Genomic DNA, 57,671 nt, shown 5'->3' on the forward strand with positions numbered 1-57,671 from the left:
GCACAGGAGCCCGCGGCGGTTGGCTTTGTCGTCAGTGGGCTCATCCCCGCGTCCGCGGGGAGCACGATGGAGCTGGCCCCGTCGTAGTCGAGGGCGCGGGCTCATCCCCGCGTCCGCGGGGAGCACGGACAGCGGATCGGCGACAAGCCACTCAAGGAGGGCTCATCCCCGCGTCCGCGGGGAGCACCACCCCCTCGAGTGCCGTCCCGAGCTTCGTGAGGGCTCATCCCCGCGTCCGCGGGGAGCACGTAAGGCACCTGATATGGTCCGCGTCGACAAGGGGCTCATCCCCGCGTCCGCGGGGAGCACTGCGGACTCCAATAGCAGGTCTCGATATGCTCGGGCTCATCCCCGCGTCCGCGGGGAGCACGTGGTGGTGGCTACTCGGTAGGGGCTCATCTCGGGCTCATCCCCGCGTCCGCGGGGAGCACGCACACGCCACCGGGGGTCGTCGTAGGTAGTCGGGCTCATCCCCGCGTCCGCGGGGAGCACTGGAATTATCTGGCTTACGAACCATTGAACGAGGGCTCATCCCCGCGTCCGCGGGGAGCACTCGTCCACCCAGGCATCACCATCCTGAGACAAGGGCTCATCCCCGCGTCCGCGGGGAGCACCACGTGCGATATCGTTCACGATATTTTCCTTTGGGCTCATCCCCGCGTCCGCGGGGAGCACAAAGTCCGCCATTAGGTCACGATTGAGTAACGGGGCTCATCCCCCCGTCCGCGGGGAGCACTCGCCGCCCGCCCCGCACCCCCAGGTGTAGACGGGCTCATCCCCGCGTCCGCGGGGAGCACGAGGCCGCCGCAGCCGAACTCTCCCGCGGCCTGGGCTCATCCCCGCGTCCGCGGGGAGCACATCACCGGGAGATCGGCCAACGGTCCGAGGTCGGGCTCATCCCCGCGTCCGCGGGGAGCACGACACTCACGTGCAGCGCGCGATGAAGGCGACGGGCTCATCCCCGCGTCCGCGGGGAGCACGCAGGTGAGCAGCAGTAGCCGGGACGCGGGGACGGCTCATCCCCGCGTCCGCGGGGAGCACCACTTCACCAACGGCCAAGGCTACGTCGACACGGGCTCATCCCCGCGTCCGCGGGGAGCACGTGCTCCCGTATCGCCCGAATCTGGACCGCCCGGGCTCATCCCCGCGTCCGCGGGGAGCACTCGTTCACACCGGGCGCCGACTGGCCTCCGCAGGGCTCATCCCCGCGTCCGCGGGGAGCACCCGGCGGTCGTGGTTGCGGCCGTGGTGGTCACGGGCTCATCCCCGCGTCCGCGGGGAGCACCCCACGTCGACATGTCCAGTCCGTCAAGCCAAGGGCTCATCCCCGCGTCCGCGGGGAGCACCGCTGGACTTTCCATCGGTCATCCATGGACTCGGGCTCATCCCCGCGTCCGCGGGGAGCACCGCACTGGCCGTCGCGATGAGGTTCACGGCCGGGGCTCATCCCCGCGTCCGCGGGGAGCACATGGCAGTCAGTGCCTAATGTCGACTCTAGACGGGCTCATCCCCGCGTCCGCGGGGAGCACCAGCGTCCCTGGTCGTCGCACCCCGTGCCGGAGGGCTCATCCCCGCGTCCGCGGGGAGCACTTATCTCGACTCTGATCACAATGTCATGTTTCGGGCTCATCCCCGCGTCCGCGGGGAGCACTGGCCGGCCATCGGTCTCTGGGGTTCGATCGAGGGCTCATCCCCGCGTCCGCGGGGAGCACTGCCAGCCGCGCGCCTGCGGATCGCGAAATGCGGGCTCATCCCCGCGTCCGCGGGGAGCACTCGGGGATTCTGCGGGAGCGTACCTGGTCGTGGGGCTCATCCCCGCGTCCGCGGGGAGCACTTCGCGATCGTCTTCCCCGCATTCGTCACCACCGGCTCATCCCCGCGTCCGCGGGGAGCACGAAACGCTGCTACCTGCGTCAACCCCCTGAGGCGGGCTCATCCCCGCGTCCGCGGGGAGCACCAGAGCCTGCGAGCGGGGAAACCATCGGACACGGGCTCATCCCCGCGTCCGCGGGGAGCACCGGGCGAGGGCCGCCGACAGCAGGCCGTGCTTGGGCTCATCCCCGCGTCCGCGGGGAGCACTCTCCGATGTGAGTTCGTATTTGGTCATGGCTGGGCTCATCCCCGCGTCCGCGGGGAGCACGCCCTCGACACCCGGTTCGTGAAGGCCTCCGGGGGCTCATCCCCGCGTCCGCGGGGAGCACGCCGGGGTATCATCGCTGATCCACGGGATCTCGGGCTCATCCCCGCGTCCGCGGGGAGCACTCGATCAACTCCAGGCGGGTGATGTCTGCCCCGGGCTCATCCCCGCGTCCGCGGGGAGCACTGGTGGCGGACACAGCAAAGTGGGCGAATATGGGGCTCATCCCCGCGTCCGCGGGGAGCACCACCGACGCCGACCACCCGACTCCACGATCGTGGGCTCATCCCCGCGTCCGCGGGGAGCACCCCGCGGGGAGGACCCAGCGGGGGGTGAGGCCGGGCTCATCCCCGCGTCCGCGGGGAGCACACATTGACCACTGCGACCGGGCGTGCCATCGCGGGCTCATCCCCGCGTCCGCGGGGAGCACTTGATCCCGTTGAACGCGGGCAGGATTGCGTTGGGCTCATCCCCGCGTCCGCGGGGAGCACCGTTGGCAATCGCGCTCAGGATGGTGCCCAGCGGGCTCATCCCCGCGTCCGCGGGGAGCACGCCCTGATCGAACACACCGGCCTTGTCGACGAGGGCTCATCCCCGCGTCCGCGGGGAGCACGCGCAGTTCGCACCCCGCCAGCCACTCGCCGAGGGCTCATCCCCGCGTCCGCGGGGAGCACTTCACCGCCGACACGAACACCGTGACCGGGGTGGGCTCATCCCCGCGTCCGCGGGGAGCACCCGAGTGACGGCCTTGATCTACTGACCGCATCGGGCTCATCCCCGCGTCCGCGGGGAGCACTCCCACATGCCGTCGCCGTGCAGGGTGTGGGTGGGCTCATCCCCGCGTCCGCGGGGAGCACCAGCAGCGCGACATCTGGATGGGGTTCGCGCAGGGCTCATCCCCGCGTCCGCGGGGAGCACCCGAGCGATCGGCTCCCGATGACGCAGCCGGGGGGCTCATCCCCGCGTCCGCGGGGAGCACCCGAGCGATCGGCTCCCGATGACGCAGCCGGGGGGCTCATCCCCGCGTCCGCGGGGAGCACGCCATCCACCCCCGGACTTGTTGCCGAATTTTGGGCTCATCCCCGCGTCCGCGGGGAGCACATCGCGACCTGGGTGGTGACCGACGCCATGTAGGGCTCATCCCCGCGTCCGCGGGGAGCACTGCGACGTCGCGCCGGCCACCGCCTGCATCGAGGGCTCATCCCCGCGTCCGCGGGGAGCACGGCATCCTGCCTTAGCTGCTTTGTGATTCTCGCGGCTCATCCCCGCGTCCGCGGGGAGCACGCGCGCACGACCGGCTCGGGAGCGCGGAAGGTGGGCTCATCCCCGCGTCCGCGGGGAGCACCTCGCCAACACACACTCCGGTGCCTGGTTCGCGGGCTCATCCCCGCGTCCGCGGGGAGCACTACCTCGCGGAATCGGAGATCACCGACGAGGAGGGCTCATCCCCGCGTCCGCGGGGAGCACTCGGCGGACTACCTGCGCAATCTGCTGCCGGAGGGCTCATCCCCGCGTCCGCGGGGAGCACGAAGACTCCTAGTTCCTTGGTCGCATCCTTGAGGGCTCATCCCCGCGTCCGCGGGGAGCACGGGCATCGGCGACCCGATGGCCCCCGGTGGTGGGGCTCATCCCCGCGTCCGCGGGGAGCACCCTTTCGTATACTTGCTGATTGCCACCGCAAAGGGCTCATCCCCGCGTCCGCGGGGAGCACGCGAGGTACTCGTCCCACGCCTTCTGCTTCTCGGGCTCATCCCCGCGTCCGCGGGGAGCACGCCCGACACGTTGCCGATGACAGGAACGAGCTGGGCTCATCCCCGCGTCCGCGGGGAGCACACCCTCGAAAAGCGCGTAGACCGGACTGTGGAGGGCTCATCCCCGCGTCCGCGGGGAGCACGCCCTGCAGCCACCACCACCGCCGGACCCGCAGGCTCATCCCCGCGTCCGCGGGGAGCACCCGACCATGCAGTGCCGGCAATAACCGCGCCCGGGCTCATCCCCGCGTCCGCGGGGAGCACCACCGTCAGATCCACCGCCGTGCCACCGAGACTGGGCTCATCCCCGCGTCCGCGGGGAGCACTGAACCTCAATCTGCTTATTCGTGGGCACCGAGGGCTCATCCCCGCGTCCGCGGGGAGCACCGCAGCGTCGCTGCACCCTCACTCACGAGCTCGGGCTCATCCCCGCGTCCGCGGGGAGCACAGCAACTCGCGCAACGCCTTCTCGGTGATGTTGGGCTCATCCCCGCGTCCGCGGGGAGCACGCGCTCGCCGCCACGTCGATGGTGCCGCAGCACGGCTCATCCCCGCGTCCGCGGGGAGCACGGTGTCGTAGCGGGCGATCGACTGCGGGCGGAGGGCTCATCCCCGCGTCCGCGGGGAGCACGGGTCGGTGCTGTCGGCATGAAGGAGCCCTCGGGGCTCATCCCCGCGTCCGCGGGGAGCACCCTCGGCAAACAGCAGCTCGCCGAGCGGGTGGGGGCTCATCCCCGCGTCCGCGGGGAGCACCCGGTGGAGGCGCCGTTGACTCCGCAGGCGGCGGGCTCATCCCCGCGTCCGCGGGGAGCACGACCTGAAATGGGTCCAGTGCTGGTCGAATCCGGGCTCATCCCCGCGTCCGCGGGGAGCACGTCGGCACGGACTGTCTCCCATCCGTCGCCTAGGGCTCATCCCCGCGTCCGCGGGGAGCACGCATCAGGTGATCGGCGCACGGGTCGACCGGGGGGCTCATCCCCGCGTCCGCGGGGAGCACAACGACACCGGCCAGATCATGGTGCGGATCCCGGGCTCATCCCCGCGTCCGCGGGGAGCACAACCCGTCATCGACAGCGTTCGGCGTTGGCCAGGGCTCATCCCCGCGTCCGCGGGGAGCACGATGGATGAGCTGCCGTCGTAGTCGAGTGCGCGGGCTCATCCCCGCGTCCGCGGGGAGCACAGCAGATGGTGCGCCGCGATTTCCAGTCGGGTGGGCTCATCCCCGCGTCCGCGGGGAGCACCCGGGATCCAGCCGAACGGGTTTCCGGAGGTCGGGCTCATCCCCGCGTCCGCGGGGAGCACTGGAACGTGGGCGTGTGCACCGCGGCCAACGTGGGCTCATCCCCGCGTCCGCGGGGAGCACGCCGTTGAGCACCCCGACGAGAACCACACCGTGGGCTCATCCCCGCGTCCGCGGGGAGCACTGTCGTACGGACAGTAGGTGCATCATGCTGCGAGGCTCATCCCCGCGTCCGCGGGGAGCACATCCGCTTCGTGTATGTCGACTACCCCGCGCAGGGCTCATCCCCGCGTCCGCGGGGAGCACACTTGCTGAGCAGTAAGAATAGCCCCGATCAGGCTCTCGTTCGTTCAGACTCTCAAGCCGACGATCCGTCGTTTCGTCGCTGCATCTTTCGCGCCTTACGATATCGACTCGCCTTGCTCCAGCCGGCCCGCGGCCGGGCTGCGCCTTCCAAAGACTCACCGGTGTGGGGCCGCCGAACCAACCGCACACCATCGATGTCCACTGGCTGCCAGTCGTATCGGTGTACGAGAAACTCAAGTCGCTGCTCGTTCTGAGCGGGAAAGACCATCACTGCGCGCCCGTCCTTCACAAGTTCCTGCACGCGCGCCCACACCAATTCACGAACTCGTCGATTGAGTACTCCCACGAACACTCCTGGGCTGATCTCCAACAACCAGCGCGTCAGGTGTCCTCTCAACCCGGCGGGACAGGCCGTCACGATGAGAACTACCACGGCACCTCATACTCGTCGTCACCATGACTCTGCCCGGCCGCAATGGCTTCGCCCCGGTCATCCCAAAGGTAGACCACGTCTGCGTCGTAATCAGAGACCTCGGCGTCGTCACCGACCAACAGCTGCTTCACATCAGCAGCACAGCGCGGCAACAGCTTTGCTGCGAAAACGGCGTCGCGGACTTTCCTCCGCGTCACCGCGGGAACGTCATCCAGCTCTTCGGCGGCAGCCACGTCGAATGCGACCGGAATGGCAATCTCGGCCTTGTACAGATCAGCAATGTCATACACAAAAGACCGGTCGTGTCCGGTGTGCACGAAACCCAGCCCAGGCGAACACCCAAGCGCCACGATCACGGCGTGCGCCACACCGTACAGGCAGGTGGTGGCAGCCGAAAGTGCTTGGTTAACAACATCCGACGCTGCAAAGTCGTTGGGATCGTAGTCACGGCGCTTCCACTCGACCCCCGTTCTTTCTGCGTGCTCTCGATAACTTCGCCGGACTCTCGCACCCTCTTTCCCACGCAACTGTTGCATGGTGAGCGACGAGGTGTCCTCTTCAGGGAACCTCATTGCGTACATCTTGCGTGCAACGCTCAGCCGCGCGTCTCGATTGCTCACCGCTCGCGCTTGGGCATCCAGTAGCCGACTCGAACGCCCGAGCGGCCTCCCATGTGCGTAGTAGCGGACGCCGTGCTCTCCTACCCAGACCGTCGTCGAACCGGACTCCGCCAGCAACACCATTGCCTGATGTGTGACGCGAGTCCCCGGCCCCAGTAGCAGCGCCCCGATCGTCGCCGCCGGAATGTGAATCACTCCGCGGTCGTCTGTGGCTGTGATCGCATTGTCGGCGCGATGCACCGTACATCGTTCAAGGTAAATGAACGAGAGACGATCCGCCACCCGCACGAGTTCAGTGGGCCGCACCGGCGGCGGCCCAGGTACTGAGCCCACTAGACGCGGGAGCCGTTATGCGCCAATGTCATCAGGCCGCAACCGTACGCCTTCGCACGTCCGATCCCGTTGACCAATGACTGGCGCAGCAAGTCAGAATCTGACACAACGAGCACTCCTTCGTAGGTCGCGAAACCGATTGTCACAGAACCCGTGTCACGCTGCGTACCTCGCGACCTGCCGAACCGCATCGTGCCGCGCTCCACAATTCTCAGCGCCCGATCACCCGAACCGTCGTCGGGGATATCAAACCCGCGCGATTCGGCACGTTCGATCAGCCACGCCAACTGGTGCTTTTCGGACACGTGGGCGACTGGTTTGGTATCGCTGTCCGCCTTCTTCCTGATGCTGTGAACGGGGTTCGCGCGCAGGCGAAAAGAGTACCGGTCACCTTCACGCAGGTTCTGCAGAACAGGAAGGTAGCTCCGCGTTTGCCACATGTTCCCCGTCTGCCATCCGGCCTGCTCCACCACATGACTCAGATCGGGTTCGGTAGCGCTGACGATGTACAGATACGTTTCATCTCTGGTCGGAGAGTCCACTCGCCATAACGCGCGCGATTGCTCGGACGCTTCTTCCTTTGGCGGAAAAGCTGATTCGACAGCAGCATGCATCGCTTGCGGGTAGGAGAGCAACTTGCCGGCACCGCGCCGTCGGCGGTTGATGGGCATCTTTGTCAGATACATCAGGCACCACCGAGGATTGCCATCGGATCGTGGAGGTCTCTGCCGTCCGCGTTCTCCACGGCTACCCAGCGCTCTTCCACATGCCGCCACGCGTACTCGCGCCGCCTCGGATCGAAACTGACAGGGACGTCGCGTACGGTATCGCCACTGCCTGGACGTCCGTCCACTACAATCCGTAGGCCTACCGTCTTCCCTTGCTTGCCCCGGTAGTCAGCGGACGCCTGCCAGGGCGTACTTTCAAGAACCCTTGCCATCGGGGCATCACTCACTTCCAAGAACAGCGGCCGGCTCGGGGGGCATGACCGCCTGCCGAGGTACAGCGGATACGCGGGTCTCTTGATCGCGTCGGACAGCGATTGCACCAGTTCCTTTTCGCCCTCGACCGCCGAGACGAAGATTGCGTCGGCAAGGTAGTAGCGATTCGACAACGGCATCGTGCGCTTCCCGTCAAGACTCCTCGCCACCTGAAAGTCCCGCATCAGTGTCCCAGGCTGATCAATCCGAACGCCGAAAGACAAGCCGAGGAGGTGCTCAATGCTCTCCGTACGCCGAATCCCTTGCGCCGCAGCCAGTAGGCCAAGGACACCGCTCTTCGTAGGTTCAGGCCTCGTCTCACGGTTCGTGAAGCGGCTCGCTGCTCCCCAGGCCTGCATCGGGCCCGCAAGGCAGATGGACAGCGTGGTCATGCCGATGCGCTCAGCTCTGCGAGCACGGAGTCTTCCACGCGAGCAACCAGCTCGCTCAACGCCAAGGATTCACCGAGAGCTGCAACTTCAAGCGCTGCGTCTCCGACGCCGGAGTGAAAGGTCGCTCGCGCGGGACCGTAGACGCCCGAGATCTCGGCCTCTCGCTGGACCAGCTTCTCAGAAGCGAGCGACACTGCTCCCCGATCGAGTGTCGGTACCACAGCCTGCTCGAACGCCCCGACAAGGTTCACGGGCTGATCATCGCGGATGGCGACCACGACAACCTCCGGTAACGTCCGGTTGGCGAACGTGTTCTGTTTGCCGGTGGGCATCGAGCGCACAAAGGACTCCAGAAATGTTGCGGCAGCTCGTGCAGCAACAGCGGCGTCACCCAGATTGGCCTCTAAGCCTTTCACATTGACGGTCGCGTAGCGGTACAACGTGGAGGAGTTGAACTCGATGGTGCCGATCATCCCTGCGCCGGTCTCGTGCTCGGACTGGACGAAATCGTCCACGGCGGTGAAGTAGTCAAACTCTTGCTCGACCGCCTGCACACTGATGGCATGCGCGACCTGCACCGACGCGTCCACGTTCAGCTCAGCGTCGTCGGCAATCATCCGACCGAAGAGCGCAACATCGATACTGTTGTCGGAATTGACGATCGCCTTAACGTTCTTCTTATCGAGATCACTCTCACCGTCGACTGAGGCCAGCGCCAGTTCGGCGAGTGAATCCAGTTGCGTAGCACTCAGAAACAGTAGGTATGTGGACTCGTCGGCCTTCTTCGGCTCATTCTTCGCCACCTTCGGAGAAGTCATCTTGATGCCCGCAGCAGTAAAAACCTTGGAGGCCAGAGCATTTGCTTCCGCTGCATCGAACCCCTCCCGCCGAGCCGCGATCCGACGACCGAGTAACTCGGCGACCCTTCTGGTGCGATAGCCGATGTTGCTGTCGTCGAAGCCGTCATTGAAGTGCTTCCGCGTGGCTCGCTTCCACGCCTGGCTGGATACTCGGGCCCGACGCGTTCCGCCAAAGATGGCAGTTTTCGGACTGCCGGTGTCGTCACGGTTGATGTTGCTCGGTGGAACCGATTGGAGGACATGGATATCGATGAACATGGGTGTGTCAGCCTTCCGTGGTGTGAGTTGAGTGTGATGAATCCTCCGAAGCGCGCTGCTCGCGCTTCGGTTGCCGGACGAAGTCGCGTCCCCACTGCAGGCGAACCGATTCTGCCCACCGCCCACCGCGATAAAGAGCGGCAAGATCATCTGTGAGACGACCGTAGTCCAGGGCTACTGGAGGATCCGCAGACTTCAGCAACGAGATCATCGACCGCGCATGACGTTCGACACCCGCTTCGGTATCGGCGAGCGCGATCGCCTGCAATCTCTTTCGGATCGCAGGCTCGTCGTCCGGCACTCCAATCAGCCGTCGCGCAGCATGTCCCATCGAAACGTCTGCCACGTGCACCGGTACACGTCGTCCTTGTTGGTGGAACGCGTAGAGACCGACAGCAATACACACGGCACGTTCGCGCGGAGTTGCCTGTTGATCCGATGGCGTCTCCGGGACGAGTGCAAGGGTGTCGTCCCACACCTCCGGTGTGGTACCCGGCTCCCTGTTCAATGACTGTCTCAAGCGCGCCAATCGGCCGAGTATGTCAGTGTCTCGCGCGTCGCTCAGGTACCTGCGTTGCAGCGACGACACCGACCCATTGACGGCTCTACCCAGATCAGAGAGCCGCTGGAACTGCCTCTCACCCACCGGCTGTGTCATTGTTGTCCCTTCCTATATTGGCGAATGCCTCTGGCAGTTCACGATTCAGTGACGCCCGAAAGCTTGACTCCGCCTTTGGCGCATCGATCCACCTCGGATTGCCTTTGTTGTCCTTCACCGATCGCCCGATGAACGCCGGCCGTCCCGCGTCGCGGACCAAGTGGTCGGCGAGATCTCTGGCGATCCGATACAACTGGCGATGCCAACCGCCAACCAGTTGATCCAGGTCGGCATCATCGCCAAGTGCGACCACCCATCGGCGAAACGGTTGGTCGGCGGCAGCCATGAACTGCATCATGGCTCGCTGCCGATCTCCATCGCCCTCGCCACCCGCTGCAATGGCCAGATCACGAGCAAGGGAACCGAGCACGCGGGACACCCGTTCGGCTGTGTCGGCTGCGTCGCAGGCCCGCCGCCGAAGCTCGTAGGAGGAGAGGCCGGCGACTCGCATACTCAGGGCGTCGTCGATACTCGCTCCGATCACGCTGGCCTGGCTGTCGTAACGCAATCCGTATACGTGCGCGACGATCAAGTCATCGGGATCGATGAGTTCTTGCTGCGCAAGGTAATCAATCCATTTAACGACCCCCGGAGCGTAACCCGCCCCACTACCCCGCGAATAGTCGTCGACATCCATGAGCAGGCCCTCGATACCTCGCCACACGGCTCGGTCCGGATCGAAAGCGCGCGGGTAGAAGCGAGGATCTCCTGACTTCTTGGACTGGATCTCGCTGTACCGCCACGGCGACCACAGCTCTGTGGCGAAGCGATTGAACGGCTCGATGCGATCGCCATTGCCGATGACCACACCAACTGCTCGGTCGGCTTCATAGCGAACGTGGATGCGGCGACTCTGCCAGGTGAGCAGGTCAAGCGGCCCTCGCGGTTCGTTGTCCGATCGAGGAAGAACATCAAGTTGTTCGCGCTCCCACACTGGCACGTCACCATCGGTGATTGTTGACTCGCCGCCGACCACGAGCGCGAGGCTCAAGAGAAGTGTTTGTGCGACCGTGCGCCCCTCGATGAGCACGCCCCCCAGTTGGCCAACCCATGCAATCCCGATGGGATACCCTCTGCCACCCGTGGTTCTGGGATCACGTTTGTCTCCGGTCTTGATTCCGGATGGGTCGTATGCCTGTGCATGCACGATCCACCGCGCGGCCTCGGCGAGCGACATATCGGCAGCGCCGCTTCCAGCCCTCGTCGTGAAGTACTGGAACTTCGCTGGCACATCGCTGACGAGAAGGCCGATGGATTTCATTGCATTGCCCGATGATTGGAAGTCAGACACCTGGTAGAAGGGTTGCTTAGAATCCAGGAGGTCGAAGCGCGAGTGCACTTCCGCCAGGTAGGCCGAGAGTTCTTCGGTTGGGAGCTCCCCGACTTGCCACAGTTCCTGCCACCGATCAGGTGGCCACTCTCCCCAGTTGACAGCGCGCCGGACCACTGCCAGCAGCAGCCGGGCGATGGCGAATTGTTGAGTAGGCAGATCACCGCCGATTCTCGAAAGCCGGTGTGCCGACGCCAACAACTCAGATATGGAGTACTCCCTGGTGTCGCCGCCAAGGTCGGTAGCGATGATCCACGGTTCATCGATTAAGTTGAACGACTCGATCACGTCAGTGTTCGACCTTTTCATGTACGAGCCCTTCGATGTCGTCGTAGCGCAGAAGGTAATCCTGCAACTCAGTCATGTTCTCCGCGTTGAGTTCTAAGACCAGTTCGCCTGCGAGCCAGCGAGATTCCTGCCACCCCGGGTACATCCTCTTCTCCAGCTCTTCGATCGTCTTTTCTGTCACGTTGCCGTTGATGCACAATGCACGTGGAAGGCGAACCGCTGAGCCGAGGACCTTGCGCGCCACCCTCGTATCTGGTTCGTACTCGATCTCCACTGGATCGCCCCCGCACTGCGGCAGTAGGAACACCGCGTTTCCGACACGGCGAGTGACCAAGACTTCGATGCTTTCTTCGGTGTCACGCACTTTCGCGAATCCTGCGGGGTCGTCGACATCTCCGACGTTCACATCCAGCCAGTCGAGCAGGCTCTGCTTCTTCGCCGGACCGCTGATCCGCCACTGCTCGGCACGGTGTTGTTGCGCGCCCACGACGCGACGTCGTTCGTCATCGGCCGCTGTCAGCGCGGCCCGCCAGTCGTCGGCTACCTCGATCTGCTCCGCATAAGCACGTTCGACGAGGACTGGAATATCTCGCGGGACCGCAATGACCGATCGATCGCGAAGAACGGCCGCGGACCTCAACAGCCTTGCCTCCCCGTATACGCTTCGCGACCCTCTCTCGAACTCAGGTGGACCGCCCGACCATTCACTGACCGCAGTGACCACCAGTCGCGGGTGCCCGTGGGAACCACGATTGGCACGAGCGTGCCGATGCAGCCTACCCAGACGTTGCAGGATCAGGTCGACAGGCGCGAGATCACTGATCATCAGGTCGAAGTCCAGATCGAGAGATTGCTCGATCACTTGCGTTGCGACCACGATAATGCGCTGGGGCCGTGAGCCGTCGCGACCCAACTGAGCCACCAGTTGCTTCTCGAGCGCCGCTCGGTGGTGCTGGACAAATCGTGAATGCACCAGGACCACATCGTCGCCAAACTCTTGTCTCAGTAGCCGAGCTGTGGCCTGGGCCCGGCCGACCGTATTCCGAATGATCGCGAGACATCCTCCGTCGTCGACGTTTTCGTGCACAAAGCGGACCAAGACGTCATCCTCGTCGTCGAGTCGCTCCAGCGACACCTCGACCGATGGGCCGGCATCCACACGGTAGCTTTGGCGACTGGCGCCGATCGCGCTGACCACCGGGTAGTCGGTGGTGTCTGCGAACTCACCCAACCCGTCCCACCCCCTTCCCCGTTCGTATGCCTGGGCAAGCGCGAGTCGCTGTGCAGGTGGCAAAGTGGCCGATAGCAAGATGACTGGCACGCGATACGCCGCGAGCCATTCGAGTACTCGGACCAAGTACACCCGCATGTAGTCATCAGCGGCATGGACCTCGTCGAGTATCACCACCTTGTTCGCCAGGGCGAGATGCCGCAGCACCACATGCTTGGCCTTCAAACCGGCGAACAGCACCTGGTCGATGGTGCCGACGACGAAGTTGGCGAGCATCGATCTCTTCCGTCCGAAGAACCACTGGTGCGCAACGACTTCGACACCACACTGGCCAGACTGCGAATGCGCTCCCGAGTCGACGTCTGTCAGTCGCGGACGAAGCCTCGTGAAATCTTCATTCAGATATGCCTTTCCATGCGCCAGAGAGATACTCGTGACCAGATCAGGACCTTGATGGCGTAGCCACTGGTGTACGCGATCGAACATCGCATTCGAGGTGGCCATCGTCGGCAGTGCCACAAATACTCCCGAGCATCCGAACCGAGCACCGAAATGTTCTGCCGCCGCGAGTGCCGCTTCGGTCTTGCCAGAGCCCATCGTCGCCTCGACGATCAGCATCCCCGGCTCGGACATGGCCCTTGCCGCGTCAACGACCGCTTGTTGCATTGGGTTGGACGACGCCCCGGCAGGCAGATCAAATCGTTGAGTGAGCAACTGGTCCAGGTTGTCGATTGGACGGGCGCACCATGGCTCGGGTAGCGCCAGCAGATCCCACGCAATGGCGGCAGCGTGCTCGGACTCCGACCGATCCGACAGCGGGAACAGGTCGCTACTCGCGATCCAATCGCACATGATGACGAAACCTGTCCACAGGACTTGTGCCCGAGCCGACAGTGATCGATCACGGAGTTTTTCGAGTACTGGGCCGGCATCAAGTTCTGCCGCGAGATGAGTGATCAACTCGGTACGGGCGGAAGCCCACTCTGGTCCGCCGAAGTATGTGCTGCTGACACTCCGGGGACCGGCTGCACCAGTGGACGGCGGCACTCCATGGTGCCCACCGGCCACAACGGCAACCCGCTCTGCCGCACCAGGCCGGAAACCATATTCCTTGCGCAGGAAGGTATGGATTGCGTGATAGCTGATCACCGAATGAGGAACTCCGGGACGCTTGCTGCAGCCCGCCGGAAAGTGAAATCCTGCGTCCCGCATAGGACCGACGAGATCGATTCCTCCTGGAGTGTTCGACAGCGACTCAACCTGGATCGCGAACGTCGGGCTGAGCTTTCCGACATCGTGAGTCGCAGCCAAGAATCTCCCGAGGGTGCACGCCTCGTCGTCGGTGAAACCTTCACTCAAGAATCGTTTTGTCGAGTCCGCGAGCCAGCAATGCCAGAGATATCCGGCAACCTCGGCCGAATCCTCAGAATGCCGGATCAGCGACATCCACTCCCCGGTCTGCCGCCGCGACTTCGCCCATGCAGACTGCACCTGACGACTGAGCACTACACATCCTTTGGTCTCTACCGGCGCAATCCGTCCATCAGCCAAGTCGACGGGTCTGACATTTCTCAGAAGTCGGGACACTGGCCCACCGCATCGCGGCTCATAAGGAGCGGCCAGGAAGCGGCGAGGAGCGGCGGCGTCAGGACGCAGCTGTCGACAGCCTGACACCCGAACACCAAATATGGAGCGTCCCTCCGATTCTCGATCGAGAACGAGCACTCCCGTGTCGCTTCACGCTTTGGACCAAGTGACGACTGGGCGTGAATCACGTTCGCAGGAAACAAGCTACCGCCGTCCTCCTCAGTCTGAACCCACAGTGATGACATTCAACTCTGAGCACAGGGGAGGCCGTCGCCGTGCGGCTCAATATTCCCCCGGACGATGGACAACCGACGCACGCTGAGCCGTTGAACGCGTCGGCAAACGACACGTCAACACACCGACGACGCGTAACACTGGTCCACGGCTAAGCCGTATTGGGCACGCCCAAGATTTCGTTGGGGGTCCCCCGCCAAGTCCCGATTCAGCCGCGGTATGGGTCCTTGGTTGAGCGCCCACTCGACGGGAAAGGACGCCCACTCGACGGAGACGCCGAAGGCCGGCCACCCACTCGGGGTGACCGGCCTTCGGTCGAGTAACGCTGTGAGCGTTGGGGTTTCGAGAACTCAGGGTTTCGAGAACCTCAACCAGCGAGCGGCGGGATCAGAATCCCATGCCGCCCATCTCGTCGCCACCCGGCATTGCCGGGGCCGGGTTCTTCTCCGGCTTGTCGGCGACGACGGCCTCGGTGGTGAGGAACAGGGCCGCGATCGAGGCTGCGTTCTGCAGCGCCGAGCGGGTGACCTTCACCGGGTCGTTGATGCCGGCGGCCAGCAGGTCCTCGTAGTTGCCGGTGCCGGCGTTGAGGCCGGTGCCCTTCGGCGAGTTGAGGATCTTGTCGGCGACGACGCCGGGCTCGAGGCCGGCGTTGAAGGCGATCTGCTTGGCCGGAGCCGACAGCGCAACCTTGACGATGTTGGCACCGGTGGCCTCGTCGCCTTCCAGCGAGAGTCCGTCGATGACCGGCTCGGACTGCAGCAGGGCCACGCCACCGCCGGCGACGATGCCCTCTTCGACGGCAGCCTTCGCGTTGCGGACGGCGTCCTCGATGCGGTGCTTGCGCTCCTTGAGCTCGACCTCGGTGGCCGCGCCGGCCTTGATGACCGCAACACCGCCGGCCAGCTTGGCCAGACGCTCCTGCAGCTTCTCACGGTCGTAGTCGGAGTCGCTGTTCTCGATCTCGCTGCGGATCTGCGCCACGCGACCGGCGATCGCGTCGGCATCACCGGCGCCGTCGACGATGGTGGTCTCGTCCTTGGTCACGACGACCTTGCGGGCGGTGCCGAGCAGCTCGACGCCGGCGCCCTCGAGGGACAGGCCGACCTCTTCGCTGATGACCTCGCCACCGGTGAGGATGGCGATGTCGGCCAGCATGGCCTTGCGACGGTCACCGAAGCCCGGGGCCTTGACGGCGACGGACTTGAAGGTGCCACGGATCTTGTTGACGACCAGGGTCGAGAGGGCTTCGCCCTCGACGTCCTCGGCGATGATCAGCAGCGGCTTGCCGGCCTGGATGACCTTCTCCAGCAGCGGCAGCAGGTCCTTGACGGTCGAGACCTTGCCCGACACGAGCAGGATGTAGGGATCTTCGAGGACGGCTTCCTGGCGGTCGGCGTCGGTCACGAAGTAGCCCGAGATGTAGCCCTTGTCGAAGCGCATGCCCTCGGTGAGCTCCAGCTGCAGCCCGAAGGTGTTGGACTCCTCGACGGTGATGACGCCTTCCTTGCCGACCTTGTCCATCGCCTCGGCGATGAGCTCGCCGATCGAGGGGTCGCCGGCCGAGATGCCCGCGGTGGCAGCGATCTGCTCCTTGGTCTCGACCTCCTTGGCGCTCTTCAGCAGCGACTCGGTGACGGCCTCGACGGCCTTCTCGATGCCGCGCTTGAGACCCAGCGGGTTCGCGCCGGCAGCGACGTTGCGCAGACCCTCACGCACGAGAGCCTGGGCAAGCACGGTGGCGGTGGTGGTGCCGTCGCCCGCGACGTCGTCGGTCTTCTTGGCAACTTCCTTGACGAGCTCCGCGCCGATCTTCTCGTACGGGTCCTCGAGCTCGATTTCCTTGGCGATGGAGACACCGTCGTTGGTGATGGTGGGGGCGCCCCACTTCTTCTCCAGAACGACGTTGCGGCCCTTGGGTCCCAACGTCACCTTGACTGCGTCGGCGAGGCTGTTGAGACCCCGCTCGAGGCCGCGACGGGCCTCTTCGTCGAACGCGATTTGCTTGGCCATGGGTAAGTGATCCTCCGATAGGGGGTGACACTAGGTTTCGTATGGCCGGAACTCGGTGCCCGCGACGGACGACCGGCGTGTCAGGTGCCGATCTCACCGTCCCGACCTGGCACTCGCAGTACGTGAGTGCCAACGTCCGTTTTAGCACTCGGCCCTGGTGAGTGCAAGGTGTGACTGCCGTCCGGATACACCGGCGCCGTGTTCAGCCAGAGGCCACCAGGAGCGGCACCAATTGCTCGTCGGCAGTCCAGGCGCCGTGGTGGCCGATCATCTTCGCCTCGGACGGTTCGGCCTCGCTGCGGACCAGCACCGTCGTCCCTTGTCCGACGGCGACGATGTCGCCGATCCGGGACGCGATCCGCGGGGGCACGGCGTGGCCGAACCAGCCCTCGTCGAGCACCTGCTCGCGTGTCGCCGTACGCGCATCGTCGTCGCCGACCACCTGCGCCCACGCCGCGAGCACGTCGTCGCGCGCACCGTCCTCGGTGTACAGATGCCGCACGCGCGGCTCGCCGGCGATCATCGCGACCCCCGCGGTCAGTGCGTCCTCGACATCGAGGTCGATGCGACGCCCTGCCGCCAGCATGCCGTGATCGCCGGTCACCGCCAGGGAGGCGTCGGCGGGAAGGCTCGAGGCGATGTCGGCGACGAGGCGATCCACCGTGCGCAGCGCCCCGAGCCACTCGGGCGATCCCGGGCCATACCGATGCCCCGCGGCGTCGAGGTCGGACAGGTAGGCGTAGACGAACCGGGGTCGTTTGCTGCGGCGGACGAGGGTGTTGACGACCCCGTCCAGAACGGAGTCCGACGAGTTGGCCGGCCAGTAGCGTCCGGTCGCGCGGAACGCCACCTGGGTCAGGCCGGTGCCGCGGAACTCACCGGGCATCACGTAGGAGATCTCCACGCCCGCATCGGCGAGGCCGGCCAGCGCTCCGGCCAACGGCGCCACCAGGTTCGGCGGATAGGTCACCAGCGCCGACGGGCCGCCGGAACTATCCATCGTCCAGCGCAGGGCGTTGAGCAGCCGCGGGGTTCCGCGGGTGCGGGAATCGTCGTCGGGCCGAAAGGCGTATCCGATGATGCCGTGCACCCCGCACGGCGCGCCGGTGGTGAGGCTGGTGATCGAGGTGGCGGTGGTCGACGGGAACCCGGCGCGCAGTGTGGCCGCGCGCAGTCGGGCGAGGGTCGGCGCGTCGTCGGCGTGGCGCTGCAGCAGTCGGTCGCCGAGGCCGTCGACCATCAGCAGCACCACTGTCGACGCGGCGAGGTGGGGCATCCCTTCCGTCGCGGCGCCGGGGTCGAGCAGCGTCGCGCCGATCCACGGCAGCACGTCGGCGAGCGTGCGGGGATGGGCTCCCCAGTCGGCCGGTGGGAGTTCCTCCACCACGAGGTCTGCCGGTGCGGGCTGTGCCGACGGGGCGCGATCCATAGCTCCGCATTGTGCCGCACCGGCGGCAGCGCGTCGGCCTTCCGGCCCACTCCCGATCCCACCGAAGGGCCAGCGGAATAAAAGTTGATCGCCATGCGCTCAACTTGACATAAGTAATCCCCCCGCAAGTGATAGGACTCGCCATGGCAACCACCCGCCTCGTTCCCGCCCGTCGTCGTGCCGCCGCGCCGCTGTTCACACCGTTCCGCCCGTTCGACGACCCGCGTGGCCTGCTCGACGTCGTCGACGCCGCCTTTGCCGGCCTCGACTCCCCTCGCTTCGCCGACGCCTGGACACCCGCGGTCACTGTCGAGGAAACCGACGGCGCCTACCGCGTCGAGGCCGAACTGCCCGGCATCAAGCGTGAGGATGTCACCGTCGAACTCGACGAGAAGATCCTGCACATCCACGGCGAGACCACCGAGACCGAGCGGACCGGCAAGGTCCGCCACCAGACGCGTCGCACCGGAAAGTTCGACTACCGGCTCCGCCTCCCCCAGGAGGTCAATGCCGACGCCGTGACGGCAACCCTCACCGATGGCGTACTGACACTCGAACTCGCCAAGTCGGTACCCACCGGGGCCCGTCAGATCACCATCTCCGATGAGTCGCCCGCCGTGCAGGCCGAAACCACTCAGGCGGAGACCACATCGGCCGACGCTCCCGAGACCCCGCTGTCCGGGGCCACCGAGAGTGAGGTCACCGAGAGCTGATCCTCTCGGTTCCGTTCGGTCGGATGCCAGGGATGCCGCCCCACGTATGCCGTGGGGCGGCATCGTGGTGTCTGAAACGCGTTCGTCTCCGCGATCGGGCGGTTCCCGGCCCGGATGCCGATATAACCGGGACGAATACGCCAACTCGCGGCAATAATTGACGCGAGAGCCCTGACCCATCCCGGTTATATCGGCCCCACCCCGGTTATACCGGCCTCATCCCGGCTGTATCGGCATCGGGCATCGCCATCGCCACACACCGACGCCGGCATGCGCGCGGATGCGTCCAATTCGGCGGTACATCCAATGATCAGTACGGAGGCCCACAGTCGCGCGAATGACCGGGTGCCCGCGCCACATACGCGATCGTGACCTCATGGTGCTACTTTCGCCAGGGTGTGCGTGCCGTCGGCACGCCGTCGGGGTGCGGGAAGGGTGAATCATGCGCGGGTCGCCGGATGCGCAGATCGCCGGACACCGACTGGCCGAGATCGTCGGCCAGGGCGGGATGGGGACGGTCTACGCCGCACACCATCCGCGTCTGCCGCGGATGGTCGCGTTGAAGGTCCTCAACGCGTCGGTGTCGGCCGACCCGGCCTTCCGTCGGCGTTTTCAACGCGAGGCCCACCTCTCGGCCGGCCTCGAACACCCGCACATCGTGGGAGTCTACGACTGCGGCGAGGATCGCGGACGGTTGTGGATCAGCATGCGGTTGGTGCGCGGCACCTCCGTGGGGGCGTTGGTGGCCGGCGCACCGCAGGGGATGCCCATCCCGACCGCACTGGCCATCCTGAACGACACCGCCCGCGCGCTCGACTTCGGGCATCGGCGTGGGGTGGTCCACCGCGATGTGAAGCCCGCCAACATCCTCATCGACACCGAGATCGATCAGACGATGCTCACCGACTTCGGTATCGCCCGGCAGATCGGCACCGACGACGGACTCACCGCGGCGGGAACATTCATCGGCACCTTCGACTACTGCTCACCGGAACAGATGTCCGGCCACGATCTCGACGGCCGGTCGGATCAATACAGCCTCGCCTGCATGGCCGTCCAGATGCTCACCGGGTGCAAACCGTTCCAGGGCCCGACCGTCGCGACCGTCATGAAACAGCACCTCGTCGATCCCCCACCATCGGTATCGGCCATGCGACAGGGACTTTCACCCGCCGCCGACCCGGTGATCGCGCGTGGCATGGCCAAACATCCGCAGGAGCGTTTCGCCTCCTGCGTCGAGTTCGTGCAGGCGCTCGGCGCCGCACTGTCGACGCCCGAGCCCGTGCGGGCCGAACCCGCGGAACATGGTGGGGCGCAGCAGGACACAGCAGACCCCGGGGCCGGCGATGCGTATTCCGAGACGGTCGTCGCACCGGCAACCCTGGCACCGGCACCCGACCTGCACTACGAATTCGTCGGAGACGAGCAGGAATTCACCTACACGCTGGTCGGGGTCACCCATACCGTCACGCTGCGACAGATCCGGGCGACCCGCGACCTGCCGCAGCACCGGGTGAGTTCCGGCGATCTGGGTGGGTGGGTCGCCTCGGAGACGAACCTCTCAGATCAGGCATGGGTGGGCGAGGACGCCTGGGTGGTCGGCGACGCGCGGGTCCGCGAGAACGCGAGCGTGCGTGACAACGCCTTCGTGGGCGACCGCACCGACATCTCCGGTACCGCACGCGTCGACGGCAACGCCTCGGTGTTCGGCGATGCGACGGTGTCGGGCACGGCTCGCATCTCCGGTGACGCCGAAATCAGCGGCACCGCATCGGTGTCCGGTTCGGCCTGGGTGTACGAGGAGGCCGCGATCGGGGACGCGTCGAGCATCGACGGAAACTCGCGGATCTGTGGTCGAGCCAAGATCGGCGGCCACGCCCGCGTCGACGAGTTCGCGATCGTGAGTGACCGGTGCCGCATCGGCGATCGGGCAACCGTTCGCGGCCACGCCCGGGTGGGCGACTCCGCGATCGTCTCCGGATCGGCCGTCGTCGATGGGCGGGCCCGTATCCACGGCCACGCCGAGGTCGCCGGGGCGGCCCAGATCGGGGACGACGCGGTGATATCCGGCAATGCGCGGGTCGCCGGGCAGGCCGTGGTCCGCGACGATCAGAAGGTGGATTCGGGCACCCGGGCGTGAGGCGAGCGCCGTTCGGGTCACCGCAGCTTGCGGCGCAGCAGTTTTCCCGTCGCCGATCGGGGGAGTTCGCCGACGATCTCGATCTCCCGCGGGTACTTGAAGGCGGCGAGACGGTCGCGGCAGTAGTCGATCAGCCCGGCCTCGGACACCGAATCCGGTTCGGCGAGAACGACGAACGCCTTGACCGACTCACCCCGGTACTCGTCGGGGATGCCGACCACGGCGACGTCGACGACCGCCGGATGGGTGCGCACGATACGTTCGACCTCGGTGGGCCACACCTTGTACCCGGACGCGTTGATGAGTTCACTCTTGCGGTCGATGATGTAGAACCAGCCGTCGGCGTCCATGAATCCCAGGTCGCCGGTGCGTAATTCGCCGCCGACGAAGGTGTCCGCACTCGCCCGTGGGTTCTGCCAGTAGCCGTCGACCACCTGCGGTCCGGCCACCACGAGCTCACCGATCTCACCGGCGGGCAGATCGGCACCGGACTCGTCGACGACCCGTACCGACGTGTCGAACACCGGCACCCCGACCGACAGCACACCGGTTTCCGGGTCGACCGGGGCATCCCTGCCGAGGGGCACCATGTGGGTGGGTGAGGTGGTCTCGGTGAGTCCGTAGACGTTGTGGATGTAGCCGCCGAGCCGGTCGGCGATGCGCTGGGCGGTCTCCGGATCGATCGGTGCGCCGCCCGACAGCCGCAGTCGAAGCGGCTCCAGTTCGGTTGCGGTGATCGATGATTCGTCGGCGAGTGCGATGTAGGCGGTGATCACCGCGACCATGAAACCGGGACGGTGACGCCGGATGGCGTCGGCCATCACCTCGGGGTGGAAGCGGTGGGTGAGCACCAGGGTTGCGCCGAGCAGGGTGGCGAGCATGACGCCACCGATCAGCCCCGTCACGTGGAAGACCGGCGACGCACCGAGGACCGGGTCGCGCGTCGCACCGGTCCAGTCCCGGTACACGTGGGCACTGAACACGAGGTTCGCATGGGTCAGGCGCGCTCCCTTGGGTGGTCCGGTGGTTCCCGACGTCGCCATCAGCACCGCGGTGTCGAGCGGGCCGACCGGTCGTGCCGGCACCGTCCCATCCGTCGGCCACCCGGCGATCAGCGCGTCGAGATCGATGGTGTCGGCGGGCGCGCGTCGTCCGAAGTCGGCATCGGAGAACAACCTCGCATCCGGACTACTCACACCACTGATCGGCGACGCGGTGAGCACCACCCGTATCCCGGAGTTCCCGTCGCCCAACAGGTTCCGGAGTCGATCCTCGTAGATGTCGTCGAGGGCCAGCAGTGCCGTCGGGGTGTACTCACCGAGCCGTGCGGCTAGTTCGTCGGCGGTCGACATCGGGCTGAGGGTCGCGGCCACTCCCCCGGCGCGCCACGCCGCGATCAACCCGATGACAAAGGCCGGGTCATTCTGCAGGATCAGGGCCATCCGGTCGCCCGGCGCGAATCCCCGGGCGATGAGCAACGCGGCGACGGCGCCGGCCGCATGGTCGAGTTCGGACCACGTCAGCACGCGGTCGAAGTAGGCGATCGCGATGTCGTCGGGGTGCGCGGCGACCGTCGCGTCGAACATGTCGAGCGCGGTGGCGACACCGATCCGCAGGTGCGCTCCCAGACCCGGTGCATAGTGGGCCAACCACGGACGTCGGTCGTAGACGTCGAGGCGGTAATCGGAGTCCGGTGCTGCGGGTGTGTTCATCGCGTCCGCGAGTGTACGAACGCGTGACCTCCTGTGTCCGGCGAACGCGCGGACAGGTAGCGCACCGATGCCCTACCGTGTTCAGCATGGCTGAACGAAGTGCGGTCGGATCGGCGGTTCGACGCACCCGTGAACACGCGGGGATCACCCTGCGTGCGCTGGCGAGCGCGCTCGGCGTCAGCGTCGGCACCATGAGTGCGATCGAGAACGACAAGGTCGCCGTCACGATCGACCGGCTGAACGCGATCGCCGCCGCACTCGACGTGCCGAGTTCCACGCTCCTCGATTTCGACGCCGGGGCACCGGTGGCCGACGCCGCACATCCCGCCTCCGGCGACTGGCGCCACTTCGCCGACCTCGATCTGGACCCGGTGCTCTCGGCCGCGGTGGAGGTGTTCACCGAGACCGGCTATCACGGCGCCACGATGCGGCTGGTGGCCAACGCCGCGGGCATCAGCGTCGCCGGGATCTATCACCATCACCGCAGTAAGCAGCAGATGCTCGTCGCTCTCTGCGATCTCACGATCGCCGACATCACCTGGCGCATGGCCGCCGCATCCGATGAAACCGATTCTCCAGTCGAGAGTTTCGCGAGAATGGTGGAGGCACTGGCACTGTGCCACACCCATCGGCGTGACCTGGCCTTCATCGTGGCCACCGAGATGCGCAGCCTCGAGGAGCCCGACCGGTCGCGGATCGCCGACAATCGCCGTCGCATCCAGCAACGCCTCGACCACGCGGCCGCCCGCGCCGTCGCGACCGGCGAGTTCACCACCGACACACCCCACAACACCGGCCGCGCCATCGCCACCATGTGCATGGCGCTGCCCTACTGGTTCTCGCCGCGCGGGCCGCAGTCCCCCGACGAGGTGGCCGCCGAGTACGCCCGGTTGGCGCTGACCATGATGGGCCATCGGGTTCAGCCCGACTGAACATCTGCGAGCTCCGATCGCCGCCGATGGGCCTGCGGCGGCGGGGGTTGACGCACGCCCGGTCCATCTGTGATCCTCATCTCACTGAACCCGGTCCGAACGATCGCTCGGACTGTTCAGACCTGACGAATCGATGGAGGCGACCACACCATGACATCCGCACCACAGGCTCCCGACCTCACCGAGCTCCTCGACGGCGCACCCAGCAATTGGGGGAAGTGGGGTCCCGACGACGAGGTGGGCAGTCTCAACTACCTGACCGCCGAGCAGGTGCTCGCCGGTGCCGCGCTGATCCGCAAGGGCGCCCTGTTCACGCTGCAACGACTGATCGGTGACCCCGACGGTGACCCGGTGTGGCCCGGACGCAGCCCGGCGACCCGGGAGATGATCCTCGATGAGTCGCACTGGGACGAGGGCGGTGACGGGCCGGCCTTCCCCGGCGGACTGCATTACGCCGACGACAAGATCAACGCCTTCCTGCAGGGCTCCACCCAGTACGACGCACTCGGGCACGTCTGGTACGGCGGCAAGATCTGGAACGGCTACGACGCCCGCACCACCGTCGGCGGACTCGACAAGGCCAGCGTCGAACCCATCGCCGAACGAGGCGTCGCCGGGCGCGCGGTGCTGCTGGACATGGCCCGCTTCCGCGGTGTCGACTGCCTCGGACCCCGCGAGACCTTCGACCACACCGACCTCGAGAAGTGCGCCGCCGCACAGGGTATCGAGATCAAGCCGCGCGACATCCTGTTGATCCGCACCAACCATCTGGAATTGTTCTTCCGCCAGGGCGACAAGTTCTACGACGACTTCTGCGAGCCCGGCCTGGTGTACTCCCCCGAACTCGTGGAGTGGTTCCAGAACAACGAGATCCCCAACCTCGTCACCGACACGATCGCCAACGAGATCACCACCGACCCGCACAACGGCGTCGCGCTGGTGCTGCACAACGCCCTGATGCGCAACCTCGGCGTCACCTTCACCGAGATCTGCGACATGGAGAAGCTCGCCGCCGACTGCGCCGCCGACGGCGTGTACGAATTCTTCTATGTCGCAGCGCCGTTGAAGATCCACAATGCGACCGGCTCCCCGGTCAACCCGGTGGTGCTCAAGTGAGCGGCCCCACCTACACCGACCGGCCCTGGCTGGCGCTGTACCCGCCGGGGTCGCCACCCGACATCGACGTCGAGTACCGCACCGGACTCGACATCTTCGACGCCGCGGTCGCCGATCATCCCGATGATCCGTTCCTGCTCTACTTCGACGGCTCACTGAGCTTCGGTGACGTCGACAAGGCGTCACGTGCCGTGGCGGTCACGTTGCGCGAGAAGGGATTCAACGCAGGCGACCGACTCGCCCTGTATGTGCAGAACAATCCGGCGTTCGTCATCGGTCTGATCGCCGCCTGGCGGGCCGGTGGTGCCGCCGTGGCGATCAACCCGATGAACAAGGCCCGGGAGTTGACCTATCTGCTCACCGACTCCGGCGCGGTCGCTCTGCTCACCCTCGACGACCTGTACGAGACCGTCGCCAAGGAGGTCATCGCGGCCGGCACCACGTCGGTGCACACGGTGATCACCTGCTCGCCGTTGGACTTCCAGGGTCGCAACGACGAGCGTCTCTTCGCCGGACTCACCCGGACGAAGCCGGAGGGAACGCTGGACCTGCTCACCATCATCGACGATGACATCGGCGCGGAGCTGCCGCCGGTGACGTTGAGCCCCGACGACGTCGCGGTGCTCGCCTACACCTCGGGTACCACCGGTAATCCCAAGGGCGCCATGAACACTCATGGGAACCTGGCGTTCAATGCGCAGACGTATCGGGATTGGACCGGCCTCAAGCCGGGCGAGGGTGTGCTGGGCGTGGCACCGCTGTTCCACATCACCGGGCTGGTCGGGCATGTCATGTTCGCGATGATCGCCGGATCGCCGCTGGTGCTTGCGCATCGTTTCGAACCGTCGGTCATGCTCGACGCCATCCGGGAGCATCGTCCGGTGTTCACGGTCGCCGCGATCACCGCGTTCAACGCGCTGGCGTCGGCACCGGGAGCCACCCGCGACGATTTCGAGAGTCTGCGCATCCTGTACTCCGGTGGCGCTCCGATCGCACCGGCGGTCGCCGACCGCCTCGAGGAGGTCTTCGGCGCCTACATTCACAACATCTACGGGCTCACCGAGACCAATTCCCCGTCTCATGGTGTGCCACTAGGTGTTCGGGCTCCGGTCGATCCGGCGTCGGGAGCGTTGTCGGTGGGCGTGCCGGTGTTCAACACCGTGGTGCGTGTCGTCGACGAGGCCGGCAACGACGTCGCGCCCGGCGAGGTCGGCGAGTTCGTCACGTCCGGTCCACAGGTGGTGGCGGGGTACTGGAACAAGCCGGAGGCGACGGCGAGTTCGATCCCCGGCGGTGCCCTGCACACCGGTGACGTCGGTTTCATGGACGCCGACGGCTGGTTCTATCTCGTCGACCGCAAGAAGGACATGATCAACGCGTCCGGGTACAAGGTGTGGCCACGGGAGGTCGAGGACGTCCTCTACACCCATCCGGCCGTCCGGGAGGCCGCGGTCGTCGGGGTACCCGACGACTACCGCGGCGAAACCGTGAAAGCCTATGTCTCCCTTCGCGAAGGTGAGTCCGTCGAACCCGACGACCTGATCGCCTTCTGCAAGGAACAGATGGCAGCCTACAAGTATCCGCGCGCGGTGGAGATCGTCGGCGAACTACCGAAGACCGTCACCGGCAAGATCCTGCGAAGGGAGTTGCGGGACAACGGCTGAGGACCGACATGCGGCTCGGCCGGCGGGCGACTTCCGCCGGTCGAGCCGCCCCGTTTCGTCGGTCGAGCCGACCATCCCCTCCGGTCGAGACCACGCAACCCGGTGCTGGAAACCGACTGCAGCGCACCAAAACTCCCGCCGGTCGAGCCGTCACCGTCTCGCCGGTCGAGCCGCCTCGTGCGAGCTTGCGAGCCCGTGGCGTGTCGAGACCACGCAACCCGATGCTGGAAAACAATTGCAGCGCAGCACCACCCGACGGTAGTGACCTACCGCGGATAGGTGGTAATGGTCTCCCCGGTGACCGGGTCGCGCCAGATGACAGCCCGATCCGACAGCATGGTGGGGATCAACAACCCCATGTGTTTTCTCTGATGGTCCGGGGTGCACAACGGCATCAGGTTGAATTCCACGGTCCAGCCACCGGTGATCGGATCCTGGTGCACGAATTTCACCAGGTGATCGATCTGGCATTCACTGGCCGGGCGGCCGCAATGCGGGTACCGGCAGGTGCCATCCAACTCGATGATCTTCTCCCGCAACCATGCCGGTATCCGATACGTCAACGCACCCGGCGGTGGGAGCAGATGTCCGCCGTGTCCGGTGGGGTCGATCGGTGCCGCGGGGAACGGATCGTCGAGGCGACGCCACGCAGCGGGTATCCGATCGAGTGAGGTGGCGGTGTTGATGCTGGGGATGTCCAGGGTGGGAAACTCGCTGACGGTCACCAGTTGCCCCGAGCTGATCAGCGATCGGGCGTGGGAGTTGTCAATCACGCCGAAGTACTCCAACCGGGCCTCCCGCTGCCCGGACGGATCGGTGATCAACGACAGCGACAACTGCGAATCGCTTTCGGTGTCGGTGTCGGGTTGCGCCTCTTCGGTATCCGTTGCATCGAAGTCAGCGTCGTCGTCGGTGATCGTCTCGGCATCGTCGGTGACATCGGCGTCACCATCAGCGTCCGACTGTGCATCGTCGGTCGTCTCGAGATCGTCGGTTACGTCGGCGTCCGCATCGACATCGTCGGACGGATCAGTCTCGTCGACGTCGATGTCGAGGTCGGTCAGACCACTCGGCTCCTCCGGCAAGGGGATCGCCCGGGAGCAGTCGCCTCGCCCGCATTCGCACGACAGGTGCGCGCCGGGCAGTCCTTGGATTTCGGCGAATGCCGCGACCTGCACCTGACCCTGACGACGCGGATCACGCGGGCAGATCCGCTCACTGATCATCTTCGCGATCCGCGCCGCCAGGTGGGCACCCATCTCGCCTGGTGCGTAGACCGAGATGCTGCAGTGCCCGTTGGTGTCCCGGCGCACCCGCACGTTCTGATCCCGTGCGGCGGCTCCTCGCGACGGTCGGCGGCACCGTCGGGATCCAGGGCGATCACCATCTCGATGACCTGATCCCGCAGGGTCGTATCGGCCTGATTGCGTTCGGCGAGTTGCAGTGCACGGGTTTCGGCGAAGGCACGGACGTCATCGTCGGACAGGACGACGATCTCGTCGGCGATGATGCGGATGCGTTCCAGGGAGTGGTCACCGTCGAGGAATGCGGCGGTCACGGTCGGGAGCGTTGACAGCAGAAAGCTCAACGTCATCCACGCCGTTGCTTGCGGCACCGATACTCCCAGGGTGGTGGATACCTTGCCGGTCGCGGACTTGTCGACGGCGCCGGTGGTGTGCACGTTGGTTTGATGGCCCGAGAGCAGCATCTCGTCGTATACGGTGTGCCCGATCCGCGCCGCGGACAGCACTTTCCGCGCGATCACTTGCCGTTCCTGGCGTTGCAGGGATCGGGCCAGGGCGGTGGCCGCCTCGACAGGGAGGTGATCGATCATGGCGGCGTCGTCGGCGGTCATCGACAGTTCCGGCGCCTTGCTGCCGGTAATTGTGTTGGTGGCCATGATGTTCACCCCCTTTGCTCGTTCGATTCAACTGAACTGAGTCAAGTGTAGCGACGGCCACCGACAAGTCTTTCCGCCGCGGAATCGGTTGGGGGTGAGCGCTGTCAGTGTCGGCAGAGCCGTGTTCGGTTGGCGGTGACTCGGTTTCGTCGTCGGGTTGCGGAGGTCTCGACTCGGTCCTCCGCTATCGCTCCGGACCGGCTCGACCAACGGGAGGGGCGGGTCGGCTAACGGAAGGTCGGCTCGGCCAGCGGGGGTTACTGAACCGCCTGTTTGCGTGAGGCTTTCACCTTACGAAGGTGGCCTCGATACGCGACGAGCTCGCTTCGCTCACGCGGCGCACTCGACCAGCGGGGGAGGTATTGCGCTGTCGAACTGCGGAAGTGGTCTCGACCTCGACGAGCTCGGCCCGGCGGATACGCGACGAGCTCGCTTCGCTCGCGCGGCGCACTCGGCCAGCGGGGGTTGCAGAAGTGGCCTCGATACACCGCCTCGCAAGCTCGTCGGCACTCGGCCAGCGGGGGTTGCCCACCGCTGGCCGAGTGGGGCGGAGCTTGCGGAGCCCCGTATCCGCCGGGCCGAGCCTGTCGAGGTCGTGGCCACCCTGGTGAGTGGGAGCTGTTGCTTGGGTGGAGCTTTCAACTTACGCAAGTGGGTCTCGATACGCGACGAGCTCGCTTCGCTCGCGCGGCGCACTCGACCAGCGGGGGAGGTATTGCGCTGTCGAATTGCGGAAGTGGTCTCGACCTCGACAAGCTCGGCCCGACGGATACACCGACTCGCAAGCTCGTCGGCACTCGACCAGCGGGAGGTCACCTACCGCTGGTCGAGTCGTCGGAGTCCGTCAGCCCTGCAACTTCTCCACGCAGACGACCTTCTGACGTTCGTCATAGGTGTAGTAGTTGGTCGTCGCGTCCGGGCACAGGCTGTCGTCGGTGGTACCGGGGACGATCTCGAGGACGCGCAGCGCCTCCGGATCCGACGACGTGCATTCGACGTGCGCGGGGTCGCCATAGCTCGGCACGGTCATGCACTCGCCGACGGCCCAGTCGGTGTCGAGGCACAATGCGCCCTGCTGGGTGCTGCCCCGGGTGACGTAGTAGGTCTGGTCGACGTCGGAGGGGCACGCCTCCTTCGTCGGCGCCTTGGCCACCACGACGTAGTTGGCCGGGTCCTGCCCACAGGTCGCGTGATCGATCTCGGCCTCGAAGGTGGTGCCGGACAGGTAGACGCAGTCGCCGATGTTCGCGTCGAAGTCGACGTCACCTCCACCGTCCTGGCTCTCCGTCACCGACGACACCGTCGAGGAGTCGCCGAACGGCAGGGCTCCGCAGCCGGTCAGGGTGGCCGCAGCCAGCAATCCCGCACCGATTCCACCAATGACTCGCGCCGACATCCTGCGCATTTCTCACCTCCGCATCCATGGGCCACTTCCCACAGCCCCCGACATGTCCTCGGTACGCTACGACACATCCCCCATTCGCCTCATACCGGACCATTCGAACGCGCGACAATGACACACGTGAGGTCGACATCCGGGAGTTGTCATGTCTAGCGGTCTGGCGATCGCGCTCGCGATCGTCGCGGTGGCCGTCGTTGCCGGGCTGATCGTGCTGGTCCGCACCCGCCGCGTCGTCGCCACCCCCACCGAACGTGCCGTGCACACGGCATTGCACACCGCGTCGCTGGCGGCTCGGTCGCTGCGTGGCGGCCTCACCGCCGACGCCGCGCGGGACGCCCTCCCGCCGCTGCGTTCCCTGACCGCCGCCGACGGCATCGCGCTCTACGACGCCGAACCGTCGCTGCTCGCCCACGACGCCACCGACATCGTCACGTGGGATGAGCTGCTGATCGCGGCGGCGGACACGGCGGCCACGTCCGCTCTGACCGACCAGCGACGTGTCCTGGTGAACGACCCGTCCGGCCCCGAGTCGCCGGTGCGAACGCTCATCGCCCAACCGCTGATCGCCGACGACGTGGGTGCCGGTGCGCTGGTCGTCGTCACCGTCGACCACCCCACCCCCGGCAAGCTCGGCGCCATCGCCGAGGTCGCCCGCTACGTCGCCGATCAGGTGGAACTGGCCGAACTCGACGCGTCACGCACCCGCCTGGACCGCGCCGAGGTCCTGGCCTTGCGCGCGCAGATCAGTCCGCACTTCATCTACAACGCGCTCAACACGATCGCGTCGTTCGTGCGGACCGACCCGGACCGCGCCCGCGAACTCATCATCGAGTTCGCCGACTTCACCCGCTACTCGTTCCGTGCCGCCGGTGAGTACACCCTGCTGTCGGACGAACTGCGCAACATCGACCGCTACCTGACGTTGGAGCGGGCCCGCTTCGGCACCGCCCTCGACGTGCGGTTACAGGTGGCACCGGAGGTCCTCGGCGTCGTCGTACCGTTCCTGGCCCTGCAGCCACTCGTGGAGAACGCGGTCCGGCACGGACTGGCCGGCAAAGGCGGCGGCACCATCACGATCATCGCCCGCGACGAGGGCGCCGACTGTGTGATCACCGTCGAGGACGACGGCGTCGGCATGGACCCGGAGCTGTTGCGGTCGGGTGAGATCGACGCGCTCGATCCGCCCGGACCGTCCGCTCGGGAACGCGGCGAATCCGCGGGCGCCCACGTGGGGCTCACCAATGTCGATCATCGGCTGCGGGCGGCGTTCGGCAACGACTACGGTCTAGTGGTCGATACCGGCATCGGCGCCGGAACCAAGGTCGGTATGCGCGTCCCGAAGTTCCGTGCCGGCGTGCAGGTGTGATGAAGCAGCAATGAGATGGGATTCGCCGTGCCCCTGAGCGTTCTGGCCGTCGACGACGAGCGGCCCGCCCTCGACGAACTGGTGTACCTGCTCTCCCGGGAACCGGGCATCGGCGAGGTGCGCTCGGCCTCCGATGCCACCCAGGCGTTGCGCACCCTCAACGACTACACCATCGACGCCGTCTTCCTCGACATCAACATGCCGGGACTGTCCGGCATCGAACTGGCCACCGTCCTGGGCAAACTGAGCGATCCGCCGGCGATCGTGTTCGTCACCGCCCACGACGATCGCGCCGTCGACGCCTTCGACGTCGGCGCCCTCGACTACCTGCTGAAACCCTTGCGCGATGAGCGATTACGGCAGGCCATCGAACGGGTGGAGGCCGCGGTCGCCGGACACCGCGACGCGGAGCCGGAGTCCGGGCGCGACGATGACGTCATCCCCGTCGAACTCGGTGGGGTGACCTCGCTGGTGCGTCGCGACTCGATCTCCTGGGTGGAGGCGGTCGGCGACTACGCACGACTGCATTCGGCCACCGGAGCGCACCTGGTCCGCATCCCGCTGAGCACACTGGAATCACGCTGGCAGGACAAGGGTTTCGCCCGCATCCACCGTTCGTACCTGGTGGCGTTGCCGATGGTGACCGGCCTGCGGTCGGCCGGCTCGACGACGGTGGTGTGTGTGCGCGCCAACGGATCCGCCGACGCTGCCGAACTCCCGGTGAGCCGCAGGCAGGTTCGGGAACTCAAGGACCGACTGATCCGGGACCCCATGCGCGCGTACCGATCCGGGGACGAGCAATGATTGGCCCACCGCACCGCGAGCGGGTGGTCCTCGCACAACGCCGCGGCGCCCGGATCGTCCGCACCCGCGTGGAGGTCCATGAGCAGACCGAGGTCGGCGACGCCCTCGTGCGCGGACTGATGCGCGCACAACTGGGGCTGGCCCTACGCCTCGGCGTCAGCATCGTCGCACTGATCGCGCTGATCCCGTTGCTGGGCATCATCTTACCCAGTCTCGCCGATTTCGACGTGTTCGGCATCAGACTGTCGTGGCTGGTGCTCGGCGTCGCACTGTATCCGGTCCTCTACGGTTTCGGACGCCTCTACGTGCGGCTGGCCGAGCAGGCCGAAAGCGACTTCATGGGCGTCGTCGACGACGACACCCGTACCTCCGAGGCCACCGATGGCCGACGATGAGTGAGTCGGTGCTGACCGCGACCGCCCTGGTGGTCGCGGCACTGGCCACCATCGTCATCGGCGCCTACGGCGGCCGCTTCGCCCGCACCACCTCCGATTTCCTGGTGGCCTCCCGCAGTGTCGGATCACGCTGGAACGCGGCCGCGATCTCCGGCGAATACCTCTCGGCGGCATCCTTTCTCGGTGTCGCGGGACTCGTCGCCAAATACGGCGCCGACGCCCTGTGGTATCCGGTGGGCTTCACCGCCGGCTACCTCGGCGTGCTGTTGTTCGTCGCCGCGCCGCTGCGTCGGTCCGGCGCCTACACCGTGCCGGACTTCGCCGAGTTCCGGCTCGCGTCCCGCCCGGCCCGCCAGACCGCGATGATCGTCGTGGTGGTGATCTGCGTGCTGTACCTGATCCCCCAATTCCAGGGCGCGGGACTGACATTGAACATTCTGCTCGGCGTGCCGGTGTGGGTGGGTGCGGTGGCCGTCGGGGTGATCGTCATCGTCAACGTGGTCGGCGGCGGCATGCGGTCGATCACCTTCGTGCAGGCCTTCCAGTACTGGCTGAAACTCACCGCGATCGGCGTTCCCGCACTCGCCCTGGTGATCGTGTTCCTCGGTGATCGCCACGCCGTCGGCGAACCCGCACCACCGCGGGTGGACGTCGCGACCACCGTGGACGTCACCACCGACACCGTCGTCGCGGTGCCCGCGGTCGCGGGCGTGCGGGTCAGCGGCGTCGTCGACGGCCACGAGATGCGCGACGGCCGATTCCCCGCTCCCGGTGAGTACACCCTGCGGTCGGGTACCACCATCCATCTCGATGCCGGTGCGGCCACCCCGGTGGTCGCCGGGGCGCCGACGACGGGTGCGGCGTGGCTGTCCACCGGCGGTGGTCTGGGCGGCGAACATCCACTGTTCCAGGTGTATTCGATCATCATCGCGACGTTCCTCGGCACCATGGGATTGCCGCATGTGCTGGTGCGCTTCTACACCAATCCCGACGGCCGCTCGGCCCGCCGCACCGCACTCACCGTGATCGCACTGCTCGGATTGTTCTACCTGTTTCCCCTCCTGCTGGGCGTGTTCGCGCGGCTCTACGTGCCGCAGCTGCTGATCACCGGGACCGCCGACGCGGCGGTGTTGCTGTTGCCGTCGGCGGCGGTCGGTGGGCTCGCCGGGCAACTCCTCGCCGCCCTCGTCGCCGCGGGTGCGATCGCGGCCTTCCTGGCGACGTCGTCGGGTCTGCTCGTCAGCGTCGCCGGCGCGGTGTCCACCGACGTGCTGTCCGGCCGCATCCGCGACTTCCGGATCGCGGCGGTGATCGGCGGGACGCTGCCGATCGTGTTCTCCCTGGCGACCGCGTCATTGGAGCTGTCCCGGACCGTCGGCCTGGTGTTCGCGGTGGCCGCCTCCACCCTCTGTCCGCTGCTCATCCTGGGTATCTGGTGGCGTGGACTGACCCCGATGGGCGCGATCTGCGGCATGGTGATCGGCGGCGTGTCCTCGGGCACCGCAACCTCTTTGGCGATCGCCGGGGTCATCGACGACGAGGCCCTCGGCGGGTGGCCCGCGGTGATCATCGGCTATCCGGCCGCGGTCACCGTGCCGCTGGCCTTCGCCACGATGGTGCTGGTCAGCCTCGGCACCCGACGCCGCGTACCCGGCGACCTGTCGCGCATCTTCGCCCGCATGCACGTGCCCGAACGGCTCGGCATGGGCGTCGAACGCGTCCCCGGCGAACGCTGAACCCGGGGCGCAGCAACCGTTTCCGTCGTGAACCAGGAATGCGTCATCGCGGATACACCTCGATCGATCGGCGTCGACGGGCTACGGTCGAGGGGTTCGATCGACCGCCCACCGACGGGAGTTCACCATGATCACCTTGGCCGCCACCGAGATCCTCGCCCGATCGACCACCCTGACCAACGTCGGGTGGATCAGCTATATCTTCATCGGCGCCATCGCAGGCTGGATCGCCGGCAAGATCGTCAAGGGCGGCGGCTCCGGGCTGCTGATGAACATCGTCATCGGCATCGTCGGCGCGCTGATCGGCGGCTTCCTGCTGAGCTTCTTCCTCGACACCGCGGGCGGCGGATGGTGGTTCACCCTGTTCACCGCCATTCTCGGCTCGGTGATCCTGCTGTGGATCGTGGGTCTGGTCCAGAAGCGGTAACCCGCACCGGGTGTCACCTACTCACCCTCACCAACTCACCGCGGCCACCCGGGCGAAGTTCCCGCCGAGCGCCGCGGAGACGTCGGCGTCGGCCCAGCCGCGCGCACGCAGGTGATCGCCGAGCGTCACGAAGATCTCCGGCGCCATCCACTCGATGGGGCCCCAGCGTGTGTACGACTCGTCGAAGGCCTCCGGATGGGTGCGGATCTCGTCGAGGAAGTCCGCGGCATCGAACGAGTGATCCGTGCTGACACCGACGTGATCGATGCCGACGAGCTCGACGGCGTACTCGAGGTGGCGGATCATCGCCTCGATCGACGGGGTGTTGGGCCCCAGGAAGATTCCGACCCCGGTGATCCCGACGACGCCGCCGGTGGCCGCACACGCCCGCGCCTGATCGTCGGTGATGTTGCGTGGATGCTCCCAGACCGCCCGCATGCAGGAGTGGCTGTAGATCACCGGCTTGGTGGACACCTCGCACATGTCCAGGCCGGTGCGGGCGCTGCAGTGTGAACCATCGGGCACCATGCCCGCAGCGTTCATCTCGGCGACCAGGTCCCGCCCCCAGCCGGTGAGTCCGGTGTCGTCGGTGTCGAGACATCCGCAGCCGGCCCGGTTGGCGTGGTTGTAGCTGGGCAACATGGTCCGTACGCCGAGTGCGGTGAAGGCGGCCACGTTGTCGAGGTCGCCGTCGAGCGGGTGGGAGTCCTCGAGGTCGAAGGCGATCGCGATCCGGGTGGGGTCGCCGGTGGTGATGTCGTCGACGCAGGCGGCCAGGCGCAGGTGCGGGTGCGCCTGGATTCCGGCGCGGAAACGGTGCAGCAGCCGCGTGGAATCGGCGCAGGTCTGCGGTGAGTACCCGACGTTGACCGAGACATAGGTCGGGCCGGGCCGCGCGAACCGCGTGAGGGGGTCGACGTCGGCGTCGGGCTGCAGCGGCAGGCAGGCGTGCTGGTCCCAGAGCAGGGTCATGGCGTCAGTAGTACACGCAATCCCCCGACCGTTCATCGGCACGCACCGACCGCCCACCGCACAGATGACCGGCTTCGTCGTGTGACCCATGCCACCCCATTGTGTGTGATGTCTGCCTCACCCACCCTGTGATGCATCGACCATCACAGTTGGGAGGGACATCGTGTCCACTGTCGATCAACCCGCGTCGGCCCAGCCGCCCGGCCATCCACCGCACGAACATCATCAGCTGCACCCGTCCGGCGAGCAGTTCATCGCCATGCAGGAGAGCCCCGGGTTCCAGAACCTCAAGCGGACCCTGCGCCGCTTCGTCTTCCCGATGACCGCGTTCTTCCTGATCTGGTACGCGCTCTACGTGGCCCTCGGCGCCTTCGCGCACGACTTCATGGCGACGCCGGTGTGGGGCAACATCAACGTCGGTCTCATCCTCGGTCTGCTGCAGTTCGTCACCACGTTCCTCATCACCGGGCTCTACGTACGCTTCGCCAACCGCGACCTCGATCCGCAGGCCGCCGCACTGCGCGACAAGATGGAAAGTGAGATCGAACGATGACCACCGCTGCAGCCGCCGCCGTCGGCAATCCGGTCGCCAACATCGCGATCTTCGTGGCGTTCGTCGCCATCACCATGTTCGTCGTCATCCGGGCGAGCCGGAACAACTCCTCGGCCGCCGACTACTTCACCGGTGGCCGCGCCTTCTCCGGTCCGCAGAACGGTGTCGCCATCGCCGGTGACTACCTGTCGGCCGCGAGCTTCCTCGGCATCGCCGGCGCCATCGCGGTGTACGGCTACGACGGCTTCCTCTACTCCATCGGCTTCCTGGTGGCCTGGCTCGTCGCCCTGCTGCTGGTGGCCGAATTGCTGCGCAACACCGGCAAATTCACCATGGCCGACGTGCTGAGCTTCCGGCTCAAGCAGCGTCCGGTGCGCCTGGCCGCGGCCATCTCGACCCTGGCCGTGTCGCTGTTCTACCTGCTGGCCCAGATGGCCGGTGCCGGCGGTCTCGTCGCCCTCCTCCTCGACATCGAGTCGCGGGCCGGACAATCGCTGGTGATCGCCGTCGTCGGCGCCCTGATGATCGTCTACGTGCTCGTCGGCGGCATGAAGGGCACCACCTGGGTGCAGATCATCAAGGCCGTCCTGCTGATCGCCGGCGCGGCGTTCATGACGGTGATGGTGCTCGCCAAGTTCGGGCTCAACGTCTCCGACATCCTCGGCAATGCACAGCAGGCGATCTCGGGGTCGTCGAGCGACAAGGTCGCCGCCCGTGACGTTCTCGCACCCGGCGCCAAGTACGGCGGATCGTTGGAGTCGCAGATCAACTTCATCTCGCTGGCCATCGCCCTGGTGCTCGGCACCGCCGGTCTGCCGCACGTGCTGATGCGCTTCTACACCGTCCCGACCGCGAAAGAGGCTCGGCGCTCGGTGGTCTGGGCCATCGCCCTGATCGGCGCGTTCTACCTGTTCACCCTGATCCTCGGCTACGGAGCCGCGGCCATCGTAGGACCGGACCGCATCCTCGCCGCGGCCGGCAAGGAGAACTCGGCGGCACCGCTGCTGGCCTTCGAACTCGGCGGCACCGTGCTCCTCGGCATCATCTCGGCGGTCGCCTTCGCGACGATCCTCGCGGTGGTCGCCGGCCTCACCATCACCGCGTCGGCGAGTTTCGCCCACGACATCTACGCCAGCGTCATCAAGCGCGGCAAGGTGAGCGAAGACGATCAGGTGCGTGTGTCCCGTTACGCCGCAATCACTCTCGGCGTGCTGGGTATCGTCCTGGGCATCCTGGCCAACGGCCAGAACGTCGCCTTCCTGGTGGCGCTGGCCTTCGCGATCGCCGCCGCGGCCAACCTGCCGACCATCGTGTACTCGCTGTACTGGAAGCGCTTCAACACCCGCGGCGCCCTGTGGAGCATCTACGGTGGCCTCGGCTCGACGCTGCTGCTGATCGTGTTCTCCCCCGCGGTCTCCGGCAAGGCGACGTCGATGATCCCCGGCGCCGACTTCGCCTGGTTCCCGCTGGAGAACCCCGGCATCGTGTCGATCCCGCTCGCGTTCGCGCTCGGCATCATCGGCACCCTGACCGCGCCGAACGATCGCGGTACCCCGGAACGCAATGCGGAGATGGAGGTGCGTTCGCTGACCGGCATCGGTGCCGAGGAGGCGGTCGCCCACTGACGTCCCGGTAATCCCGGACACAAGAATTGGGTCCTGTTGGAGAAGCTGGGTGGCACACCACCCAGGTTCTCTGACAGGACCCAATTCTGTTGTCGCAGAGAGTGTTATCGAGAGCGCGAACTCAGGTCGCGTCGACGAACTCCACGAGTTTGGCGTCGACCTTGTCCTGGATATCCTTGATGCGCTCCTCGATGGGCTTCGCCGCGTCGAGGCTGTGCTTGGCCTTCTCCACCAACTCCCCGATCAGCTTGGCCTGCTCGATGGAGACGATGTGGAACTTGTGATGCTTGAACTTGTGGCCGACGTTGCCCGACAGTCCGTGCTCGACCTCGAGACCGTTGACGAGGTCGAGCTTCGCGTCTCCCGATCCCTCGCTGAAGTCGAGATCCTTCAGGTCGACCCACACGGTGTTCGGGCGGGTGGTGGACTCGAAGATGTAGCGCGGGTTGGTCAGATCGATGACGACCTGCCACAACGTCTGTGACGCATCGGGCTTGCCCGGGTCCGCGGTGCGGAACGGTTGCGCCGTGTTGCGCATGATGCTGCCCATCGCGGCGGTGGCCTGCAACCGCGAGGTGGGCTGCGGCTGATGGTGCACGTAGTACGACGCACGAGCGAAACGGTCGGCCGCGTCGCAGGTACCGGGGAGCGCTTCCGAGCCGCCCAGACCCTCGAACTTCTGGACGAGCTCCAACTGCTTGTCGTAGGTGGGCGAATTGGTCATCACCCAGTAGTCCCGGCTGTGGTAGACGTCGAGCTTGCCGTCGATGTATTCGAAGATCGCCGAATCGCCGGTGGCGTCGTCGAGTGCCAGATGAATCGCCGGGTGGCTGCCGCCGGTCGGGTCCGCCATCGGAATCACCTGCGGATCATTGTCCTGAGTCCACCGCACGGCCTCGGCAACCGAGGCGAAATTGTCGAGGTAGTACTGCAGCCACACCGACATCGCCAACTGCGGACGATTCGGATCCGGGGTTCCGTACTCGGACTCGGCGAGCCACAGAATGTGACCTGCCAGCCCTTTCTCATTCACCCCGTCGGTCGACAGGATGTCGTACACGCCGGCAATCACGCTGCCGTATTTCGAGGTCCACTTCAGCGTGCCCTCGACGCGATCATTGCGTTTCACACCGCGCGGGAGCTTCCAGAGGTTGGTGTGGAGATCCTGATGGAAGTCCATGTTCCGGCCGACGATGACAGATCCGTTGGCGTCCGGCCACATCACACGCGTGCACACAGAATTCTCTTTTCGTTGTCGACGATTCTGCCGAGAACATTATCTCAGTGCGAGAGAACATCGCAGCAATAGGTTTACCGCGGACGACACCGATGATTCGGGACACGATCCGAGCGATTCCGTGCCAAGGTTTCTGAGAAATCACCCGCGACGGCCGCGGTTCCTCTATACATCGTCGTCAGCTGTCGGCGATGTCGCGACGATGGATTCCACCCGGTGGCGTCGGACAGATCCGCTCTTGCGCGCGGGGCTTCCGCATCGAAGCGCCGGTCACCCCGATGTAGGTTGATCCGAGCCGTGTCGGCAGTCCGACCACATCGGTTGGTCCGCATGGCAATCGAGACCCGCTGTGAGGTGCAGGCATGTCAGATGACGCGGTGAAACGGCCCGGATCGGCAGATCCGGACGACATGCTGACCCTCATCACCGAGGTCGGTGAGGCGCTCAACAGTTCGTCGTACCCGGTTCCCCTCACGCAGCAGGTTCTTCACGAGATCTGCACGACGTACGACTACGACGCGACGACCGAGGTCTTCGCGACCTACATCATCGCGCTCGATCGTCAACGGGGTCGGACGGCGATGGCGAACAGCACTACGCCCTACCGATTCGACCAGATCGCGGACACCGAGACGCTGGTGCACCGGCTCCGGCGGGAACCGATTCCGGTTCCGGATGCGCTCCACAAGCTGCGCGCCATCGCCGCTGCCCCGCCACCGATTCATCCCCTGGTCCGGATTGCGGGCTACATGCTCATGGCGTTGGGGTTCGCCATGTGCTTCCGGATGAGCCCGTTGGCGTCGGTCGCTGCCGTCGTCCTGTCGATTCCGATTGCGGCGGTGCTGTTGTGGAGTGGCACCAAACCGGCGATCACCGCCCTGATGCCCGTCCTGTTGACGTTTCTGGCCGCATTGCCGATTGCACTGTGGTCGGTGCACGGCGGATTCGACGACCCGGTGCGACTCGCCGTCATCCCGGTGGTGACACTGATTCCCGGAGCGGCGCTCACCACCGCACTGATCGAGCTCACCACCGGCGACATGATCGCCGGCTCGACCCGCCTGGTCTCCGCGCTGATCGTGCTGCTGTCGATGGCGTTCGGATTCGCGTTGGCCCTCGACGTCGCCGGCCTGACGTCAGTTCACCTGCAGGATCTGACAAGTGAGCAGGCGCCGTCGTGGGTGCTGTGGCTCGCCGGACCGGTGTTCGCGGTCGGCAACACCCTGTATTTCTGTACGCCCCAACGGTTGTGGGTGTGGACCATCGGGTTGACATTCGGGACCTTCTGGCTCAACAACGTGACACAGCTGGTCATCCTGCCCGCGTTCGCCGGCGGTATCGCGTTGGGCGTCACCCTGCTGGTCGCCTGGGTCGTCAGCGACCGCGCCAAGGGACATCCGAGCGCCCTGGTGATGTATCTGCCGCCGTTCTGGTTGATGGTTCCGGGATCGATGGGTTTCGTCGCGATCAGCGGAGTCATCACCGAGGATCGCGAACTCTCCGGTCTCGGGACGAATGCCGCCCTGTCCCTGCTGAGTATGGCCATCTGCATGATGATCGCCACCGTTCTGGCCCCCTTGGTGATCCGGCTGCTGAACTCGTGGCGGCCACGGCCGTAGCGCCCCGTCGAGATGCGGTCTTGTTGGCGGAGATGGGTGGTGTAGCACCCAGATTCGCTGGCAGGACCCAAATTCTCTGGGAGACCATGCTTTCCGCGTCTCAGCCCGCGTCCTGAATGCGTGCGAACGGCCGTGCGGCCTCGAGTTCGTAGGCGAGTTCCAGCAATGTCCGCTCGTCACCGATATCGGCCGAGAAGTGCATGCCCAGCGGCAATCCGTCCGACGTCTGTGCCAGCGGCAGGCTGATTCCCGGGGTGCCCGACGTGTTGTTCGCCGGGGTGAAGGCCACGTACCGGGTCAGCCGATCGAAGACCTTGTCGAAATCCACCGCCGGATCGAGGTAGCCGATCTTCGGCGTGGTGTGCGCCAGCGTCGGCGAGAGCACCGCGTCAAAACGCGAAAAGGTCTCGCGCAGTTGGACAGTGGAACGCTTGAGACCGCGCAGAATCGATGGGGTGCGCCACATCCGGCGCAGATACATCCGCGAGAGGCCGCGGGTGAACGGGTCGAGCTGTGAACGGTCGAAGCCCTTGTCGACGAACCGTTTCCCGAAGTGATCGATACCGAAGGCGAGCATCGCCCAATACGAGGTGAACTCGTTGATATACGAACGGTCCACCGGAACCGGCACGAATTCCGTTCGATGACCCAGACTTTCGAGGAGTTCGGCGGTGGCGGTCAACGCGGCCTGGGTGTCGTCGTCGAGGAGTTGCCCGGTCAGCGGTTCGGTGAGCATCGCGATCCGCAGGCGTCGCTCCGACGGACCGTCGACGCGACCCACCAGCGGCAATCCCTTTGCTGGACTGAAGGTCTCGGCGTCGGCGAGGAAACGGGCGGTATCCCGTACGGTGCGGCTGACGATGCCGTTGGAGATCAGGTCGATCGGCATCGACTTCCCCTCGGGCGAGGCGACGACGCGATCGCGGGTGGGTTTGAGTCCGACGAGCCCGCAGGCCGCGGCCGGGATACGGATCGACCCGCCACCGTCATTGGCGTGCGCGATCGGCAACGCCCCGGCCGCCACCAACGCCGCCGACCCACCCGATGATGCGCCACAGGAGTAGTCGGTGTCCCACGGATTGCGGGTGGGATCGCGGTCGACGAATTCGGTGGTCGCGGTCAGCCCGAAGGCCGGCAGGGTCGAGGCGCCGACGATGTTCACGCCGGTGGACAGCAACTGATCGGTGAACGGCTCGTTCTTCGTGGCCACCCGCTCGGGTACCGCGGCCGAACCGTGCGTCGTCGGGATTCCGGCGAACAGCGTGTTGTTCTTGATGATCGAGGGCACCCCGGCGAACGAGCCGCCGCAGTACCCGCCGTCGACGGCCCGCTTGCGGGCCCGCTCACGGTCATCCACCGCGACGGCGTTGAGTGTCGGGTTGACCGCGTCGATCCGGGCGAGGGCCGCCTCGACCGCCTCGGTGGCCGAGATGTCGCCTCGCGTGATCGCCTCGGCGACGCCGACCGCGTCCCATTCCCCCAGCGCGTCGTCACCGAACGCGTGCACATGCCTCATGCGCGCCGAGCCTAGTACGTCACGGGCATCGGATTCGCCAGGATCAGACCATCCGCATGACATCGGCGGCCAGGCGGGTGGCGAACTCATCGTCGATGTGTTTGGCGAAGACCGCATGGTGATAGAGCGGCGCGATGATGTGGTCGAGGATCTGTTCCACCGACGGTGTGGCCTCGCCGCGGCCGGAAGCCCGCCCGACCATCTCGGCCGCCTGACCGCGGCGGATCTCCCAGCACGGGCATTCGTCGATGAGGTCGTCGCGCGCGGTGACCATCGCGCGCAGGTAGGCGCGACGCGACGGCCGGGAGATGTCGGCGCCGATGATGCGCGCCCACTCGGCCAGATCCCCGGCCAGCGTGCCGGTGTCCGGCAGCGCCTCGCCCTGGGTGAGCGCGGCCACCGCGACCTCCTCGAGCAGGGCGGTGATCGACCCCCAGCGTCGATAGATGCTGGTCGGGTTGACCCCGGCGAGCTCGGCGACCTGCGGGATCGTCATGCTCTCGCGTTCACCGCGGGCGACGAGCCGGCCGACCGCGTCGTACACCGCGTGTTGCACCCGGGCACTGCGTCCACCGGGTCGGCGACCCGTCGTGACCTCGGTGTTGTCCGCTGTTACCGCACTCATGGAATCGATTATTGCAAATCGCGTTGCTTTAGGGGTCCACGTCGGGCTAGGTTGGCCCTAACGCAAACCACTTTGCTTTTGGAGGATCGATGTCGCGACTGCATCCGCACCGCGCGTTCTGGGTGATCGCCGCGACCGTGGTGATGGTCCTCTTCGCCTCGGCCGCCCCGTCGCCCTTGTACCCGGTCTACCAGCAGCTTTGGGGCTTCTCGTCGTTCACCCTGACCGGGGTGTTCGCGATCTACGTGGTGACGATGCTGATCAGCCTGCTGTCGGTGGGATCGCTCTCCGATCACATCGGCCGCCGACCGGTACTGGCCGTGGCCCTGGTCCTGCTGATCGCCAGCATGGTGCTGTTCCTGGCCGCCGACGGTGTCGGCATCCTGATCGCCGCTCGTGCCCTGCAGGGCCTGGCCACCGGGGCCGCGATCGGCACGCTGACCGCCACCGTCGTCGACCTGCAGCCCAGCGCCCGCCTCGGCTCGGCGATCACCGGGGCGGCCCCGACCATCGGTCTGGCCGCCGGGGTCGCGATCGCCGGTGTCCTCGTCCAGTACGCGCCGCAACCGCGATTCCTGGTCTACGAGATCACCCTCGGCATCTACGCCCTGCTGCTCGTCGCGCTGCTGATCGTGCCCGAGACGTCGTCACGCATCGGATTCACCTCACGCCGGCACGTCCTGGTCACCCTGGCCCCGCAGGCGTCGGTACCCGGCGAGATCCGCCATCTCTTCTGGGGCGCCCTGCCGGCCTTCGTCGCGACGTGGTCGATGGGTGGGCTCTACCTCTCGCTGGGGTCGTCGGTGATCGCGAAGGTCTTCGGCATCGACAATCACGCCGCGGCGGGCGCACTGCTGTTCACCTTCTTCGCCGCCGGCGCGCTCACGTCACTGGCGCTGATCGGACGCGACGCCGCGACCAAACTGGCCTACGGCTACCCCGCCCTGGCCGCCGGCGCGGTGATCTCGCTGGCCGGGGTGCTCACCTCGGCGCTGCCGTTCTATGTGGCGGGCTCGTTGATCGCCGGCACCGGATTCGCCGCGACCTTCCTCGGCGCCCTTGACTCGATCAGCGCCGCCACCCCACCGCCGCAGCGCGGACAGGTGTTCTCGGCCGTCTTCATCGTCAGCTACCTGGCGTTCAGCCTGCCCGCGGTGATCGCCGGACTCGTCGTCAGTCACGTCGGCCTGCAGGAGACCGTCGTCGGCTACGTCGTCTACGTCCTGCTGGTCGCGATCGTCGGGGCGGTGCTGTCGCGGCGGGCGCGACGCAGAGGCGGAATCGTCTCATCTTCGGTGTCCGATCCGGCCGATCCGGCATCCCGGGTTTTGCCCCGCGACCTCGAAGAGTATGAAGGTAGGCATGCACCTGAAATACAGTTCAAGTGAGGAAGCCTTCCGCGAGGAGCTCCGGACGTTTTTCACGACCCAGGTCCCCAAGGACATTCGTGAGCGCAGCGCCGCCGGAAAACTCAATTACCCCGACGACATCGTCACCACCACCCGCATCCTCAACGAGGCCGGGTACGCGGTGCCGCACTGGCCGGTGGAGTGGGGCGGCCAGGATTGGACCCCGATCCAGCACCACATCTACCGCGAGGAGATGAGCCTGGCGTCGGTGCCGGACATGCTGCCGTTCAACGCGGGCATGATCGGGCCGGTCATCGCACAGTTCGGCTCCCCGGAGATGAAGGAACGTTTCCTGGCCAAGACCGCCAACCTCGACATCTGGTGGTGCCAGGGCTTCTCCGAACCTGAAGCGGGCTCGGATCTCGCGTCCCTGAAGACCCGGGCGGTACGCGACGGCGATCACTACGTCGTCAACGGCCAGAAGACCTGGACGACGCTGGGCCAGTTCGCCGACTGGATCTTCTGCCTGGTGCGCACCGACCCGGACGTCAAGAAGCAGGCCGGCATCTCGATGCTGCTGTTCCCGATGGACACCCCGGGCGTCGAACTCCGCCCGATCCAGCTGATCGACGGCGGCTTCGAGGTCAACGAGGTGTTCTTCAACGACGTCCGCGTTCCGGTGGAAAACCTTGTGGGCGAGGAGAATCAGGGCTGGACACAGGCCAAGTTCCTGCTCGGCAACGAGCGCAACGGCATCGCCCGCGTCGGCTACACCCGCACCAAGCTCGCCCGCGCCAAGGAACTCGCACGGGAAGTGACCGCCGCCGACGGCACCCCGCTGCTCGAGGATCCGCTGTTGGCCGCACGTCTGGCCGAACTCGAAAACGAGCTGCTCGCACTGGAACTCACCCAGCTGCGGGTGGTGGCGTCCTCCGCCGACGGCAAGCCGAACCCGGCGTCGTCGCTGCTCAAGCTGCGCGGTAGCCAACTGCAGCAAGAGGCGATGGAGCTGATCGCCGACATCGCCGGCCCCCAGTCGCTGCCGGTGTCCGCGATCGAATCCGGCTCCGCCAACGGTTCCGCCGACATCCTCGCCCCGGAGTGGGCGCAGCTGTCGGTGCCGACGTATCTGAACTACCGCAAGGTGACCATCTACGGCGGTTCGTCGGAGGTTCAGCGGCAGATCATCGACAAGGCCGTCCTCGGCCTGTAGCCCCGATCCCCTTCTGCCCCAACATCTCTCGACACCCGAGGAATTTTTCATGGATTTCGAACTGTCCGAAGAACAAACGATGTTGCGCGACACCGTCCGCGACGTCCTGACCAAGACCTACGACGTGGAGACGCTGCGCAAGGTCACCGACACCGAACTCGGCTGGAGCCGCGACGTCTGGAAGTCGTTGGCCGACATCGGCATCCTGGGTCTGACGATCCCCGAGGAGGACGACGGCGCGGGTGCCGGTCCGGTCGAGTTCGCCAGCGTGATGGGCGAGATCGGTCGCGCCAATGCGCCCGAGCCGTACCTGGATTCGGTACTCGTGCCCAGCTCGCTGATCGTCGCCACCGCCGAGGGCGAGTTGCGCGCCGAGCTTCTCGGCGGGCTGGCATCCGGCGAGTTGCTGATGGCCTTCGCCCACCAGGAGTCCGGCGATCGCTGGCCGGCCGCAGCGGTGGATGCGACCGTCGCCGACGGCAAGCTCACCGGAACCAAGGCGCTTGTCCCCCACGGTGATTGCGCCGACAAGCTGATCGTCTCGGCACGCGAGAACGGCGAGCTCGGTCTCTACCTCGTCGACGCCGACGCCGACGGCGTGGACCGCGTCGCCTACCGCACGAGCGATCGTCGACGCGGTGCGCAGATCACCTTCACCGACGCACCGGCCACGCGGCTCGGCTCGGGTGATGCCGGCGCCCTGCTGTCCGACGTCGAGGTGGGTATCCAGACCGCCCTGTGCGCCGAGGCCGTCGGTGCGATGGAGCGCGCCCTGGACCTGACCGTCGACTACCTCAAGACGCGCAAGCAGTTCGGCGTGACCCTGTCGACGTTCCAGGCCCTCGACCATCGGGCCGCCGACGTGTACGTCTCGCTCGAACTCGCCCGCAGCATGAGCCTGTACGCGACCACTGCGCTGGCCGACGGCGTCGCCGACCCGATCATCGCCTCCCGCGCGAAGCTGCAGATCTGCCGTTCGCTGCGGCACGTCGGGCAGGAAGCCGTGCAGATGCACGGCGGCATCGGTATGACCGCCGAGTACCCGGTGGGTCACTACCTGTCCCGGTTGACCGCGATCAGCCACACGCTCGGCGACGCCAACGATCACCTCCGGGCGCTGTCGAAGAATGTGGGCAGCTACGACCTCGTCGGACTGCTCTGACGGCTCGCTGAACGCGACCACGCCACCGCCCCGATCACACCGCCACACACGGCGGGTGGTCGGGGCGGGTGCTTTGTCCGGCGCACACTCGACGGGAATCAGCGCACACTCGACGCGGAACAGCGCCCACTCGACGGGAAAGGGCGCACACTCGACGGGGAACGGCGCACACTCGACGGAAATCAGCGCCCACTCGACGCGGTGGGTGGGGTCACGGCACCCACACCCCTACCCACACCCACACCCACACCCACACCCACACCCACAGCATCAGCACATAGGGCGGTGGCACCCGCCGCTTCGGGGCACAGTCCCGCGACACCGTCGAGCAGCCGGCGATGCTCACTCTCCAGTAGTCGTGTCAACCAGCCCATCCCGGACACCTCCTGCGCCACTCGATTCCCACGACGATTCCGCCCAGTAGGCCCCGAACAGGTCGCGGTGACCAGGGTTTGGCCCAGCATGATCGCACCGACCTCGTCGGCGAGCGCATGTCGTGAGCGCCAAACCCGACGCCTCCGACGCCATTGTCGCTAGGGTTTCTTCTGACCCGGTCCCGGTGACGGCCGGGCCTCGACGATCGGTGACGACAGGAGTTCGAGTGGAGATCTTGCGGGACAATCTGGCCCAGGCGGCGTCGTTCTCGCTGGTCGGCATCGCGCTGCTGATCCTCGGCTACGCCGCCCTCGACCTCGTGACGCCGGGACGGCTCCGGCAACTGGTGTGGGTCGAGCACAATCGCAACGCGATGATCATGACGGTGTCGATGGTGATCGGCCTGTCGCTGGTGCTGGTGGGGTCGGTGTTCGACACGGCCTCCCTGGAGTTGTGGCGCGGCCTCGTCTACACCATCGCGTACGCGGTGGTCGCGATCGCGGTGATGATGTGGTCGTTCGTCCTCATCGACTGGTTGACCCCGGGCAAGCTCGGCACCATCCTGCTCGACGATTCCCGGGAGCACCCGGCGATCTGGGTGACCGCGGCGGTGTTCGTGGGGATCGGCGCGGTCATCGCGGCCACGCTCCTGGCCTGAGCCGCCCGAGCCCTTATTGACGGTTGCTCAATAAATGGCCTAGGGTCGCCCATATCCGACGTCACCTGGCGGCGTCTTCGACCGATCACGCCGTCATCGACCGATTCACACGAACCGATCAACACAAGGGGAACCGAACCGTGGCTGCACCACTCATCGAGGAGTCCATCGACATCAACGCCTCCCCGGAGGCGGTCTGGACGGTGATCTCCGACCTCAAGCGTATGGGTGAGTGGAGCCCGCAGTGCGTGAAGATGATCATCCGCGGCCCGGTGGAACTCGGCACCAAGACCATCAACATCAACCGTCGCGGGCCACTGGTGTGGCCGACGACGTCGAAGGTCGTGCGGTTCGCCCCGAATCAGGAGATCGGTTTCCGGGTCGCGGAGAACCACACCGTGTGGAGCTACACCATCACCCCCACCGACGCCGGTGTCACGCTGACCGAACGCCGTGAGGCGCCCGGCGGGACGACCACGAAGGTCTCCTCGGTGCTCGTCGACAAGCTCATGGGTGGCACCGAGTCGTTCGAGGAAGAACTCAAGCTGGGGATGGCCGAGACCCTCGGCAAGATCAAGAAGGCCGCCGAGGCATAGGAAGGCGTAGGGCGTACCCGACTCAGCCGTCGAGCTTGTCGATCAGGGCCGGTAGGTCGGCGATCGAGTCGATGACGTAGTCGGGCACCGGCCCGAACTCGTCGCGCTGCAGGGCGGCGAGGGCCTCCTCCCGGAACTTGCCGGTCCGCACCAGCACCCCGATCAGCGCCGACGCCTGCGCGCCGAGCACGTCGTTGTGCATGTCGTCGCCGACCATCACCACCTGCGTCGGTTCCAGATTCATCACCTCGACGGCGGCGCGGAAACCCAGCGGGGACGGCTTGCCGATCGCGCGGATCTTGCGGCCGGCGGCCTTCTCCAGTCCCTCGAGGTAGACGCCGGTGTCGATGGACAGGCCCGAGGCCGTCGACCAGATCATCGACCGATGCATCGCGATCACCGGCACCCCGGCGAGCAGCATCTCCAACACCGTCGACAGCGCCTCGTGGGTGAACACCGGGCCCGCCCCACCGAGGACGACGACCTGCGCCTGCGACGGGTCGTCGGTGAGGGGAACCCCGGTCATGTCGTCGGCGATCGGCCCCTCGTTGAGCACCCACGCCTTCTTGCCGGGGTAGGTCTGCGCCAGATACTCCGCGGTGAGCTTCGCGGCGGTGAGGATCTCCTCGGGCGCCACCTCGAATCCCGCCTGCGCGAGGGCGTCGGCGATGTCCCCACGCGAACGAGACGTGGTGTTGGTCAAGAACATTCGTGGGATCTGCCGGTCGGCCAGGGTGCGCACCGCATCGACGGCACCCGGCAGCGCCTCCCAGGACGTGACCATCACGCCGTCGATGTCCAGTAGCAACCCGAGACTCATAGACCAAATCTAGTATCGGTCGCCGATGCCTGCAGAGCTCGACGACCCCGGGTCCCCCTCGGCGTGCACCGACGATGGCATGCCGGGGCGATGGCATGCTGGGGCGATGCGCCCGGTGAATGTCCATCAGCAGATCGTCGCCGCCCTGTTCGGTCCGCCGGAACCGGTCACCGTCGCCGTCACCGATGCGCTGGGCCTGGTCACGGCCGAACCGGTCGACGCGCCGATCTCGCTGCCCGGCTTCGACAACTCCGCGATGGACGGATTCGCCGTGCGGGCCGCCGAGGTCGCCGAGGCGAGCGCCGAGCACCCGGTCATCCTGCCGGTGGCCGCCGACATCCCGGCCGGACGCACCGACCCACCACCACTGGCACCGGGCACGTCCGCACGCATCATGACCGGCGCGCCGATGCCGGCCGGCGCCGACGCGGTGGTACCCGTCGAGTCGACGACGGCCGATTTCACCGGCGACGCCGACCTGCCCGACACGGTGACGATCACCGGCGGCGTACCGCTCGGCAAACACATCCGGCTCGCCGGTTCCGACATCGCCGCCGACAGCCCCGCGCTGGCCGAGGGCACCGAGATCGGTGCCGCGCAGATCGGTCTGCTCTGCGGGCTCGGCATCACCGAGATCGGTGTCTTTCGCCGGCAGCGGGTGGCGGTGCTCTCCACCGGCTCCGAGCTGGTGGCGCCGGGACAGCCGCTGCTGCCCGGCCAGATCTACGAATCCAACGGCGCGATGCTGACGGCGGCGGCCATCGAGGCCGGGGCCATCGCGCGGCACGTGCACTTCGTGCCCGACGACCCCGCACAGTTCCTCGGACGCCTGGCGGAGATCGCCGCCGACGCCGACCTCATCATCACCTCCGGAGGCGTCAGCGCCGGTGCGTTCGAGGTGGTCAAGGAGGCCCTCACCGCCACCGGTGGCGTGGAGTTCGCGAAGGTGGCGATGCAACCGGGAATGCCGCAGGGCTGCGGCCACTTTCGCGCACCCGACGGGCGGGCGGTGCCGATCGTCACCGTGCCGGGCAACCCGGTCAGTTCGCTGGTGTCCTTCGAGATCTTCATCCGCGATCCACTCCGTGCGGCGATGGGACTGCACCGACGCCGGCCGCGTCTGCACGCGAAACTCACCACCGATCTCACCTCGCCGCCGGGCAAACGCCAGTTCCAGCGCGGCCTGTTCGTCCGCCACCCCGGCGGCCCGTGGATCTCCCCCGCGGGCCCACCGGCGTCGCATCACCTGAGCAACCTGGCGCGCGCCGAGGCCCTCGTCGACATCGACGAAGACACCGTGGCGCTGTCGGCGGGCGACGAGGTCGACGTCATCCGCCTGCGGTAGTCGGGGCGGGGCGGTCCGCCGGTCGCCCCGCGGCCGGGGGCTCTAAGCTGTACGGGCGCACCATCGGAGTGCGCATCACCCGACATCATCAACGGACATGGGGAGAGGTTGACTGTGGCGAGGCGCCCGCGGCCGGACGCACCAGACGGTCTGTCACCTGCACATCTGGTCACGTTGGCCAAAGAGACCATTCCCCCGGTCCATCCCGCCGGTCTGCCCTTCGTCGCGGCCGCATCCGCGGTGGCCGTCGTCGGCCGCAGACACCGCTGGATCCGGGTGCCGGCCACCCTGACCGCCGGGGCGTGTGCCGCGTTCTTCCGGCATCCCGCCCGGGTGCCACCCACCGATCCGGCGGTGGTGGCCGCACCCGCCGACGGCACGGTCAGTCTCGTCGACGAGGCGGTCCCGCCCGCCGAGGCCGGACTCGGCGACACACCACGGCCCCGGGTGTCGGTGTTCCTGTCACTCTTCGACGTGCACGTGCAGCGGGTCCCGGTGTCCGGCACGGTCACGTCGGTGACACATACGCCGGGACGGTTCGTCTCCGCCGACCTGCCCGACGCCAGTTCGGTCAACGAACGCACCACCATGACGCTGCGTGCCGACGCCACCGGCGACGACATCGCCGTCGTCCAGATCGCCGGCCTGCTCGCCCGTCGCATCGTGTGCGAGCCGTCGGCGGGTGATGCGCTGTCGGTCGGCGCGACGTACGGCCTGATCCGTTTCGGGTCCCGCGTCGACGTCTACCTGCCACCCGGAACGGTGCCGCAGGTCCGGCTCGGCCAGCGCACCATCGGCGCCGAGACCGCGCTGGCCACCCTGGGTGGCGACCGCGCATGAATCCGCACCGGGAGCGTCCCGTCACCCAACGCCCACCCACGCGGGTGGCGGGTCGTCGGACCTCGCCGGCCGAGCAGTCCCGGCTGCGTCGTCAGGCCGCCGCCGGACGCATGTTCGTGCCGTCGGCGCTGACGATCCTGGCGATCTGTGCCGGGATGACGTCCATCCGGTTCGCGATGAACGACAACATCAACGCCGCGTTGGGCCTGCTCGTCGCGGCCGCGTTGCTCGACGGCATCGACGGCCGGGTCGCCCGCCTGATGGGTGCGACCACGAAGATCGGCGCCGAGATCGACTCGCTGGCCGACGTCATCAACTTCGGTGTGGTGCCCGCGTTCCTGGTGTATCTGACGCTGCTCGACGGCACCGACCTGGGCTGGCTGCTGGCCCTCATCTACTGCTGCGCGATCGTGCTGCGTCTCGCCCGGTTCAACACCCTGCTCGACGACGATGACGCCCCCGCCTACACCCGCGACTTCTTCGTCGGGGTGCCGGCGCCGGCCGCCGCGATCGGCGCGTTGCTGCCCGTCGGACTGCTGCAGCAGTTCGGGACGGGGTGGTGGACGTCGCTGGCCGCGGTCGGGATCTGGTTGATGCTGGTGGCCTTCCTCGCGGTGAGCCGCATCCCGACGGCGTCGCTGAAGGCGTCGAAGGTGTCGGCCCGCGCGTTGCCGGGCCTGCTGCTGCTGGTGGCGATCGGCGCGGCCCTGCTGCTGACCTTTCCCTACGTCCTGATGGTGATCGCCATCGTCGGCTACGCCATCCACATCCCGTTCGCCTGGCGGAGTCGGCGCTGGGTCGCGTCGCGACCCGAACACTGGGACGCCGCCCCGAAGGAACGTCGCGCCGAGCGGCGGGCACTGGCCCGGGAAGGTTCCGGACGTCGCGTCATGCCGCGGCGTCGGCAGGCGATGAAGAAGTCCGACGGTCGGCTCGGCCTGCACCGCCCGACTCGCCCGGAGGATCCGGGGCGTCGTCCGTCATGAGCCAATTGACCCTGACCGCGCGACTCAACCCGTCGGCCGCCGATGCGCGACGCGGCATCGTCCGCGTCCACCCGGAGGTCCTGACCGCCCTCGGCCTGCGCGAATGGGATGCCATCAGCCTCACCGGGGCGCGCGTGACCGCGGCCGTCGTCGGCGCCACCGCCCCGGATGCGGCGACCGGCGCCATCCTGCTCGACGACATCTCGTTCTCCAACGCCGGTGTGCGGGAGAACGCGCAGGTGGTGATCGGCCCGGTGGTCGTGCAGGCCGCCGCGCGGGTCGTCGTCAGCGGATCGGCCCTGGCCAGCCACGGCGTCGACCCGACCACCCTGCGACGCGCACTGCTCGGCAAGGTGCTGTCCGTCGGCGACACCGTCTCCCTGCTGCCGCGCGACCTCGGTCCCGAGTTGACCGCCGGCGACGCGGTCCGCGCCCTCGCGGTGTCGGTGGGTATCACCTGGACCAATGAACTGCTCACCGTCACCTCCACCGAGCCCGGCGCACCGGTGAGCGTGCAGCCGAACACCGCGGTGATGTGGACCGCGGGCGCCGTCGGTGGGAATCCGGGCGCTGTCAGTGCGGGAGTGGGCGCTGTCAGTGCGGGATCGAGCGCTGTCAACGCGGGGGTGAGCGCTGTCAACGCGGGAGTGAGCGCCGTCAACGTGGAACAGAGCGCTGTCAGTGCGGGAGAGAGCGCTGTCAGTGCGGCGCGGCCGGCACGGTCGGTCGCCGAACTGGTCGGCGTCGACGCCCAGGTCGCCAAGCTCACCGAATGGTTGCGGATCACCCTCGACGAGCCGGAGGTGTTGCGGACGCTCGGCGCCATTCCGCGGCTCGGGGTCCTGCTCACCGGTCCGGCCGGGGTCGGCAAGGCGACGGTCGTGCGGGCTGTGGTCGCCGAGCGACCGATGACCGTCGTCGACGGTCCGACGGTCGGCGCGCTCGAGGCCAATGCCCGGCTCCGTGCGGTCACCGACGCGATCGTGGGTCTGCGTCCGGGTGGCGGTGTTCTGCTGATCACCGACATCGATGCGCTGTTGCCGGCCGAACCGGAGCCGGTGTCGACGCTGATCCTCGACGCGTTGCGTACCGCACTCGATCCGGCCGACGGGGGCGGGGGCACCGGCGGCGGCACGATCGCGCTCATCGCGACGAGTGCCGAACCGGCCGCGATCGACATCCGGCTGCGCGATCCGCAGTTGTGTGACCGTGAACTGTCGATCGGGCTGCCCGACGCCGCCACCCGGGCCAAACTGCTCGCCGCCATCCTGACCGGCGTACCCACCGACGGCGCGCTGGACCTTTCGGCAATCGCTTCTCGCACACCGGGTTTCGTTGCCGGCGACCTGGCCGCCCTGACCCGCGAGGCGGCACTGCGGGCCGCGGCGCGGGTGACCGCCGACGCCTCGTCGTCGGCACCCGCGCTGACCGACGCCGACCTCGCCGGGGCGCTCGGCGTTATCCGCCCGGTGTCGCGCGGCGAATCGCCGGAGGTGTCGCTCGGGTCGATCACCCTCGACGACGTCGGCGACATGACCGAGACCAAACAGGCGCTCACCGAGGCGGTGCTCTGGCCCCTCGAACACCCGGACACCTTCACCCGGCTCGGCGTGCAGCCACCGCGCGGCGTGCTGCTGTTCGGGCCGCCGGGCTGCGGGAAGACCTTCGTGGTGCGGGCCCTCGCCGCGTCGGGGAGATTGTCGGTGCACACCGTCAAGGGTGCCGAGCTGATGGACAAGTGGGTCGGCTCGTCCGAACGCGCCGTCCGCGACTTGTTCTCTCGCGCAAGGGAATCCGCGCCCTCACTGATCTTCCTCGACGAGATCGACGCGCTGGCCCCGCGGCGCGGGCAGTCCAGCGACTCCGGCGTCTCCGACCGCGTCGTCGCCGCCCTGCTCACCGAACTCGACGGCGTCGAACCGTTGACCGATGTGGTCGTGCTCGGCGCCACCAACCGGCCCGATCTGATCGATCCGGCGTTGCTGCGCCCCGGCCGGCTCGAGCGCCTGGTCTTCGTCCCGCCGCCCGATGCCGCCGCCCGCGCCGACATCCTGCGGACCTCCGGACGCAATGTCCCGCTGGCCGACGACATCGATCTCGATCACCTGGCCACCGATCTCGACGGCTACTCGGCCGCCGACTGCTCGGCGCTCCTGCGCGAGGCGGCACTCTCCGCGATGCGGCGCAACATCGACGCCGCGACCGTCACCGCCGACGACATCGCCGACGCCCGCACCCGGGTGCGCGCATCCCTGGATGCCGCGCAGGTGGAGAACCTCCGCGCGTACGCGGAGCGTCGGCTCACCTGACCCCGACCGACAAAAAGTGGGGGAAGAATGTTCTTCCCCCACTTTGGGTTTCGCTCGCCGGCAGTTTCCGTCGGACGTAGCGATTCCTGGGGGAAGAAGCTTCTTCCCCCACTTTCGTCAGCTCGTCTGGGTCTGGCCCTCGGTCTGCGTCGGCGCCTGGGTGGGAGCCTGCTGCTGGCCGGTCTGGCCGTTCTGGGTCTGGCCGCTCTGGCCGGGCATCTGACCCATGCCACCACCCTGCTGGCCACCCATACCGCCGCCGGGCATCTGGCCGCCCATGCCACCGCCGGGCATCTGGCCCATGCCACCACCCTGCTGGCCGCCCATGCCACCGCCGGGGAACTGCTGGGTGTTCGACGACGAGCCGGAATCACCGACGACGTAGCCGGCACCGAAGCCGAGCAGCCCGAAGCCGACGGCGAGGCCGATGCCGCCGGCGATCACGGCGTTCTTGGTCTTCGAAGGCAGGCCCGAACCCGGCTGCGCAGCGGCGGGAACGGCTGCCGCCGGTGCGGGCGAACCGGCGACCGGCGCCGACCCGATCGGGGCGGTGGGAGCGGTGGCGGCCGTCGGGCCCTGTCCGACCGGCACCGTCGGCGCGGTGGCGCTGTAGGCGTCGGCATTCGCCGGTGCCGCGGTGGTGCCGGGGGTTGCGTCGGGGGCCGTCGACGTATCGGAAACTGTCGTGGTGTCGGGAGTCGACATCGTGTCACTCTCGCTTTCGGGTTTGGTCCGGTCACAGACACCTGCGTCCCGGATCGGTTTCAACGACTCCACGGTGGCGACGTCCGCTTGGCCGGTACTGCCCAGCACCTGTGAACCCGCTGTCAACCGCGGCGGCCCGGCCCGATCCGCTCTACGTTCTGCTCACCGGTCCGCTCAGCCGACGCTGACCTGATAGAACACCGAGGTGGCACCGGCGGCCGCGGCCGGTGTGATGCCCAGCGTCACCCAGTAGGTGGTGCCGTCCTTCGTCCCCGACATCCGCACCACGGTCTGACCCGAGTCGCTCTCCCGGCCCTCCTCGGTGAAACCGGCGTCGGTCAGCTTCGTCACCGCACCCTCGATCGGGTTGCCCTGATTCGCCGGTGCCTGCACGGTGACGGTCCAGTGATCCTTGCTGCCGTCGGCGGTCAGCACCTGACCGTCGACGAGCGGCACCTGCGCGGTCGGGAAATCGGCGGGCAGCCCCGGACGGGTCGGCGCGTCGCCGCCGCATGCCGCGATCAGCACCGTTGCCACCGATATCACCAGCATCGCGGCGAGCACCCTCACCACTGCATTCAGCCGAGCCATGGGAGCAACGGTAAGGTAGAGCCCGCGGACGTCACGTCGTGACACTCCCGGCCACCGGGACAGACACACCCGACATCCGCGCCATGACCACCCCGCCCGCCGAACGACGACCGACGACCGACGACCGAAGACGGAGTGCGCCCCCTTGCTCACTGTGCTGATTGCATTGGCACTCTGCGCGCTCGTGGCCCCCGCGATCGTCGGCAAGCTCGGGACGAAGGGGTTCTACGTCCTCGGCCTGGCCCCACTCGGAGGACTCCTCTGGGTGCTGACGCACTGGCCCGATTCCGATCGCGCCCCGCAGGTCGAGACGCTGCACTGGGTTCCCACCCTGCACATGGACATCGTCATGCGGATGGACACGCTGTCGGCGATCCTGTCGGTGCTGATCCTGGGTGTGGGCACGCTGGTGCTGTTCTACTGCGCGCATTACTTCGACGACGCCCGTCCCCGCGTCGCGGTGTTCGGCGGGGAGATGATCGCGTTCGCCGCCGCCATGTTCGGCCTGGTGACCAGCGACAACATGCTGGTGCTCTACATCTTCTGGGAGCTGACGACGGTCCTGTCGTTCATGCTGGTCGGTTTCTATCGCATCCGCGCGACGTCGCGACGCTCGGCCACCCAGGCATTGCTGGTCACCACCCTGGGCGGTCTGGCGATGCTCGTCGGCATCATCATGCTGGGCGAACGCACCGGAAGTTACCTGCTCAGCGATCTGCTGGCGCACCCGCCGATGGACGGCGTTTATGTCGAGGTGGCCGTCGTGCTGCTGCTGATCGGGGCGCTGAGCAAGTCGGCGATCGTGCCGTTCCACTTCTGGCTGCCCGGCGCCATGGCCGCACCCACGCCGGTCTCGGCGTACCTGCACGCCGCGGCGATGGTGAAGGCCGGCATCTACCTGATCGGTCGTCTCGCGCCGGCCTTCGCGCCGCTGCCGAGCTGGCAGGTGATGGTCATCGGGCTCGGCTCGTTCACCATGGTGCTCGGCGGCTGGCGCTCCCTGCGGGAACTCGACCTGAAGCTCGTCCTCGCCTTCGGCACCGTGTCCCAGCTCGGTTTCATGTCGGTGCTGATGGGCATGGGCGATGCGAACGTGGCGATGGCCGGCCTCACCATGCTGGTCGCGCACGCCCTGTTCAAGGCGTCACTGTTCATGGTCGTCGGCATCATCGACCACGCCACCGGTACCCGCGACATCCGCAAACTCGCCCGGCTCGGGCATCGCCTGCCGGTCCTCGCGGTCACCGCCGCGGTCGCCGGCGCGAGCATGGCCGGATTGCCGTTCACCTTCGGATTCGTCGGCAAGGAGACCGCGTTCGGGTCGGTGTGGGACACCGGGTCGCTGCAACCCTGGCAGGGCCACGTCGTCGACCTCGTGCTGCTGCTCGGTTCGGTGATCACCTTCGCCTACACCTGCCGATTCCTCTGGGGAGCGTTCGGACGCAAGGTCCGCACCCTGCCGACGCGGGCGGTCGCCAAGATGCATCCGCCGACGCCGATGTTCCTGTTCTCCCCGGTCCTGCTCGCCGCCCTCGGCGTCGTCGCCGGCCTGGCCAGCGGCTGGGTCGGTCACTGGTTCGAGCCCTACGCAGAGGAACTGCCCCTCTACGGCCACGAACTCGAACACCTCGCGATGTGGCACGGCTTCGGATTGCCGGTGGTGTTCTCGGTCATCGTCGTCGTCGGTGGTGCCGCCCTGTTCCTGGGGCTGCGCCCGATCCGCGACCGCGTCTTCGGGTTCCGGCCACTGCTCAACGCCGACCGCATCTACGACGCCACCCTGCGTGGCGCGGACACCGTGTCGCTGTTGATGACCCGCAACACCCAGCGCGGATCGCTGCCGATCACCCAGGGCGTGATCCTGTCGACGATGATCATCCTGCCGACGACGGTGCTCTTCCTCGGCAACCGCAACACCCTGACACCCCGCGGATTCGACTCCCCGGTCCAACTCGTCGTCGGCGGCATCATGATCGCCGCGGCGATCGCCGCCGTCATACTGCGCAACCGCCTGGCCGCCACCCTCATCGTCGGCGTCACCGGGTACGGCTGCGGCATGCTCTTCGCGTTGTATGGCGCCCCCGACCTGGCGCTGACCCAGTTCCTGGTGGAGACGCTGACGCTGGTGATCTTCGTCCTGGTACTGCGCAAACTGCCCGCCGAACCCGAGCCCCGCCACTCCACCGGG

Annotated in this window: 44 protein-coding genes and 1 CRISPR repeat array (2 of these 45 cut by a window edge); of the genes, 23 read left to right on the plus strand and 21 right to left on the minus strand. The window is 67.0% G+C overall.

What is annotated here, in order from left to right; all coding sequences use genetic code 11:
* Positions 1 to 5,434: a CRISPR direct-repeat array (repeat unit 29 nt; unit sequence GGGCTCATCCCCGCGTCCGCGGGGAGCAC); it begins 2,532 nt to the left of the window's first position.
* Positions 5,435 to 5,486: 52 nt separating this feature from the next.
* The 10 genes from cas2e to ABLE92_RS12975 all read right to left on the minus strand — a co-directional run bounded on the left by cas2e (position 5,487) and on the right by ABLE92_RS12975 (position 18,080).
* Positions 5,487 to 5,867, minus strand: coding sequence for a type I-E CRISPR-associated endoribonuclease Cas2e (gene cas2e / locus ABLE92_RS12930; protein ID WP_348805179.1), 381 nt, complete (start codon positions 5,865 to 5,867; stop codon positions 5,487 to 5,489).
* The gene (gene cas1e, locus ABLE92_RS12935) at positions 5,861 to 6,820 is read right to left on the minus strand and encodes a type I-E CRISPR-associated endonuclease Cas1e (RefSeq protein ID WP_348805180.1); all 960 of its coding nucleotides are present in this window, start codon (positions 6,818 to 6,820) and stop codon (positions 5,861 to 5,863) included. The genes cas2e and cas1e overlap by 7 nt, the downstream gene beginning before the upstream one ends.
* The gene (gene cas6e, locus ABLE92_RS12940; protein WP_348805181.1) at positions 6,820 to 7,506 is read right to left on the minus strand and encodes a type I-E CRISPR-associated protein Cas6/Cse3/CasE; all 687 of its coding nucleotides are present in this window, start codon (positions 7,504 to 7,506) and stop codon (positions 6,820 to 6,822) included. Before cas6e ends, cas1e begins: the two co-directional genes overlap by 1 nt.
* Positions 7,506 to 8,192 carry a type I-E CRISPR-associated protein Cas5/CasD gene (gene cas5e, locus ABLE92_RS12945; RefSeq protein ID WP_348805182.1) on the minus strand — a complete coding sequence of 229 codons (687 nt, stop codon included), beginning with the start codon at positions 8,190 to 8,192 and terminating at the stop codon, positions 7,506 to 7,508. The genes cas6e and cas5e overlap by 1 nt, the downstream gene beginning before the upstream one ends.
* Positions 8,189 to 9,310, minus strand: coding sequence for a type I-E CRISPR-associated protein Cas7/Cse4/CasC (gene cas7e / locus ABLE92_RS12950; RefSeq protein WP_348805183.1), 1,122 nt, complete (start codon positions 9,308 to 9,310; stop codon positions 8,189 to 8,191). Before cas7e ends, cas5e begins: the two co-directional genes overlap by 4 nt.
* A gap of 7 nt (positions 9,311 to 9,317) precedes the next feature.
* Positions 9,318 to 9,968, minus strand: a complete 651-nt coding sequence (casB, locus tag ABLE92_RS12955) for a type I-E CRISPR-associated protein Cse2/CasB (RefSeq protein ID WP_348805184.1) — start codon at positions 9,966 to 9,968, stop codon at positions 9,318 to 9,320.
* Positions 9,949 to 11,586 carry a type I-E CRISPR-associated protein Cse1/CasA gene (gene casA, locus ABLE92_RS12960; protein WP_348805185.1) on the minus strand — a complete coding sequence of 546 codons (1,638 nt, stop codon included), beginning with the start codon at positions 11,584 to 11,586 and terminating at the stop codon, positions 9,949 to 9,951. The genes casB and casA overlap by 20 nt, the downstream gene beginning before the upstream one ends.
* Position 11,587: 1 nt before the next feature.
* A complete protein-coding gene (gene cas3 / locus ABLE92_RS12965; RefSeq protein ID WP_348805186.1) occupies positions 11,588 to 14,323 on the minus strand; it encodes a CRISPR-associated helicase Cas3' in 2,736 nt (911 codons plus the stop codon).
* Positions 14,324 to 15,025: 702 nt separating this feature from the next.
* Positions 15,026 to 16,651: a chaperonin GroEL gene (gene groL, locus ABLE92_RS12970; RefSeq protein WP_348805187.1), complete on the minus strand. Its 1,626-nt coding sequence runs from the start codon at positions 16,649 to 16,651 to the stop codon at positions 15,026 to 15,028.
* Positions 16,652 to 16,853: 202 nt separating this feature from the next.
* The gene (locus ABLE92_RS12975) at positions 16,854 to 18,080 is read right to left on the minus strand and encodes an alkaline phosphatase family protein (protein WP_348805188.1); all 1,227 of its coding nucleotides are present in this window, start codon (positions 18,078 to 18,080) and stop codon (positions 16,854 to 16,856) included.
* A gap of 143 nt (positions 18,081 to 18,223) precedes the next feature.
* On the opposite strand from ABLE92_RS12975, the gene ABLE92_RS12980 reads away from it, so the two are divergent.
* Together ABLE92_RS12980 and ABLE92_RS12985 are read left to right on the plus strand one after the other, a co-directional pair.
* Positions 18,224 to 18,793 (plus strand): Hsp20/alpha crystallin family protein, encoded by a 570-nt coding sequence (locus tag ABLE92_RS12980; RefSeq protein ID WP_348805189.1) that lies wholly within the window; start codon positions 18,224 to 18,226, stop codon positions 18,791 to 18,793.
* Between the two features lie 442 nt (positions 18,794 to 19,235).
* A complete protein-coding gene (locus ABLE92_RS12985) occupies positions 19,236 to 20,933 on the plus strand; it encodes a protein kinase domain-containing protein (RefSeq protein ID WP_348805190.1) in 1,698 nt (565 codons plus the stop codon).
* Between the two features lie 17 nt (positions 20,934 to 20,950).
* Here the strand turns inward: ABLE92_RS12985 and ABLE92_RS12990 are convergent, their stop codons facing one another.
* A complete protein-coding gene (locus ABLE92_RS12990) occupies positions 20,951 to 22,645 on the minus strand; it encodes a class I adenylate-forming enzyme family protein (RefSeq protein ID WP_348805191.1) in 1,695 nt (564 codons plus the stop codon).
* Between the two features lie 86 nt (positions 22,646 to 22,731).
* Here ABLE92_RS12990 and ABLE92_RS12995 point away from each other — a divergent pair, with 86 nt between their 5' ends.
* From ABLE92_RS12995 to ABLE92_RS13005, 3 genes are all read left to right on the plus strand, one after another.
* Entirely contained in the window at positions 22,732 to 23,577 is an 846-nt protein-coding gene (locus ABLE92_RS12995; protein WP_348805192.1) for a TetR-type transcription factor C-terminal domain-containing protein, read from the plus strand.
* A 150-nt stretch (positions 23,578 to 23,727) separates the two neighbouring features.
* The gene (locus ABLE92_RS13000) at positions 23,728 to 24,693 is read left to right on the plus strand and encodes a cyclase family protein (protein ID WP_348805193.1); all 966 of its coding nucleotides are present in this window, start codon (positions 23,728 to 23,730) and stop codon (positions 24,691 to 24,693) included.
* Positions 24,690 to 26,357 (plus strand): AMP-binding protein, encoded by a 1,668-nt coding sequence (locus tag ABLE92_RS13005; RefSeq protein ID WP_348805194.1) that lies wholly within the window; start codon positions 24,690 to 24,692, stop codon positions 26,355 to 26,357. Before ABLE92_RS13000 ends, ABLE92_RS13005 begins: the two co-directional genes overlap by 4 nt.
* Positions 26,358 to 26,623: 266 nt before the next feature.
* Here ABLE92_RS13005 and ABLE92_RS13010 read toward each other — a convergent pair whose 3' ends face one another.
* The 3 genes from ABLE92_RS13010 to lppU form a co-directional block, all read right to left on the minus strand.
* Positions 26,624 to 27,616 carry an HNH endonuclease signature motif containing protein gene (locus ABLE92_RS13010; RefSeq protein ID WP_496560802.1) on the minus strand — a complete coding sequence of 331 codons (993 nt, stop codon included), beginning with the start codon at positions 27,614 to 27,616 and terminating at the stop codon, positions 26,624 to 26,626.
* Complete coding sequence (locus ABLE92_RS13015) at positions 27,580 to 28,257, minus strand: DUF222 domain-containing protein (protein ID WP_348805196.1); 678 nt, start codon at positions 28,255 to 28,257, stop codon at positions 27,580 to 27,582. Before ABLE92_RS13015 ends, ABLE92_RS13010 begins: the two co-directional genes overlap by 37 nt.
* A gap of 844 nt (positions 28,258 to 29,101) precedes the next feature.
* The gene (lppU, locus tag ABLE92_RS13020) at positions 29,102 to 29,653 is read right to left on the minus strand and encodes an LppU family putative lipoprotein (protein ID WP_348805197.1); all 552 of its coding nucleotides are present in this window, start codon (positions 29,651 to 29,653) and stop codon (positions 29,102 to 29,104) included.
* A 151-nt stretch (positions 29,654 to 29,804) separates the two neighbouring features.
* Between lppU and ABLE92_RS13025 the strand changes: the two genes are divergently transcribed.
* The 5 genes from ABLE92_RS13025 to ABLE92_RS13045 all read left to right on the plus strand — a co-directional run bounded on the left by ABLE92_RS13025 (position 29,805) and on the right by ABLE92_RS13045 (position 34,387).
* The gene (locus ABLE92_RS13025) at positions 29,805 to 31,025 is read left to right on the plus strand and encodes a sensor histidine kinase (protein WP_348805198.1); all 1,221 of its coding nucleotides are present in this window, start codon (positions 29,805 to 29,807) and stop codon (positions 31,023 to 31,025) included.
* Positions 31,026 to 31,040: 15 nt separating this feature from the next.
* Positions 31,041 to 31,829 (plus strand): LytR/AlgR family response regulator transcription factor, encoded by a 789-nt coding sequence (locus ABLE92_RS13030; protein WP_348805199.1) that lies wholly within the window; start codon positions 31,041 to 31,043, stop codon positions 31,827 to 31,829.
* A complete protein-coding gene (locus tag ABLE92_RS13035) occupies positions 31,826 to 32,224 on the plus strand; it encodes a hypothetical protein (protein ID WP_348805200.1) in 399 nt (132 codons plus the stop codon). The genes ABLE92_RS13030 and ABLE92_RS13035 overlap by 4 nt, the downstream gene beginning before the upstream one ends.
* Positions 32,221 to 33,960, plus strand: coding sequence for a sodium/solute symporter (locus ABLE92_RS13040; protein WP_348805201.1), 1,740 nt, complete (start codon positions 32,221 to 32,223; stop codon positions 33,958 to 33,960). The genes ABLE92_RS13035 and ABLE92_RS13040 overlap by 4 nt, the downstream gene beginning before the upstream one ends.
* A 127-nt stretch (positions 33,961 to 34,087) precedes the next feature.
* Positions 34,088 to 34,387, plus strand: a complete 300-nt coding sequence (locus ABLE92_RS13045) for a GlsB/YeaQ/YmgE family stress response membrane protein (protein ID WP_348805203.1) — start codon at positions 34,088 to 34,090, stop codon at positions 34,385 to 34,387.
* A 27-nt stretch (positions 34,388 to 34,414) separates the two neighbouring features.
* Here the strand turns inward: ABLE92_RS13045 and ABLE92_RS13050 are convergent, their stop codons facing one another.
* Positions 34,415 to 35,359 carry a dipeptidase gene (locus ABLE92_RS13050; protein WP_348805204.1) on the minus strand — a complete coding sequence of 315 codons (945 nt, stop codon included), beginning with the start codon at positions 35,357 to 35,359 and terminating at the stop codon, positions 34,415 to 34,417.
* A gap of 163 nt (positions 35,360 to 35,522) precedes the next feature.
* Here ABLE92_RS13050 and ABLE92_RS13055 point away from each other — a divergent pair, with 163 nt between their 5' ends.
* Together ABLE92_RS13055 and ABLE92_RS13060 are read left to right on the plus strand one after the other, a co-directional pair.
* Positions 35,523 to 35,912, plus strand: coding sequence for a DUF485 domain-containing protein (locus ABLE92_RS13055; protein ID WP_348805205.1), 390 nt, complete (start codon positions 35,523 to 35,525; stop codon positions 35,910 to 35,912).
* Entirely contained in the window at positions 35,909 to 37,537 is a 1,629-nt protein-coding gene (locus tag ABLE92_RS13060; protein ID WP_348805206.1) for a monocarboxylic acid transporter, read from the plus strand. The genes ABLE92_RS13055 and ABLE92_RS13060 overlap by 4 nt, the downstream gene beginning before the upstream one ends.
* A 121-nt stretch (positions 37,538 to 37,658) precedes the next feature.
* Here the strand turns inward: ABLE92_RS13060 and ABLE92_RS13065 are convergent, their stop codons facing one another.
* Entirely contained in the window at positions 37,659 to 38,774 is a 1,116-nt protein-coding gene (locus ABLE92_RS13065; RefSeq protein WP_348805207.1) for a linear amide C-N hydrolase, read from the minus strand.
* A gap of 362 nt (positions 38,775 to 39,136) precedes the next feature.
* Here ABLE92_RS13065 and ABLE92_RS13070 point away from each other — a divergent pair, with 362 nt between their 5' ends.
* Entirely contained in the window at positions 39,137 to 40,393 is a 1,257-nt protein-coding gene (locus ABLE92_RS13070) for a threonine/serine exporter family protein (protein WP_348805208.1), read from the plus strand.
* A 100-nt stretch (positions 40,394 to 40,493) separates the two neighbouring features.
* Here ABLE92_RS13070 and ABLE92_RS13075 read toward each other — a convergent pair whose 3' ends face one another.
* Positions 40,494 to 41,909 carry an amidase gene (locus ABLE92_RS13075; protein ID WP_348805209.1) on the minus strand — a complete coding sequence of 472 codons (1,416 nt, stop codon included), beginning with the start codon at positions 41,907 to 41,909 and terminating at the stop codon, positions 40,494 to 40,496.
* A 43-nt stretch (positions 41,910 to 41,952) separates the two neighbouring features.
* A complete protein-coding gene (locus ABLE92_RS13080; RefSeq protein ID WP_348805210.1) occupies positions 41,953 to 42,534 on the minus strand; it encodes a TetR/AcrR family transcriptional regulator in 582 nt (193 codons plus the stop codon).
* Positions 42,535 to 42,623: 89 nt separating this feature from the next.
* Here ABLE92_RS13080 and ABLE92_RS13085 point away from each other — a divergent pair, with 89 nt between their 5' ends.
* The 5 genes from ABLE92_RS13085 (at position 42,624) to ABLE92_RS13105 (ending at position 47,887) form a co-directional block, all read left to right on the plus strand.
* On the plus strand, positions 42,624 to 43,922 hold the full coding sequence (locus tag ABLE92_RS13085) for an MFS transporter (RefSeq protein WP_348805211.1): 1,299 nt from the start codon (positions 42,624 to 42,626) through the stop codon (positions 43,920 to 43,922).
* Positions 43,897 to 45,096, plus strand: a complete 1,200-nt coding sequence (locus ABLE92_RS13090) for an acyl-CoA dehydrogenase family protein (protein ID WP_348805212.1) — start codon at positions 43,897 to 43,899, stop codon at positions 45,094 to 45,096. The genes ABLE92_RS13085 and ABLE92_RS13090 overlap by 26 nt, the downstream gene beginning before the upstream one ends.
* Positions 45,097 to 45,145: 49 nt before the next feature.
* Complete coding sequence (locus tag ABLE92_RS13095; RefSeq protein ID WP_348805213.1) at positions 45,146 to 46,258, plus strand: acyl-CoA dehydrogenase family protein; 1,113 nt, start codon at positions 45,146 to 45,148, stop codon at positions 46,256 to 46,258.
* A 601-nt stretch (positions 46,259 to 46,859) separates the two neighbouring features.
* Positions 46,860 to 47,291, plus strand: a complete 432-nt coding sequence (locus ABLE92_RS13100; protein ID WP_348805215.1) for a DUF350 domain-containing protein — start codon at positions 46,860 to 46,862, stop codon at positions 47,289 to 47,291.
* A gap of 140 nt (positions 47,292 to 47,431) precedes the next feature.
* On the plus strand, positions 47,432 to 47,887 hold the full coding sequence (locus ABLE92_RS13105) for an SRPBCC family protein (protein WP_348805216.1): 456 nt from the start codon (positions 47,432 to 47,434) through the stop codon (positions 47,885 to 47,887).
* A gap of 22 nt (positions 47,888 to 47,909) precedes the next feature.
* Here ABLE92_RS13105 and ABLE92_RS13110 read toward each other — a convergent pair whose 3' ends face one another.
* Positions 47,910 to 48,707, minus strand: coding sequence for an HAD-IIA family hydrolase (locus ABLE92_RS13110; protein ID WP_348805217.1), 798 nt, complete (start codon positions 48,705 to 48,707; stop codon positions 47,910 to 47,912).
* 106 nt (positions 48,708 to 48,813) lie between these two features.
* Between ABLE92_RS13110 and moeA the strand changes: the two genes are divergently transcribed.
* The 4 genes from moeA to ABLE92_RS13130 all read left to right on the plus strand — a co-directional run bounded on the left by moeA (position 48,814) and on the right by ABLE92_RS13130 (position 54,187).
* Positions 48,814 to 50,052, plus strand: coding sequence for a molybdopterin molybdotransferase MoeA (gene moeA / locus ABLE92_RS13115; RefSeq protein WP_348805218.1), 1,239 nt, complete (start codon positions 48,814 to 48,816; stop codon positions 50,050 to 50,052).
* A 114-nt stretch (positions 50,053 to 50,166) separates the two neighbouring features.
* A complete protein-coding gene (locus ABLE92_RS13120) occupies positions 50,167 to 50,892 on the plus strand; it encodes a phosphatidylserine decarboxylase (protein ID WP_348805219.1) in 726 nt (241 codons plus the stop codon).
* The gene (locus ABLE92_RS13125; protein WP_348805220.1) at positions 50,889 to 51,878 is read left to right on the plus strand and encodes a CDP-alcohol phosphatidyltransferase family protein; all 990 of its coding nucleotides are present in this window, start codon (positions 50,889 to 50,891) and stop codon (positions 51,876 to 51,878) included. Before ABLE92_RS13120 ends, ABLE92_RS13125 begins: the two co-directional genes overlap by 4 nt.
* A complete protein-coding gene (locus ABLE92_RS13130) occupies positions 51,875 to 54,187 on the plus strand; it encodes an AAA family ATPase (RefSeq protein ID WP_348805221.1) in 2,313 nt (770 codons plus the stop codon). The genes ABLE92_RS13125 and ABLE92_RS13130 overlap by 4 nt, the downstream gene beginning before the upstream one ends.
* 117 nt (positions 54,188 to 54,304) lie before the next feature.
* On the opposite strand, the gene ABLE92_RS13135 is transcribed toward ABLE92_RS13130, so the two are convergent.
* Entirely contained in the window at positions 54,305 to 54,892 is a 588-nt protein-coding gene (locus ABLE92_RS13135) for a hypothetical protein (RefSeq protein WP_348805222.1), read from the minus strand.
* A gap of 174 nt (positions 54,893 to 55,066) precedes the next feature.
* Positions 55,067 to 55,483, minus strand: a complete 417-nt coding sequence (locus ABLE92_RS13140) for a hypothetical protein (RefSeq protein ID WP_348805223.1) — start codon at positions 55,481 to 55,483, stop codon at positions 55,067 to 55,069.
* A 145-nt stretch (positions 55,484 to 55,628) separates the two neighbouring features.
* On the opposite strand from ABLE92_RS13140, the gene ABLE92_RS13145 reads away from it, so the two are divergent.
* Positions 55,629 to 57,671, plus strand: partial view of a Na+/H+ antiporter subunit A gene (locus tag ABLE92_RS13145; protein WP_348805224.1) — the 5' portion only. It continues 864 nt past the right edge of the window; only the first 2,043 of its 2,907 coding nucleotides appear in the window; it begins with the start codon at positions 55,629 to 55,631; its stop codon lies off the right edge, out of view.

The sequence above is a fragment of the Gordonia oleivorans genome (assembly GCF_040044975.1).
Classification (GTDB): domain Bacteria; phylum Actinomycetota; class Actinomycetes; order Mycobacteriales; family Mycobacteriaceae; genus Gordonia; species Gordonia oleivorans.

Bases quoted from the DNA above. Each gene is read 5' to 3' on its own strand.
- cas6e (WP_348805181.1), bottom strand. From the start codon at position 7,506: ATGTATCTGACAAAGATGCCCATCAACCGCCGACGGCGCGGTGCCGGC.
- cas5e (WP_348805182.1), bottom strand. From the start codon at position 8,192: ATGACCACGCTGTCCATCTGCCTTGCGGGCCCGATGCAGGCCTGGGGA.
- cas7e (WP_348805183.1), bottom strand. From the start codon at position 9,310: ATGTTCATCGATATCCATGTCCTCCAATCGGTTCCACCGAGCAACATC.
- casB (WP_348805184.1), bottom strand. From the start codon at position 9,968: ATGACACAGCCGGTGGGTGAGAGGCAGTTCCAGCGGCTCTCTGATCTG.
- groL (WP_348805187.1), bottom strand. From the start codon at position 16,651: ATGGCCAAGCAAATCGCGTTCGACGAAGAGGCCCGTCGCGGCCTCGAG.
- ABLE92_RS12975 (WP_348805188.1), bottom strand. From the start codon at position 18,080: ATGGATCGCGCCCCGTCGGCACAGCCCGCACCGGCAGACCTCGTGGTG.
- ABLE92_RS12980 (WP_348805189.1), top strand. From the start codon at position 18,224: ATGGCAACCACCCGCCTCGTTCCCGCCCGTCGTCGTGCCGCCGCGCCG.
- ABLE92_RS12985 (WP_348805190.1), top strand. From the start codon at position 19,236: ATGCGCGGGTCGCCGGATGCGCAGATCGCCGGACACCGACTGGCCGAG.
- ABLE92_RS12990 (WP_348805191.1), bottom strand. From the start codon at position 22,645: ATGAACACACCCGCAGCACCGGACTCCGATTACCGCCTCGACGTCTAC.
- ABLE92_RS12995 (WP_348805192.1), top strand. From the start codon at position 22,732: ATGGCTGAACGAAGTGCGGTCGGATCGGCGGTTCGACGCACCCGTGAA.
- ABLE92_RS13000 (WP_348805193.1), top strand. From the start codon at position 23,728: ATGACATCCGCACCACAGGCTCCCGACCTCACCGAGCTCCTCGACGGC.
- ABLE92_RS13010 (WP_496560802.1), bottom strand. From the start codon at position 27,616: ATGGGTGCCCACCTGGCGGCGCGGATCGCGAAGATGATCAGTGAGCGG.
- ABLE92_RS13015 (WP_348805196.1), bottom strand. From the start codon at position 28,257: ATGGCCACCAACACAATTACCGGCAGCAAGGCGCCGGAACTGTCGATG.
- lppU (WP_348805197.1), bottom strand. From the start codon at position 29,653: ATGTCGGCGCGAGTCATTGGTGGAATCGGTGCGGGATTGCTGGCTGCG.
- ABLE92_RS13025 (WP_348805198.1), top strand. From the start codon at position 29,805: ATGTCTAGCGGTCTGGCGATCGCGCTCGCGATCGTCGCGGTGGCCGTC.
- ABLE92_RS13030 (WP_348805199.1), top strand. From the start codon at position 31,041: ATGGGATTCGCCGTGCCCCTGAGCGTTCTGGCCGTCGACGACGAGCGG.
- ABLE92_RS13035 (WP_348805200.1), top strand. From the start codon at position 31,826: ATGATTGGCCCACCGCACCGCGAGCGGGTGGTCCTCGCACAACGCCGC.
- ABLE92_RS13040 (WP_348805201.1), top strand. From the start codon at position 32,221: ATGAGTGAGTCGGTGCTGACCGCGACCGCCCTGGTGGTCGCGGCACTG.
- ABLE92_RS13045 (WP_348805203.1), top strand. From the start codon at position 34,088: ATGATCACCTTGGCCGCCACCGAGATCCTCGCCCGATCGACCACCCTG.
- ABLE92_RS13050 (WP_348805204.1), bottom strand. From the start codon at position 35,359: ATGACCCTGCTCTGGGACCAGCACGCCTGCCTGCCGCTGCAGCCCGAC.
- ABLE92_RS13060 (WP_348805206.1), top strand. From the start codon at position 35,909: ATGACCACCGCTGCAGCCGCCGCCGTCGGCAATCCGGTCGCCAACATC.
- ABLE92_RS13070 (WP_348805208.1), top strand. From the start codon at position 39,137: ATGTCAGATGACGCGGTGAAACGGCCCGGATCGGCAGATCCGGACGAC.
- ABLE92_RS13075 (WP_348805209.1), bottom strand. From the start codon at position 41,909: ATGAGGCATGTGCACGCGTTCGGTGACGACGCGCTGGGGGAATGGGAC.
- ABLE92_RS13080 (WP_348805210.1), bottom strand. From the start codon at position 42,534: ATGAGTGCGGTAACAGCGGACAACACCGAGGTCACGACGGGTCGCCGA.
- ABLE92_RS13085 (WP_348805211.1), top strand. From the start codon at position 42,624: ATGTCGCGACTGCATCCGCACCGCGCGTTCTGGGTGATCGCCGCGACC.
- ABLE92_RS13090 (WP_348805212.1), top strand. From the start codon at position 43,897: ATGCACCTGAAATACAGTTCAAGTGAGGAAGCCTTCCGCGAGGAGCTC.
- ABLE92_RS13095 (WP_348805213.1), top strand. From the start codon at position 45,146: ATGGATTTCGAACTGTCCGAAGAACAAACGATGTTGCGCGACACCGTC.
- ABLE92_RS13110 (WP_348805217.1), bottom strand. From the start codon at position 48,707: ATGAGTCTCGGGTTGCTACTGGACATCGACGGCGTGATGGTCACGTCC.
- moeA (WP_348805218.1), top strand. From the start codon at position 48,814: ATGCGCCCGGTGAATGTCCATCAGCAGATCGTCGCCGCCCTGTTCGGT.
- ABLE92_RS13125 (WP_348805220.1), top strand. From the start codon at position 50,889: ATGAATCCGCACCGGGAGCGTCCCGTCACCCAACGCCCACCCACGCGG.
- ABLE92_RS13130 (WP_348805221.1), top strand. From the start codon at position 51,875: ATGAGCCAATTGACCCTGACCGCGCGACTCAACCCGTCGGCCGCCGAT.
- ABLE92_RS13135 (WP_348805222.1), bottom strand. From the start codon at position 54,892: ATGTCGACTCCCGACACCACGACAGTTTCCGATACGTCGACGGCCCCC.
- ABLE92_RS13140 (WP_348805223.1), bottom strand. From the start codon at position 55,483: ATGGCTCGGCTGAATGCAGTGGTGAGGGTGCTCGCCGCGATGCTGGTG.